The 56156-nt window shown below is 61.9% G+C and carries 56 protein-coding genes and 3 pseudogenes (1 of these 59 running past the window's edge); 28 read left to right on the forward strand and 31 right to left on the reverse strand.

All coding sequences use genetic code 11. The features are described 5' to 3' along the window. Together JOE62_RS00005 and JOE62_RS00010 are read right to left on the reverse strand one after the other, a co-directional pair. Nucleotides 1–685: hypothetical protein (locus tag JOE62_RS00005; RefSeq protein ID WP_204719364.1), on the reverse strand; the 685-nt coding region annotated here is incomplete at its 3' end. Between the two features lie 10 nt (nt 686–695). Further along, entirely contained in the window at nt 696–3236 is a 2541-nt protein-coding gene (locus JOE62_RS00010; protein ID WP_204719366.1) for a hypothetical protein, read from the reverse strand. Nucleotides 3237–3457: 221 nt separating this feature from the next. Between JOE62_RS00010 and JOE62_RS00015 the strand changes: the two are divergent. The 3 genes and pseudogenes from JOE62_RS00015 (at nt 3458) to JOE62_RS00025 (ending at nt 6664) form a co-directional block, all read left to right on the forward strand. Continuing rightward, nucleotides 3458–4764 (forward strand): annotated as a pseudogene (locus tag JOE62_RS00015) (ISL3 family transposase). 361 nt (nt 4765–5125) lie between these two features. Beyond that, complete coding sequence (locus JOE62_RS00020; RefSeq protein ID WP_204719368.1) at nt 5126–5707, forward strand: recombinase family protein; 582 nt, start codon at nt 5126–5128, stop codon at nt 5705–5707. 141 nt (nt 5708–5848) lie between these two features. Beyond that, nucleotides 5849–6664 carry a DUF8548 family protein gene (locus tag JOE62_RS00025; protein ID WP_204719370.1) on the forward strand — a complete coding sequence of 272 codons (816 nt, stop codon included), beginning with the start codon at nt 5849–5851 and terminating at the stop codon, nt 6662–6664. Between the two features lie 21 nt (nt 6665–6685). Here the strand turns inward: JOE62_RS00025 and JOE62_RS16695 are convergent, their stop codons facing one another. The 8 genes from JOE62_RS16695 to JOE62_RS16410 form a co-directional block, all read right to left on the reverse strand. Further along, complete coding sequence (locus JOE62_RS16695; protein ID WP_420842187.1) at nt 6686–6835, reverse strand: integrase core domain-containing protein; 150 nt, start codon at nt 6833–6835, stop codon at nt 6686–6688. Nucleotides 6836–6863: 28 nt separating this feature from the next. After that, a complete protein-coding gene (locus JOE62_RS00035; protein WP_204719373.1) occupies nt 6864–7013 on the reverse strand; it encodes a hypothetical protein in 150 nt (49 codons plus the stop codon). 190 nt (nt 7014–7203) lie between these two features. After that, nucleotides 7204–8676, reverse strand: coding sequence for an alanine racemase (locus JOE62_RS00040; protein ID WP_338085721.1), 1473 nt, complete (start codon nt 8674–8676; stop codon nt 7204–7206). Between the two features lie 8 nt (nt 8677–8684). Next, on the reverse strand, nt 8685–10313 hold the full coding sequence (locus JOE62_RS00045) for an FAD/NAD(P)-binding protein (protein WP_204719375.1): 1629 nt from the start codon (nt 10311–10313) through the stop codon (nt 8685–8687). Next, nucleotides 10310–11308 (reverse strand): 2,3-diaminopropionate biosynthesis protein SbnA, encoded by a 999-nt coding sequence (gene sbnA / locus JOE62_RS00050; RefSeq protein ID WP_239543070.1) that lies wholly within the window; start codon nt 11306–11308, stop codon nt 10310–10312. Before sbnA ends, JOE62_RS00045 begins: the two co-directional genes overlap by 4 nt. Before the next feature lie 415 nt (nt 11309–11723). Then, a complete protein-coding gene (locus JOE62_RS00055; RefSeq protein ID WP_338085813.1) occupies nt 11724–12269 on the reverse strand; it encodes an MFS transporter in 546 nt (181 codons plus the stop codon). Between the two features lie 276 nt (nt 12270–12545). Continuing rightward, nucleotides 12546–13496, reverse strand: a complete 951-nt coding sequence (locus JOE62_RS00060; protein WP_204719377.1) for a carboxylate-amine ligase — start codon at nt 13494–13496, stop codon at nt 12546–12548. A 1-nt stretch (nt 13497) separates the two neighbouring features. Further along, nucleotides 13498–13626: a hypothetical protein gene (locus tag JOE62_RS16410; RefSeq protein WP_275587931.1), complete on the reverse strand. Its 129-nt coding sequence runs from the start codon at nt 13624–13626 to the stop codon at nt 13498–13500. A gap of 419 nt (nt 13627–14045) precedes the next feature. Here JOE62_RS16410 and JOE62_RS00065 point away from each other — a divergent pair, with 419 nt between their 5' ends. Continuing rightward, a complete protein-coding gene (locus JOE62_RS00065; protein ID WP_204719378.1) occupies nt 14046–14840 on the forward strand; it encodes a YsnF/AvaK domain-containing protein in 795 nt (264 codons plus the stop codon). 222 nt (nt 14841–15062) lie between these two features. Then, nucleotides 15063–15530 (forward strand): DUF4383 domain-containing protein, encoded by a 468-nt coding sequence (locus JOE62_RS00070; RefSeq protein WP_204719379.1) that lies wholly within the window; start codon nt 15063–15065, stop codon nt 15528–15530. A 357-nt stretch (nt 15531–15887) separates the two neighbouring features. Here the strand turns inward: JOE62_RS00070 and JOE62_RS00075 are convergent, their stop codons facing one another. Further along, nucleotides 15888–16442, reverse strand: a complete 555-nt coding sequence (locus tag JOE62_RS00075; protein ID WP_204719381.1) for a type 1 glutamine amidotransferase domain-containing protein — start codon at nt 16440–16442, stop codon at nt 15888–15890. Between the two features lie 149 nt (nt 16443–16591). Continuing rightward, nucleotides 16592–16753 (reverse strand): hypothetical protein, encoded by a 162-nt coding sequence (locus JOE62_RS00080; RefSeq protein ID WP_204719383.1) that lies wholly within the window; start codon nt 16751–16753, stop codon nt 16592–16594. 5 nt (nt 16754–16758) lie between these two features. On the opposite strand from JOE62_RS00080, the gene JOE62_RS00085 reads away from it, so the two are divergent. The 3 genes from JOE62_RS00085 to nhaA all read left to right on the forward strand — a co-directional run bounded on the left by JOE62_RS00085 (nt 16759) and on the right by nhaA (nt 18984). After that, nucleotides 16759–17388, forward strand: coding sequence for an FCD domain-containing protein (locus JOE62_RS00085; protein WP_204719385.1), 630 nt, complete (start codon nt 16759–16761; stop codon nt 17386–17388). 68 nt (nt 17389–17456) lie between these two features. After that, nucleotides 17457–17618 carry a hypothetical protein gene (locus JOE62_RS00090; protein WP_204719387.1) on the forward strand — a complete coding sequence of 54 codons (162 nt, stop codon included), beginning with the start codon at nt 17457–17459 and terminating at the stop codon, nt 17616–17618. Nucleotides 17619–17706: 88 nt separating this feature from the next. Then, on the forward strand, nt 17707–18984 hold the full coding sequence (gene nhaA, locus JOE62_RS00095; RefSeq protein WP_204719389.1) for a Na+/H+ antiporter NhaA: 1278 nt from the start codon (nt 17707–17709) through the stop codon (nt 18982–18984). Nucleotides 18985–19041: 57 nt separating this feature from the next. On the opposite strand, the gene pstS is transcribed toward nhaA, so the two are convergent. Continuing rightward, the gene (gene pstS / locus JOE62_RS00100) at nt 19042–20181 is read right to left on the reverse strand and encodes a phosphate ABC transporter substrate-binding protein PstS (protein ID WP_338085722.1); all 1140 of its coding nucleotides are present in this window, start codon (nt 20179–20181) and stop codon (nt 19042–19044) included. Between the two features lie 179 nt (nt 20182–20360). On the opposite strand from pstS, the gene JOE62_RS00105 reads away from it, so the two are divergent. Both JOE62_RS00105 and JOE62_RS00110 read left to right on the forward strand, forming a co-directional pair. Further along, the gene (locus tag JOE62_RS00105; protein ID WP_239543072.1) at nt 20361–20720 is read left to right on the forward strand and encodes an ATP-binding cassette domain-containing protein; all 360 of its coding nucleotides are present in this window, start codon (nt 20361–20363) and stop codon (nt 20718–20720) included. Nucleotides 20721–20740: 20 nt separating this feature from the next. After that, nucleotides 20741–21253, forward strand: coding sequence for an ABC transporter permease subunit (locus JOE62_RS00110; protein ID WP_338085814.1), 513 nt, complete (start codon nt 20741–20743; stop codon nt 21251–21253). Nucleotides 21254–21262: 9 nt separating this feature from the next. Here JOE62_RS00110 and JOE62_RS00115 read toward each other — a convergent pair whose 3' ends face one another. Both JOE62_RS00115 and arsB read right to left on the reverse strand, forming a co-directional pair. Continuing rightward, nucleotides 21263–23155 (reverse strand): FAD-dependent oxidoreductase, encoded by a 1893-nt coding sequence (locus JOE62_RS00115; RefSeq protein WP_204719393.1) that lies wholly within the window; start codon nt 23153–23155, stop codon nt 21263–21265. Between the two features lie 11 nt (nt 23156–23166). Beyond that, complete coding sequence (gene arsB, locus JOE62_RS00120) at nt 23167–24222, reverse strand: ACR3 family arsenite efflux transporter (protein WP_338085723.1); 1056 nt, start codon at nt 24220–24222, stop codon at nt 23167–23169. Between the two features lie 156 nt (nt 24223–24378). Between arsB and JOE62_RS00125 the strand changes: the two genes are divergently transcribed. Continuing rightward, nucleotides 24379–24753: an ArsR/SmtB family transcription factor gene (locus JOE62_RS00125; RefSeq protein WP_038992981.1), complete on the forward strand. Its 375-nt coding sequence runs from the start codon at nt 24379–24381 to the stop codon at nt 24751–24753. A gap of 45 nt (nt 24754–24798) precedes the next feature. Here JOE62_RS00125 and JOE62_RS00130 read toward each other — a convergent pair whose 3' ends face one another. Both JOE62_RS00130 and JOE62_RS00135 read right to left on the reverse strand, forming a co-directional pair. Continuing rightward, nucleotides 24799–25014 (reverse strand): CDGSH iron-sulfur domain-containing protein, encoded by a 216-nt coding sequence (locus JOE62_RS00130; protein ID WP_204719398.1) that lies wholly within the window; start codon nt 25012–25014, stop codon nt 24799–24801. Next, the gene (locus tag JOE62_RS00135) at nt 25011–26057 is read right to left on the reverse strand and encodes an iron-containing redox enzyme family protein (RefSeq protein WP_204719400.1); all 1047 of its coding nucleotides are present in this window, start codon (nt 26055–26057) and stop codon (nt 25011–25013) included. The genes JOE62_RS00130 and JOE62_RS00135 overlap by 4 nt, the downstream gene beginning before the upstream one ends. Before the next feature lie 331 nt (nt 26058–26388). Between JOE62_RS00135 and JOE62_RS00140 the strand changes: the two genes are divergently transcribed. Together JOE62_RS00140 and JOE62_RS00145 are read left to right on the forward strand one after the other, a co-directional pair. Continuing rightward, nucleotides 26389–26823 (forward strand): hypothetical protein, encoded by a 435-nt coding sequence (locus JOE62_RS00140; RefSeq protein WP_239543074.1) that lies wholly within the window; start codon nt 26389–26391, stop codon nt 26821–26823. 236 nt (nt 26824–27059) lie between these two features. Then, complete coding sequence (locus JOE62_RS00145) at nt 27060–28280, forward strand: MFS transporter (protein WP_338085724.1); 1221 nt, start codon at nt 27060–27062, stop codon at nt 28278–28280. A gap of 88 nt (nt 28281–28368) precedes the next feature. On the opposite strand, the gene JOE62_RS00150 is transcribed toward JOE62_RS00145, so the two are convergent. The 4 genes from JOE62_RS00150 to JOE62_RS16420 all read right to left on the reverse strand — a co-directional run bounded on the left by JOE62_RS00150 (nt 28369) and on the right by JOE62_RS16420 (nt 32206). Continuing rightward, nucleotides 28369–29412, reverse strand: a complete 1044-nt coding sequence (locus tag JOE62_RS00150; protein WP_204719404.1) for a hemolysin family protein — start codon at nt 29410–29412, stop codon at nt 28369–28371. Then, the gene (locus JOE62_RS00155) at nt 29409–30755 is read right to left on the reverse strand and encodes a hemolysin family protein (RefSeq protein ID WP_204719406.1); all 1347 of its coding nucleotides are present in this window, start codon (nt 30753–30755) and stop codon (nt 29409–29411) included. Before JOE62_RS00155 ends, JOE62_RS00150 begins: the two co-directional genes overlap by 4 nt. Nucleotides 30756–31418: 663 nt before the next feature. Next, the gene (locus JOE62_RS16415; protein ID WP_204719408.1) at nt 31419–31715 is read right to left on the reverse strand and encodes an SDR family oxidoreductase; all 297 of its coding nucleotides are present in this window, start codon (nt 31713–31715) and stop codon (nt 31419–31421) included. Further along, nucleotides 31703–32206, reverse strand: coding sequence for an SDR family NAD(P)-dependent oxidoreductase (locus JOE62_RS16420; protein ID WP_204719410.1), 504 nt, complete (start codon nt 32204–32206; stop codon nt 31703–31705). The genes JOE62_RS16415 and JOE62_RS16420 overlap by 13 nt, the downstream gene beginning before the upstream one ends. A gap of 416 nt (nt 32207–32622) precedes the next feature. Here JOE62_RS16420 and JOE62_RS00170 point away from each other — a divergent pair, with 416 nt between their 5' ends. Both JOE62_RS00170 and JOE62_RS00175 read left to right on the forward strand, forming a co-directional pair. Then, a complete protein-coding gene (locus tag JOE62_RS00170) occupies nt 32623–33072 on the forward strand; it encodes a gluconate 2-dehydrogenase subunit 3 family protein (RefSeq protein ID WP_239543076.1) in 450 nt (149 codons plus the stop codon). Then, entirely contained in the window at nt 33069–34655 is a 1587-nt protein-coding gene (locus tag JOE62_RS00175) for a GMC family oxidoreductase (protein ID WP_204719414.1), read from the forward strand. The genes JOE62_RS00170 and JOE62_RS00175 overlap by 4 nt, the downstream gene beginning before the upstream one ends. A gap of 17 nt (nt 34656–34672) precedes the next feature. Here the strand turns inward: JOE62_RS00175 and JOE62_RS00180 are convergent, their stop codons facing one another. From JOE62_RS00180 to JOE62_RS00190, 3 genes are all read right to left on the reverse strand, one after another. Beyond that, nucleotides 34673–35473 carry an IclR family transcriptional regulator gene (locus JOE62_RS00180; protein ID WP_204719416.1) on the reverse strand — a complete coding sequence of 267 codons (801 nt, stop codon included), beginning with the start codon at nt 35471–35473 and terminating at the stop codon, nt 34673–34675. A 95-nt stretch (nt 35474–35568) separates the two neighbouring features. Beyond that, nucleotides 35569–35889, reverse strand: a complete 321-nt coding sequence (locus JOE62_RS00185) for an antibiotic biosynthesis monooxygenase (protein ID WP_204719418.1) — start codon at nt 35887–35889, stop codon at nt 35569–35571. A 342-nt stretch (nt 35890–36231) separates the two neighbouring features. Continuing rightward, nucleotides 36232–36429, reverse strand: a complete 198-nt coding sequence (locus JOE62_RS00190; RefSeq protein ID WP_204719420.1) for a cold shock domain-containing protein — start codon at nt 36427–36429, stop codon at nt 36232–36234. 227 nt (nt 36430–36656) lie between these two features. On the opposite strand from JOE62_RS00190, the gene JOE62_RS00195 reads away from it, so the two are divergent. Continuing rightward, on the forward strand, nt 36657–37889 hold the full coding sequence (locus JOE62_RS00195; RefSeq protein WP_204719422.1) for a glutaminase: 1233 nt from the start codon (nt 36657–36659) through the stop codon (nt 37887–37889). A gap of 10 nt (nt 37890–37899) precedes the next feature. Here JOE62_RS00195 and JOE62_RS00200 read toward each other — a convergent pair whose 3' ends face one another. After that, nucleotides 37900–39939: a glycerophosphoryl diester phosphodiesterase membrane domain-containing protein gene (locus JOE62_RS00200; RefSeq protein WP_204719424.1), complete on the reverse strand. Its 2040-nt coding sequence runs from the start codon at nt 39937–39939 to the stop codon at nt 37900–37902. A 391-nt stretch (nt 39940–40330) separates the two neighbouring features. Between JOE62_RS00200 and JOE62_RS00205 the strand changes: the two genes are divergently transcribed. Next, nucleotides 40331–40591 carry a GlsB/YeaQ/YmgE family stress response membrane protein gene (locus JOE62_RS00205; RefSeq protein WP_204719426.1) on the forward strand — a complete coding sequence of 87 codons (261 nt, stop codon included), beginning with the start codon at nt 40331–40333 and terminating at the stop codon, nt 40589–40591. Between the two features lie 88 nt (nt 40592–40679). Here the strand turns inward: JOE62_RS00205 and JOE62_RS00210 are convergent, their stop codons facing one another. Together JOE62_RS00210 and JOE62_RS00215 are read right to left on the reverse strand one after the other, a co-directional pair. Further along, complete coding sequence (locus tag JOE62_RS00210) at nt 40680–40979, reverse strand: hypothetical protein (protein ID WP_204719428.1); 300 nt, start codon at nt 40977–40979, stop codon at nt 40680–40682. Between the two features lie 273 nt (nt 40980–41252). Beyond that, nucleotides 41253–41774, reverse strand: coding sequence for a MarR family winged helix-turn-helix transcriptional regulator (locus JOE62_RS00215; protein WP_204719430.1), 522 nt, complete (start codon nt 41772–41774; stop codon nt 41253–41255). 173 nt (nt 41775–41947) lie between these two features. Here JOE62_RS00215 and JOE62_RS00220 point away from each other — a divergent pair, with 173 nt between their 5' ends. Together JOE62_RS00220 and JOE62_RS00225 are read left to right on the forward strand one after the other, a co-directional pair. After that, nucleotides 41948–42427 (forward strand): hypothetical protein, encoded by a 480-nt coding sequence (locus tag JOE62_RS00220; protein ID WP_204719432.1) that lies wholly within the window; start codon nt 41948–41950, stop codon nt 42425–42427. Nucleotides 42428–42561: 134 nt separating this feature from the next. Further along, entirely contained in the window at nt 42562–43044 is a 483-nt protein-coding gene (locus tag JOE62_RS00225) for a hypothetical protein (RefSeq protein ID WP_204719434.1), read from the forward strand. Nucleotides 43045–43379: 335 nt separating this feature from the next. Here JOE62_RS00225 and JOE62_RS16145 read toward each other — a convergent pair. After that, a pseudogene (locus JOE62_RS16145) lies at nt 43380–44329 on the reverse strand (ISL3 family transposase); the annotation flags it as partial. A 94-nt stretch (nt 44330–44423) separates the two neighbouring features. Here JOE62_RS16145 and JOE62_RS00240 point away from each other — a divergent pair. Genes JOE62_RS00240 through JOE62_RS00250 form a run of 3 tightly spaced genes read left to right on the forward strand, consistent with a single transcriptional unit; the run spans nt 44424 to nt 46374 of the window. Continuing rightward, on the forward strand, nt 44424–45359 hold the full coding sequence (locus JOE62_RS00240; RefSeq protein ID WP_204719440.1) for a GspE/PulE/PilB domain-containing protein: 936 nt from the start codon (nt 44424–44426) through the stop codon (nt 45357–45359). Further along, entirely contained in the window at nt 45317–45985 is a 669-nt protein-coding gene (locus JOE62_RS00245) for a glycosyltransferase family 2 protein (RefSeq protein ID WP_204719442.1), read from the forward strand. Before JOE62_RS00240 ends, JOE62_RS00245 begins: the two co-directional genes overlap by 43 nt. Continuing rightward, nucleotides 45982–46374, forward strand: coding sequence for a hypothetical protein (locus JOE62_RS00250; RefSeq protein ID WP_204719444.1), 393 nt, complete (start codon nt 45982–45984; stop codon nt 46372–46374). Before JOE62_RS00245 ends, JOE62_RS00250 begins: the two co-directional genes overlap by 4 nt. Nucleotides 46375–46415: 41 nt before the next feature. Here the strand turns inward: JOE62_RS00250 and JOE62_RS00255 are convergent, their stop codons facing one another. Beyond that, on the reverse strand, nt 46416–46610 hold the full coding sequence (locus JOE62_RS00255; RefSeq protein WP_204719446.1) for a hypothetical protein: 195 nt from the start codon (nt 46608–46610) through the stop codon (nt 46416–46418). Between the two features lie 614 nt (nt 46611–47224). On the opposite strand from JOE62_RS00255, the pseudogene JOE62_RS00260 reads away from it, so the two are divergent. Together JOE62_RS00260 and JOE62_RS16700 are read left to right on the forward strand one after the other, a co-directional pair. Further along, nucleotides 47225–47485, forward strand: a pseudogene (locus JOE62_RS00260) (transposase); the annotation flags it as partial. 196 nt (nt 47486–47681) lie between these two features. Next, nucleotides 47682–48041, forward strand: a complete 360-nt coding sequence (locus JOE62_RS16700; protein ID WP_204723165.1) for a CDP-glycerol glycerophosphotransferase family protein — start codon at nt 47682–47684, stop codon at nt 48039–48041. A gap of 121 nt (nt 48042–48162) precedes the next feature. On the opposite strand, the gene JOE62_RS00270 is transcribed toward JOE62_RS16700, so the two are convergent. After that, on the reverse strand, nt 48163–49824 hold the full coding sequence (locus JOE62_RS00270; RefSeq protein ID WP_190265153.1) for a glycoside hydrolase family 13 protein: 1662 nt from the start codon (nt 49822–49824) through the stop codon (nt 48163–48165). A 38-nt stretch (nt 49825–49862) separates the two neighbouring features. Further along, nucleotides 49863–51575: a glycoside hydrolase family 13 protein gene (locus tag JOE62_RS00275; protein ID WP_204719448.1), complete on the reverse strand. Its 1713-nt coding sequence runs from the start codon at nt 51573–51575 to the stop codon at nt 49863–49865. 127 nt (nt 51576–51702) lie between these two features. Here JOE62_RS00275 and JOE62_RS00280 point away from each other — a divergent pair, with 127 nt between their 5' ends. The 4 genes from JOE62_RS00280 to JOE62_RS00295 all read left to right on the forward strand — a co-directional run. Then, complete coding sequence (locus tag JOE62_RS00280; protein WP_204719450.1) at nt 51703–52911, forward strand: ROK family protein; 1209 nt, start codon at nt 51703–51705, stop codon at nt 52909–52911. A 400-nt stretch (nt 52912–53311) separates the two neighbouring features. Then, complete coding sequence (locus JOE62_RS00285; RefSeq protein ID WP_204719452.1) at nt 53312–55030, forward strand: type 2 periplasmic-binding domain-containing protein; 1719 nt, start codon at nt 53312–53314, stop codon at nt 55028–55030. A 73-nt stretch (nt 55031–55103) separates the two neighbouring features. After that, nucleotides 55104–56063 (forward strand): ABC transporter permease, encoded by a 960-nt coding sequence (locus tag JOE62_RS00290; RefSeq protein WP_204719454.1) that lies wholly within the window; start codon nt 55104–55106, stop codon nt 56061–56063. A 10-nt stretch (nt 56064–56073) separates the two neighbouring features. Continuing rightward, nucleotides 56074–56156 carry the beginning of a carbohydrate ABC transporter permease gene (locus tag JOE62_RS00295; RefSeq protein ID WP_121866130.1) on the forward strand. 901 nt of this gene lie beyond the right edge of the window, so 83 of the gene's 984 nt are visible here — the first part of the coding sequence; its start codon is at nt 56074–56076; the stop codon falls past the right edge of the window.

Below are 56156 nucleotides of genomic sequence, written 5' to 3' on the forward strand. Positions count from 1 at the left end.
CTGGCAACGCGGAAACCCATTCTTTAGATGTCAGGCGCGACCAACTCTCGTGGAACCACGTAAACGGAGTGCCAGAGAAATCAGCAAGTGGCAGAATTGTGGTCGATGATTTCAGGGATAGCGTTTCGCCGAAAGTCAATTCTCGAATGGCGCCGTCCATTGCCGATAAAAGCGGATCTTGTTCGCATCTTTGCTGAGCTGACCTCAACCAGAGTGCTGAAGCGTTCTGTTGAGGCTCAGACGCTCGCGGCAAGCCATACTGATACATAGCATCCAAAATTCCGCCCAAGTCAGGGGGATTGCGCGTCCCCTGAATTCCCCTCATATCCTGCATGAGGGCAAAAGTAGGAGTCAATGGACTTGATGCCTGAATTGTTCCCTTTTCTGACTGAATTCCCGCAACTGAATTGGCCACAGCTTGAGCGAGGACCTCGGCATCTACGTCTTCAACGGTTACACCATGCCTCGCGAGCTCTCTACCAAACTCGGAAAGCCTCTCCCGTTCCGGTGCAGTTTCTATAATGCGCACCCGCTTGGACGTACTCTTTTTAATTGATCGGTAAATGCGACCAACAGAATTTGTGCCACTCGGACTGTTTTCAACGTCAAAGCATTGCCACGCCAGTGCACTAACGAACCCCTCAGGGATAGATACATACTGCGGCCTATTAATCTTCAGAACCATGCAACTAGCATCAAACATTATTACCTTCTGAAAGTATATTAACTGCGACAGGATTTACATTTACTATGTAGTCCTTATTTCCATCGACGATTCGGTACTTATCCGGAGTCAAGTTCTCAGGAACTAACCGTGCTGAACGAACTCGTTCAAGTCGAGGCAAAGTGGTCTCGCTAAGTTCAGTGACGCCTGAATAATTGAGAGAACACGCATTCGCCTCTCTGACGAGCGCGAGATCCAAAGAGATACTCCCGACTACCCTTCCGCCTTCTTTAAGCTCAAGTTGGAGGTCTTCTCCGTTGGCTTTCGTCTCTAGCTCATAGTTTTCGGTCGACAACGCCAGCTTTGGACGCACTACGGATCCGACAATTGGTGCAGTTCGACTATCTAGAACCGGCAATAAAGATCGTGAGAACGAATCCTCCGGGTTTCTGCTCGGTCTCATGAGAGTCCTCAACCCGGATTCCAGTGCCTTCGGAATTTGCGGACTATTCTTCCAAGTTTGCCGCCACAACTCGATATCTCGACGGAACGCTGGAATTCCCTGATAAAGAGCATAAAAGCGTGTCAAATACGCTCCGTACCAATTCACGTACTTGGCACGGTCTTTTTCTTTCGTGCGGGGATCTTCAAATACTTTGCGGAATGATTCGTCAAGTTCGAGTTCAAAGGAAGTAATTCCATGCGCTACGAGATCGTTAGCAGTTGACTCCTGATCTGAAACTAGGGCTTTCAACGGTGACTCACCAGGCCCATATCCGCTCAATGCATCTGCAACAGGGCTTGCCCATCCATGGCTTTTTGGATCTGAAATCCTGCCGGCCAAAGAATCGCGCAACGGGTCAATTTGGCAGGTAAGCCTTGTCACCGGATTTTTCCTTGGATCAGGAAGATCGGAGTTTGACATACAAGACATTCCATAAAGCGAGTTTGAAATCCTAATGTCGCCAGCAGCCATCATTAACTCGAATTGCTTAATCGGAGAACCATGCAACACAACCTCGCCAGCTCTGCCAGATTTAATTACGTCGTCCGGCAGAATCGTATCCGGGAGATACCCGACGATGGATCGAACGAAGGCGCCCCAAATTTCGCGATAGGTAAACCTGCTACCTGTATAAATCTCCGCCGATCTCAATATCTCTAGTAGACCGCTACGCATCTGTGTATTGCTGAGGGTGAGAATGTTAGCTAATACAGGGTTCGTCTTTGCCTCTGAATGTAGCGAATGCGGCATATCAAGATAGTCAATTACTGATGACAGCAATTTTCCGGCTGCCGAATTTGTCAATTCATCATTTGTTTTGCTCGCTGTAGAGAATGGGTATTTCTGATAGACAATTTCCCCATCATTCAGAATTTCTACCCACGGTCTAGGTTCAAGAAGAGAGCACACATCTACATAAACGATAACCACCCGAGAATACACTGATCCGTCAAATTTAACGGTTCCGGATTGGATGTAGGAAGATTCGTTTTTAAGCTCGAAACTCCATTGCCCCGAGGCATGTATCGAATTTTCAGGATCATTAATCCGACGGATCATCTCCGCCGACAAGTTGATAGTGTCATCAACACGTTGACTCTTTCCATATTCTTGAATTTCCTCAACAAGCATGCCCCTGTTAACACATGCTACTAAGTGGCTTCTTGAATTTAGGGCATCTGATATCTCGTTAGCCAACGCCAGCACAGGATAATCATCACTCGGAATCGTCGCGTCGTTTACGAGCTTTACAGGGAGCTTATTTCCGGCATACTCGTACGTTCGATGCGCCAGATAATCATCAGACGGCGAAACTCTTTGCAGCCCGGCCGTTAAGTTACGAGCCATGTGGCTCTTTCCTGCGCCAGGCCCTCCTACCAAAAAAAGCATTCGCGGAACATCCGTCTCTTGCAAACCGGAGGCAAACCACTCGCCAGCCTCTTTAAGGCCCGCTGGTCTTGGCCCTTCTAGATGCGCGAGCGGATCATTCACAGATTGTGCTGCGCCCACAGTCTCTGGTCGATCAGCGACCGATTCACCCCCAGTCGCACGCGTCCAGAGATTAGAAACACGTTGCCAAAAGTCAGCCTCTCCGCTCTGCTCCTCATTACCTAGTTGCGAAACAGAAATCGAGTTAGTGCGTGTTTCCAGTGGTGCGCTTTGGAATGCAGCTACATTCGTATTCCGCGATTCTGTCTCTAGCGATCCTTGGTACATTAATTCCGGACCGTCTTCTCCCACTGGTTTTTGAGATAAACCGTTCAACGAAATTTCATCGATCCGCTGTTCGGCAAGGCTGAACAGACGCTTCTGATAATTTGACCTCGGCTTATAACCCCGTATGTACGGAAGACCAAGATCAATTAAAACAGCACTTAAATTACAGAATTTAAATTCAACGGAGGACGCCGTACGACCTGTTAAATTTACGACAACTTCATTGTGACGTCTTTTTACATAGGAATTGCCGTTCAATTCTGCACGTAGCATCTCGAAATATTCAGAAATTAGTACTTCGAGCTCCTGATCGCCCCACCCACCGGTGCCTACTACCAATGTCTTCTCCATTTCGCCTTAGTTTGGATCAACATAACACACCCTCTGGACCGTTTGGACTAGTTAGGTTTTGGAATGAATCGAATACACACTTACAAGGCTCTTCAGGATTGAGAGTGTAATCGCGTCAAATCAGAGCCCCGGATCCCGGGCGTGTCGCCGGGACACGAAAAAGTCGAGGCCTTCCAAGAGAATGGAAGTTCCTACACAAACATTCTCGAAAGACCTCGACGTTGCCCCATCCTACCTTCACGACCCCGGACCTGACGACCTTCACCAGCCTGGATCGGCTCGGGTTGACCGCCACCGGCCAGCGACTGAGCACCAGCCGGGCAGAGTTCCTGTGCGAAGTGACCGACCCCGACTCGTGGTGCGGACGCTGTGGGCAGCAAGGCGTCCCGCGCGATACCATCACCCGGCGCCTGGCCCACGAGCCGCTGGGATGGCGTCCCACCGTGCTGGTCATCAAGCACCGCCGGTACCGGTGCGTGCACTGCCGCCATGTGTGGCGCGGGGATCTGGGCAAAGCAGCCGAAGCACGGCAGAAAATCAGCCGTTCCGGGCTGCGCTGGGCGCTGGCCGGGCTGGTGTGCCAGCACCTGTCCGTTGCGCGGATCGCCGAAGGGCTCGGCGTCTCCTGGAACCCCGTGAACGAGGCGGTGCTCGCCGAGGGGCGGCGCCTGCTGATCATAGATCCCGCCCGATATGACGGGGTCCGGGTCCTGGGCGTGGACGAGCACGTGTGGCGGCACACCACCAGCGGGGACAAGTACGTGACCGTGATCGTGGACCTCACCGCGGTGCGCGAGGGCACCGGCCCGGCACGGTGCTGGACATGGTGGCCGGGCGGTCCAAGGCGGTGTTCAAGAGCTGGCTGGCCGAACGTGATGAGCAGTGGAAGCGGGGCATTGAGGTGGTGGCGATGGACGGGTTCGCCGGCTTCAAGACTGCGGCTGCCGAGGAGCTGCCCTAGGCGGTGGAGGTGCTGGATCCGTTCCATGTGGTCAAGCTGGGTTCAGACGCGCTGGATCGTACTCGGCAGCGGGTCCAGCGCGAGCAGCACGGACGGCGCGGGTTCAAAGATGACCCGCTCTACAAGGCCCGCAGGACGCTGACCATGGGGCTGGACCTGGCGATCGAGAAGCAAAAAGCCAGGCTCGAAGACCTGTTCACCGAGCCGGCGTATGAGCCGGTGCAGCTGGTGTGGAGCGTGTATCAGCGGATGGTCGATGCGTACCGGCAGCCGAAGCCCGAGGTCGGCAAATGGGCTTTATCGACGCTGATCGACGAAATCGGTTCCAAGGTGCCCGCGGGGCTGCCGGAGCTGAAGCGGTTGGGCACCACGCTGAAGCGTCGCAAGAATGACATCCTGGCGTACTTCGATCACAAGGGCAGTTCGAATGGCCCAACTGAAGCATTAAACGGGAGGCTGGAGCATTTGCGGGGTATCGCGTTGGGGTTCAAGAACTTGGCGCATTATATTGCGCGGTCGTTGCTGGAGACCGGCGGTTTCAGGCCGCGATTACACTCTCAATCCTGAAGAGCCGATTAACGAGCCGTTGAAACGTTATGAAGGAGAAGAAATCAAGGCTGTCTAGCACTCATTGGTCTCACTTGACTTGAAAATTTCCGCTGATGACGCTTGCCGAAATTGTCCAGACGCTGTCTGGACAATTATTCAGTTACAACAAGTAATACAAAATAGAGAAGCTCGGACTACAAAATAAAATTAGACAGAGTGTCAATAACGATAGGTTGCAAGACGTCTCAGCACATTCCGCTCCCCCCAACGAAAAATCCGTGGAAAATCAACGGTCTAATTTTCTCGCAACCATGTGTCGCAACCAATGACGTAGAATCATGTCACCACCATTAGTTGCGAGACACTTCATGAAGGACCAATGACCAAACTGATCGGCTACGCCCGCGTATCCACCAAAGCCCAAGACGCCGACCGGCAAATCCAAGACCTCCTCGCCGCCGGCGTCCGCCGCGACGACCTCTACATCGACCATGGTCAGTCCGGAGCACTCGCCAAACGACCCGGACTGGACAAAGCCCTTCACGCGTTGCATCCGGGTGACACCCTCGTCATTACTACCCTGGACCGGCTCGGCCGATCCACCCAGAGAATGCTCGAACTCGCCGAAGAACTACGCGAACGCAATATCGGGTTGCGGGTGCTGAACCTCGGCGGCGGTGACGTGGACACCAAAACACCCATGGGCGCCATGGTCTTCACCGTTATGGCCGCCCTCGCTCAAATGGAACTAGAAATCAAACGCGAACGCATCACCGACTCCGTGACCAAACGCCGCAGCACCGGAGGTGACCTCGGCGGCCGACGGCCCACCTTCACCGAATCCCAGATCCGCACCGCAGCCAAGCTCATCCAGGCCGGCGAGTCTGCAACCCAAATCGCCAAAGACATGGGCATGTCCCGCGCCACGCTCTACCGACGAATCAAAGAACTTAACCCCTAGCCGGGCCGCCTGCGAATACGGAAGCGGACGGTTCCGCGAGCAGTAGGCAGGGCTGATTGCTTCATACGGCCCTAACACCAGCCGTGACGTCGGGTATTCAACTTATGATGAGGTCAGCACTGGAGTATTACGCAGCGATTCTTGAACGGTGGCGAAACCCTTATGCCGTTCACCCCACTGCTAGTCGTCGCCGACCGCATCCTGACCACGGAGAAAATCATGACATCCCAGATCCTGCACGCGGAACTGATCAAGCACTTCAGCGCCGATGTTCAACAACTCACTGAAGAACAGCTCACCGTCTATGCCGGCGGCTGGCCCAATCATTTACCCATGGCCATCCTGGATGCGATCTACTCGATCCGAACCCGCTACACCACCAAACATGGCAAGGGTCTGCTACCCCGCCTGAAAACTTTCAAGGAAACCCATCCTCAGGCAGCCCAGGATCTGCGCGAACTGCTCCAACTCAGCACGGCAGATATCGAGGCCATCCTTGGTCTCGGTAAAACATCTGGGACTTCAAAAGCCCAGGCAGCCCTGCACGTCGCGAAGAACCTGACCGAGCTGGCCCCGCCGGTCTACACTGCCCAAGACTTCAACTACTTGAACACAGAGCACGAACGCGCCTATCGCAGCGTTCACGGACTCGGGAAAGTCACCTATCGCTACCTCGGTATGCTCCTGGGATACGGCGACGTCAAACCAGACATCTGGATCGTTCGGGCCGTGCAACGCGTCGCTGACACCCACCAGCTAGGACTGAACATCACTCCGGCCCTCGCCCGACTTATTGTCACCGAAACGCACAACGTCACCGGTTCCGGGGAAACGGTGGCGCATTTGGATCACGCGATTTGGCTGAATGAACGGGAAAACCATCCGGTTGCTGCGTCCTCAAGGTCAACAGCCTGCCGAATGAAGACAGGTGGCGTTGTCAAGCCCCGGGTTTTGTAGAGGCTCCTTTTCTTGTTTTTCCTACGCGGCTTCCGCAGCCGTGCCAGGCCGTCCGATCCACTGTTGATGAACATCCGCCGGCGACCTATAGTCGAGCGCCGAGTGCAGCCGCTGGGAGTTGTACCAGCCAACCCACCGGGAGGTCTCGGCCATGACCTCGACGACCCTGATTTTACTCGGGGCGACTGTCCGAAAAAACCTATGCCGACCAAAATCCCTTGGTGTTCACGTCAAGCATGCGAACCAGCGATTCGGGTTTCACATCCAAGATTTCGTCGGCCTGCGCGATGCCAGCGCTGACAACGAACACCGTCAAGTCTCTCAGGGCGCCGGTGCCCTGAGTGCTCATGCGTTACGTCTGCAGTGGATTCGCCCGTGGTGATTTCCTTCATCACCGCGAGCGAGTTTCTGGTGGACGGTGGTATAGCTGGGCCTACGTGGCCCTGCTTTAGGTGAGAGAGAGACCCCGCAAGCGCTCCCCTGAATCTCGCATTCGCCCAAATGCAGGGGAGTACTTTGCTTTCGGGGTTTTGCTGTATCTATGTCCGGCGATTCGCCGTCAAGTCGGGATCAGCCAGTTCTAGCCGGTAGTCAGCGCGGTGCCTTTGTCCCACGATCAAGTCAGCAGTATCGATGCCATCGACCAACCAATCAGCACCATTAGCGACCAGGTTCTTTGCCAACGGCAACTGGTGCGAAGCGCTCTCGATAATATGCATCAGGTAGCCTCCCGTGTTCGGGAAAGCCACGATGTCCCCCTTTGCGATGCCTTTGGGGAACTCGAATCTCCTGCGCAGGATCAGCTCTTCTTCGATGCAATAGGCGCCCACCAGGAAACCGTCGCAAGACTCCCGTCCCTGCCTGTCGGAACCCGTGGGAATCAGCAGCGGATCCAGCAGGAAGTCGGCGGAAGTCGAGCGGCATTGAGTTCTATTCATGTGCAGCCCAACCAAAGGCGCGCCATCACTGCGTGTCTTGGTAAAGGCCACTTCCGCCAGTGTCAGGCCGCAGCCATCCAGGAGAGATCTTCCGGGTTCGCACCGAAGTTGAATCCCGCGCTCGCGAAGCATCTGGGCAATGGTTTTCTGGGTCGCGGAGTCCTTTGTCTCAAGGACTTGCTGCAGCCACCCGCCACGGATCACTTTCTGATGATACGGATACACAGCACTGCTGGCTTCAGGTCCACTTGCCCCCAGCCGGTCTGATTTCCAGGTCAAGGATTCGTCGCCCTCTGGCAGTTCGGCGAGCGCCTCCCAGAAACCAGCCCACTGGTTTTCATCGTCGAGATAGGACATGGGGATGCCGCCCCCCATGTCCACGAAGGTTGGCTCTTGGCCAAGTTCTCGCAGATCGCCAATGAGTTCCAAGGACTCGGCAACCAGCAAAGCCCGCTGCGTGCCGTCGTATCCGTTGAGGTGGAAATGGATGCCATCAACCTTGAGCTTTCCTGGCATATCGACCTGCTCCAAGAAGCTGAGCCACTGATCGGCCCTGAGTCCGAAGCGCGTGGGCGGGATTGCCGGATTATCCGATGCCAGCCGAAGCGCGACAGCGACACGTTGTTCGGACTCCCCTGCGATTTCCAGCAGTTCGGTCGCTTCATCCACGTTGTCCAGGCTGATCACGACCCCATGTTCTACAGCCAGGCGCAGCAATTCCGCTGATTTCACGGCTGCGGTGACAATGAGCCGCCCTGCTGGCACCCCGCGGTTGAGGCATTGGTCTAGTTCGTTGTAGCTGGCTACGTCGATCCCGCACCCTTCTGCGACTGCCTTGTCGATGGCTCCCAAGGTCTTGTTGGCCTTCCGAGCCAGGTAGATCTGGAAGTCGATCTCATGTCCCTTGGCAGCTGAGCGCAGTTCAGCGATGTTCCTGCCCATTGAGGAGTAATCGTGCAGGTTCAAGGGCGAACCGTATTGCTTGATCAGTTTCTGGCATAGTTCCGGATCTGCGATCACCTTTTCCATCCACGGTTCAAGGCGTGCGGTCAAGGGGGCAGTTCCATGCATCATCGGTTGCGTCACTGGACTACTTTCTCTTGTGAAGCGGCCAGCTGCCGCACTATTCGTTGTGCCCAACGTTGGTATTCAGGATGCAGCTCCCGGTTCAAGGTGTCATGTCCCAGCGTGGGATCCTCGGTAGGGCGGCCAATTGCTGCCAGAGACTGGTTGCGTTCACCAGCGGCGTCCATGCATGTTCCATCTGTATCGGTGAGCAGACCTCGTTCCCCGGCCCTGATGCTCACTTCCCCAGCCAAGAAGAGCTTGCGGTACAGGCTGCTGCTCCCCACTCCCGGGGCCTCCGTTAGGTGGAGCACTCCAGCCGGAGCGGTCACAGCGTCGACAACTAGGTGCGTCGGGGAATCTCCGGCCTCGGAAAGCCGTTCATGCTTGAGAATTCCTGCATTGAAGAGAGCGAGCAGCTTCATTGCGGTGGTCTCTGGCGGCCCGAAAGCCATGCGTTCGAGGTTCGCAGCGAACATCTTGAATTGCTTTCGCTCCTCGCCGGTCCAGCTGATTCGAGACAGGGCTTGCACCAACTGGGAGTACAGCCCGGACCAGACGGTTCCCCACAGCCATTCCGGGCTCGGGCTTTGCCATCCGTGGTTGATCTGCAGGCTTACACGAAGTTGTTCTGCAGGCGACGGCTTCGCTGACATGCGAGTGGAAATCCCGGTTTGCAGTGCTGTCTGCAGATCGTTTTCATTCACTGGTGCACCCATTGCTTCAGCGCACTCCAACGCGCAGGAGAGCAGGAGCTGCCACAGTTCATCCAGCTGAGTATTCGAAGCCGGTTTGCCAGCATCATTGTGGTGTCGTTCTTGTCCCCACCGGCGGACTTTGTCCCGATAAGGGTCGAGGATGCGCTCCAACTTCCGCGGACGTTCATTCGGTTTTGGAGTCATCGGGATGCCGCTGCGAGAAGTCATGGTTATCGATGCAGGTTCGCTTCCGCCGGGCCGATAGAGCAAGGCTTCCATGCCCTCGTCGGTTATCCTTTCCCAGGTTCCGCCTCGCCCTTCGGTCAGGTGCAGGACAATGTCGTATGCAGTCAGCGCCGCACCCCTGAGCATGACGTTGCTTCCCGCGGGCACGGCAGCATCCATCGCATGCTCGTGTTCCACGGTGAAGGCAGCGGCAGGCAATGATCCCTCCGGCGAATCCGGGGGAAGATATCCGTTCAACCCGTGCCCGGTGGCAAGCACCACCTCGTCATAGAGCTCGGTTCCTTGAACACTCTCCACTTCCCACAGCGGCCCGCGGCGGTTGATTCCCGTGGCGTCAACTGCGCGATGCTGCACGGGCAGGATTCCCCGGCTGGCTAGCAGATCATACTGCTCGGCAAGGTACTTCCCCACAAGCGCCCGCGGCGGATAGCCATCTTCGGCCACCCCGTCGCCTTTTTCTGCACACCATTGGTTGAAGGTCTTCGAGCACAAGCTGGATGAAGCGTCGATAATGCGAGGATTCACGTTCAACCGCAATTCCTTCGGTTGCTTGGTGTTCCATACTCGTCCGGCCCCTGGCGGATACGGGTCATAGACGTCCACCTGCACCGCCGGGGCCGGGAGTCCTTCGAGGCCATCGTTGAGCGCAAGCAAGGCGAACAGGCATTTAGGTCCGCCACCAATCATTGCAATGCGAATCATTTCACCGGCTGATCTTCGAAAGCCGAGATGCCTTCTGCTTCCGGCTGCTCCCCCAGGGTCTCGCGCACCCACTGGTCGTTATAGACGCTATGCAGATACGGAACCCCGGAATCATGGACAAGGAAGGCCACGCGTGAACCGTCGGAAAGCTTCGGGAGCATCTGCCCCATGGCCGCGACGATTGCACCGGTCGATGCCCCGGCTAGAATGCCTTCACGGCGGGCCAGTGCCCGGCATCCCCGGACCATTTCGATTTCGGAGATGCGGAAGATATGATCCGGTTCAGCTTGTAGCGCGAGCTCGGGAACAATGCCAGCACCGAGCCCCGGCAAACGCCGGTTTCCGGACTCTCCGCCAAAGAGCACAGAGCCAAGCGCATCCACGGCAACGAGCTTGGTGTCCAAGCCATGCTCGCGAATGTAATTCTGGCATCCCAAGATGGTTCCGGTAGTGCTTGTCGCAACGAAAAGCATGTCCAAGTTTCCATTCAAGGCATCCAGGATTTCTGGCATGGTGGAGGAATAGTGCGCACGAGGATTATTTGGGGACCCGTATTGGTTGGTAGTCACCGCTCCCGGGTTCTCTGCCATCAGCTGTTGCACCCTCTGCCGGCGGGCGGCCAGCTTGTTTCCGTCAGGTTGATTGACTACCAAGTCTACGGTGGCACCGTAGGCCCTCATGATGTCTATCGCTGATTTGTTGGCGTTCTCGTCAACAACAGCGACAAACTGGATTCCGCGCACCACGCATTGCCGGGACAGCGCGATGCCCAGGTTGCCTGAGGTTGACTCGATGACCATTCCTCCGGGCCGCAACCGGCCAGATTCGATGCAAGATTCAATCAGGCTTGCCGCGGTGCGCTCCTTGGTGCTGCCCGAAAGCTGGAGCATGTCCAGTTTGGCGAATATTTCAATATCCGGCTTGTCGAAAAGGCGCTCCAATTTCACCAAAGGTGATTTGAAGGGGTTCAGCGTTCCCGCACTATCCATGTTCATCGCTCGCATTCATGTGTGGCAATTCAAGCAAGACTGCTCTTTCCTGCGAAAATATGGGATTTATTCCACTTCATCGCATTTTCGGCCAGTCTATGCGCGCACGCTCGAACGGCCTAGGTCAATCACGGATTCCAAGGTTGGCCACAGGAGAATCCGCTGGGCTTCGCTATGGCTGATGGCGCACACCGGATATTCCCGAATGCCCCGGACACAGTCGCTACCCTGATGGCGCAGTGCCACTGACCTCTGGAATGCCACGCGTGAAAGCCAAGCCCCGTCGCCACGGCAAGGTCCTGCCGCGATCCGCGGAATTACAGGTCCCCCGGACCTGCGTCCTCCCCTGATCCGCCGGCCCTCGCGCCATCATGCGGATACAGATCCGCTACGGTGCGGTCCTCCAAAGTCCGCGTCGCGATCAGCGAGGCGCCCACCCAAATGAACAGGTAGGTGGAAACCGCCATCTGGTATCGAACTTGCCCACCAACGCCGCGGCAATCGTCGGGGCGAACGCGCCACCAACTGCCGAGCCCAGCGCGTAGCTGATCGAAGAACCGCTCAAGCGGATGCGAGACGGAACCAGCTCTGCATACAGCTCCGTCAACGCGCCGTAGGAGAAACCCATGAAAGCGCCGAAGACCACCAAGGACACGGTAGCCCAGGCCAGATTCCGTGTCTCGATGAGCAGGAACAGCCAGAAGAGCCAGACCAGAAGGAGCACCCAGCCGATGATGAACATCTTCTTGGGGTCCACCCTGTCGGAGACGACTCCGCCAATCCAGGTGGAGATCAGCCAGGCCAGCGATCCGATGGTGATGATGTTCAGAAGATCGCCCGCTTGCAGGCCCAGCTTGCTTGTCGCATAACCCAGAATGAAGCCACCGGTGAGCATGTAGCCGGCGGAGTTGTTACCCATGAAAACCAGCGTTGCCTGAATGACCTTCCTCGGATGCTTGCTGAACAGCGTGGATAACGGGGCAGACTAGGTCTGATTGGTCTTTCCGATGTGCTTCTGCTCCTTGGTCATGCGTCCGGGCACTGCAGCCGGAGTGCTCATGATTCCCTCGTTGTATCGAGTGCTCGGAAATCACTTTCCTCCGCCCCCAGCACCACCGCGCTGGACGTTCATGCAGGATCGACTTCTTGCCTTGATGGTAGGCCTCCGCCGAACCCGCTACAAGCGATACTTCTCCTAGCGCAACGCGTGACTGGTTGTTCGCATTGCTCCTGCGGAAATCTGTCAGGCTTGTGCGAACAGCCCGGCAGCATCAGCGACTACCTGCTTCGCGCCGCCCTGGTTCCAGCTCTCGCGTTGGCGCGTGGCTCCATTTCCGAAATTCGCGAGCGAGTCCAAGTAATTGGCTACGAACTGTTCATCGCCATTACGTTGCAATGCCCGGCCCGCGTAGTCGAGCACCCGCTGGATCATGACCTTGACAAGCACGGATGTCCTGGATCCGCTATCGAAATAAGTGCCTTCCACTCCCGATTTCGCTGCTTGCCACAGGCCCAGGTCGAGAACCTCGGACGCTGCCGTGCTGGCAGGGCTGCGTGTTGCCGAAGCGGTATCCACAATGGCGCGGATGAGCAAAGCCAGGGCCACAGATTCACCGGCTGTCATCTGCGTGTCCGCAGCGCGGACTTCAATGGTCGGATGATTCACCGACAAGCGGGCGACCCAGCTAATGTGGCCCGGATCGAGCAGCGCCCCGGAAGCAATCATGTCCTCCACCCGCTGCTGGTATTCATGCTCTGACGCAAAAGCCGGCGGAATGCCTGTCGCAGACCATCTGCGGTAGTGCACCGTCCGCCATGACGCGAAACCCGTCAGTTCCCCGTTCCAGATGGGAGAGTTCGCGCCAATTCCCGCAATCAGCGGCAACCAGCCGCGCAAGGCATTCAGCGCCCGGACTCCGGCTGCGGCATCCGGGATATGCACATGGATGTGCAGCCCGTTGATGAAATGCTCGCGGGCGATCCCCGGGACGAACTCGTGGATGGTTGCGTAGCGCTGGCCCTTGGTGAACTCCGTACTGCTCGGGATCTGCAGCGCCGTTCCCGAAGCAAAGGGAAGCACGTGGTGTTCGCGGCATATCCGCTCAATGGCGGCGCGCCGCCGCACCAGCGCTTCCAGGGCTTCGTCCGCCGAGGCGCAGATTCCGGTGACGATTTCCAGCTGGCTGGCCAGCATTTCACGGTGGACCGTGGTGCCCGGCAGTTCCAGGCCAAGCAGCTGGGAGCGGATCGGACATCGGCACCGGGGCGGCAGTTGCCGGATCCACGACGAAGAATTCCTCCTCGATCCCAAAGGTCCTGTTCATGGACGCTGGTTCGCCTTCCCTGGGCAGCAGTACGAACTGAACATTAGACCGCAGCTAGCCGGGACGGCCGTTCCAGGCACGAAGCCCAGCGATTTTCCAGCTTCGCCGCAGCGACGCACGCGGCAGTTCACAGGCACCCGTTCACCTTCTGGCCCTACGCCCGATGGCTGCCCCGGGCACCTGTTGCCTGCTTTTCACAGCTGCTACCGAGCTTGCGGCCATGCAAGTACAAGCCCTGGCGCGGGCGCTTGCGTAGTGTGCGACGATCGATTCACCGCGGCTCGGCAAAGCACCGCAAGACGCAGAGTTGCGGGCTGTCACGCCCAATTGGAGGCGCAGCTTCACCCGGCCGGCTACTGGCCAGCCGGATCGAGATTACTGGATTGATCCGAAGTCGAACGCAGCAGGAGGACAGAGCCATGATCAGCACAGAACAGCTTCAGGAACTCAGTGCAATTGGCGGCACCGTCATTGGCCCCGACGGCCAGAAGATCGGCAAATTCGGCCAGATTTTCCTTGATGACCGCAGCGGGCAGCCGGAATGGGCGACGGTCCGCACCGGACTCTTCGGCCTCTCCGAGAGCTTCGTTCCGCTCAGCCAGGCGACCGTCGCAGGCGATACGCTCTCGGTGCCCTATGACAAGCAGACCGTCAAGGACGCCCCGAACATCGACCCCGAGGGCCAGCTCACGCCAGAGCAGGAGCAGGAGCTCTACCACTACTACAGCCTGTCCTATCATGAAGCAGACCAGGCCGCCGTGCAGCCGGGCGTCCCGGACACCGATGCCCGCGCCGAGTATTCGCGGGAAGACGTGCGCGGTCCGGGAACCGGCGCTCCAAGGTCCTCTGCCGTCCGTTCCGAGGAGCAGCCGCAGGTGGGTACCGAAGGCGTGGAAACCGGCAAAGTGCGCCTGCGCAAGCACGTGGTCACCCGGGATGCGGCAACCACCGTGCCGTTAAGCCATGGGGAAGCGCGGCATGAGCGCGAGCCCATCACGGATTCCGCAGCCGCTGGCACAAGCGGCGAACTGGCTGGGGACGAGCAGAAGGTGGCCTTGGACGAGGAACGCCCCGCTGCAAAGAAGGCTGTTGATCCGGTCGAGCGAGTCAGCCTGGAAGAGGAAGCAATCACCGAGGAAGAGCGCCGCGAAGCGCAATTGCGCATGGAACAGGCGCAAGCTGAGGGCTGGGAAGGCGGCCGGCAGACCCGCTAGCGCCGGAGCCGAACCTGCACGCAGCGGTGATCGGGGCGGAATCAGGCTTGCGCCGGATTCCGCCCCGATCCGCGCACCGCCATTGCTGGACGTTCCCTAGGTACTTGAAGACTCCCCTGCCATCCAACTGGCAATTCTCTAGCGTGGAGAGCATGACGGCGGCCAGCATGCCGGTCCAGCGTTTCCTTCCGATCGCAACAGCCAGAGTGAAGGAGCAAGATCATGGAACATCCAAAAGATCCTGTCGTAGAAGAACGTCCGCTGGTGCAAAAGGCCGCGCTGGCGGTCGGCATCGTGTTCTTCCTGGTCGACGTCCTCGGATTCATTCCTGGAATCACCACCAACTACGCATCGCTCTCAGGTGACGGCCACGACTTCGAGGCCAAGTTGCTGGGAATCTTCCAGGTCTCGTACCTGCACAATGCCGTGCATCTGCTCTTCGGTGTCGCCGGCTACCTGATGGCTCGGACCGTGCCTGCTTCCTGCAGCTACCTCATCGGCGGCGGAATCATCTATCTGGTCTTGTGGGTCTACGGGCTGGTCATTGATTTCGACAGTGCAGCCAACCTCATTCCCCTGAATGATGCGGATAACTGGCTGCATCTCGGGCTCGGTGCGCTCATGATTGCCTTGGGATTGTTCCTCTCCCGGAAGGCGGCCGGACAGCCTCGGGACCCGTACGCGGCATGACAAGACGATGAATTGCCGAAGCGGGCACCCCGGCATGCAGGGGTGCCCGCTTCGGCAATGCAGTTCATGGCAAAGCCCTCAGCGCCTTCGCTACACGCAACGGTTCGAAAAGCCGAGACCGCCAGACACCGGGAATCCCAGGAATCCAAGCGAGTTCGCTGTCGCAGGATCCCCAGCAGGCGCAGCGGAACTCACCCGCTGTTTGCGGGAGGATTTCAATACTCAGCTCTTCCTCGACGGCGGTTCCGTGCCCTTGGATCACCAAGGACTTGGATGCCGGGCTCTGGTCCCAGCACAGCCAAGCCGACGTCCGGAAAGCTGGCTCGGACGGCGGCTGGACCGGCTGGCCGCCAATTGCTAGGAGCTGAGCTCCTCGGCAATGGCACTGCTGAACGCGTCGAGGTCGTCCGGATTACGCGAGGTAATCAGCACGTAGCCGTTCGCCGGGCAGCGGAAAACCTGTTCGTCCTTCCAGGTGCCGCCGGCATTGACCACATCGGTCTTGATCGAGGTGTACGAGGTCAAGGTCTTGTCCTTGGCCAATCCGGTTTCCACCAGCAGCCATGGCCCATGGCAGATGGAAGCGATCGGCCGGCCCGAACCGGCAAAGGACTTGGCAATGCGCTGGGCGTCGGCGTCCAAGCGGAGGTTGTCGGCATTCAGCGTTCCGCCGGGGATCAGCAGCAGGTCGAAATCATGCTCGTCCACTGCCGCCAGTGCTTCACTGGCTTCGAAGACCTCCCCCAGATCCCAATCGCCAACCAGCGACTTGACCTGGCCGGCCTCCGGGGCCGCGATCACCACCTCAGCACCGGCTTGGCGCAAGTGCTCCACTGGCTTCTTCAGCTCATCCTGCTCGACTCCGCGGTTGGAAACTACCGCAAGGACTTTCTTGCCTGCTAGATCTGGCATATTCATGCTCCTTTCATCGACCACTGCCCACTGTGCTTTGCGCAACCAACGAAGGCAAGCTGCACTCAGGAAGCATCCAGCTGCCGGCTGCCGGCTGCGAATGGGGGACGTTGCCTGCTGCAAGGCCTGCTGCGCAGGGCATAGGATGCTCAGGCGTTGGCCGGCTGGCCCTGCTCCTCGGCCAGTGCTTTGGCCTCCTTCTTCTCGCAGATGTGCTTGATGCCGGTGAATGCCAGGGCCAGCACGAGGATGGTGTAGAGGATGACCGTGATGGAGCTGTCCACCAGAATTCCGGCATCGCCTTCCGACACGCTCAGTGCACGGCGCAGTTCATGCCCAGCTCAAGGACGACTTGCTGCAAGGCGCATTCCAGCCCGGAGACGCCCTGCGCGAGGTTGCTTTGGCCGAACGCTTTGGCGTGTCCCGCACCCCGGTGCGCGAAGCCCTGACCCGCCTGCTGCACGAAGGGTTGCTAGAGCGCCGCGCCCGTGGACTTTTCGTCAAGGAAATCGACCCCGAGCAGATCATGCAGGTCTATGACCTGCGCATCCTGCTCGAAGGCCCGGCCGCCCAGGAAGCCGCCTCGGTGCGCACCGAAGTGGACCTGATGCGCCTGCAGGCCCTGGTTGACCGCGACCGCGCACTTGCCGAGCCGGATGATGCCACCCGATTGGCCACCAACATCGAGTTCCACCGCGCGCTTTGGCGCGCAGCGCACAATCCGGTGCTCGAGGATCTGCTGGAGCGCCTGGCCACCCACCAGATCCACGCCCCATCATCCACGCTGTCCGTCGGCTCGCGCTGGACCGAATCGCTGGACGAGCACCAGCGCATCGTGGATCACGTCCGCGAACGCGACAGCGCAAAGGCCAGCGAACTCATCCAGAAGCATGTGTCCACCGCCAAGGCGCTGCGCTTGAAGATGTTCGCCAGCCTGATGCACTAGCGCCAGACCCGAAGCAGCTGGGCCGTTCCGGGTTACGCCAGAGCATCGTCGATCTGTAGAATGGAAGCATGGCTTTGGTCCTTTCAACGCATGCGCAGCGGCTTCGCGCTGCCGTTTTCCCCAACGGGAAACTGCTGACCAAACTTGCCAGCGGCACCAACGGGTGGTTGAGTTCCTGGGGAACCAACGCCCACGGCGAGATCGCCGGCTGCCCGCCACCGCGCCACTAATTGCGCGGTCCCACCACCTGTTCTTTCTTTCGTGGATTCCGCGCGCCGTCGTGCCCCTTTTTCCCGGATCCCAGAAAGACCCGTTACCTTGCCATACCCTTCAACTGGCGTATCCCGCCAAGCACCCCACGCCATCTGGCGCGGTATCCACCAGACCCTCAAGCAGGATTCGATGGGCGGACTGCTGCTGCTCTGCGCCACCCTCGCCGCACTGATCCTGGCCAATTCCCCGGCAGCCCCCTGGTACGAGGGGCTGCGCGATTTCCGTTTCGGCCCCGAGGCCCTGCATCTGAACCTCTCGGTAGGATCTTGGGCCGCAGATGGCTTGCTCGCCATCTTCTTCTTTGTCGTCGGCCTGGAGCTCAAGGAGGAATTCGTTGTCGGCAAATTGCGCAATCCGCGCACGGCGATCGTTCCCGTCGCGGCCGCCGTGGGAGGCGTGGCGCTGCCTGCACTGTTCTACGTCCTTGCCATCTCCGCTTCGGGCAGCTCCGCCATCAACGGATGGGCGATTCCCGCGGCCACTGACATCGCCTTCGCAATTGCCGTTATCGCGGTCGTGGGCAAGTTCCTCCCACCGGCCCTGCGCACTTTCCTGCTCACCCTGGCGGTGGTCGATGACCTCCTGGCCATTTCCATCATCGCCATCTTCTACACCGAGAACCTGTCGTGGCTGCCGCTGCTCATCGCCCTGCTCCCGCTAGCCGCGTTTGCTTTCGCCGTGCAGCGCGGGGTCCGGGCCTGGTGGATCCTCATCCCGCTCGGAGTAGCCGTCTGGGCATTGGTGCACGCCTCGAGAATCCATGCCACGGTAGCCGGCGTACTGCTGGGCTTCATGGTTCCGGTAGTGGCTACCCAGCGAGCCCATGTCCGAATCGGAACCAACGAACAGGGCGACGAAATCCATGAGGGACTGGCCGCCCATTTCGCCGACCGATGGTCCATTCCCTCATCGATCTTCGCAATTCCCCTGTTCGCCTTCTTCGCGGCCGGGGTTCCACTCGGGGGCCTTTCCGGCTTGGGAGAATCGCTGCTGAGTCCGGTTGCGCTGGGCATCATCTTCGGACTTGTCCTGGGCAAGTCGATTGGAATCACCTGCTCCACTTTCCTGGTCACCAGGATTCCCGGAATCAAGCTGGATAGCAGCATCAAGTGGCCGGACGTGCTGGGCCTTTCCTTCGTGGCCGGCATCGGCTTCACCGTCTCCCTGCTGGTAGGCGAACTGGCCTTCGGCCAAGGCGGGGATGAAGCGCAGTATGTCAAGGTCGGGGTGCTGTGCGGCTCACTGCTGGCCGCATTCATTGGCGCGATGCTCCTCGGGGCGCGAAATCGCCTGTACCGAGCGGCAGCCGCCTCGCGCGCGTAGCAAGTCTTGCTGCATCCGCCCCTCGGACGGATGCAGCAAGACGCGTCAACGGACCTACTAGCGCGCAGTAATCGAATCGATGGCCTCGCGGGCTTCCTTTGCCAGCTGCTGTGGCATGGGCGCGCTCTTGGCCGAGTCGGCCGCCGTCTTCTGCCCCTGATCACTGACCACGTACTGCCCGAAAGCCTTGACCAGTTCCACGGTCTGCGGATCCTCATAACCACTGCAGAACAGCAGGTAGGAGACCAGCACCATCGGGTATGCGCCTTCGGCGGTGGTCTTCCGGTCAAGTTCCAGGGCGATATCGTGCTCCCCGCGTCCTTCCACACGCTCGGATTCGGCCACGGCCTTGGCCGCGGCTTCCCCGCTAACGGCGACGAATTCATCTCCGACCTTCAGCTTCACCTTGCCCAGCGACTGATCCACCAGCGAATCGTCGGCGTAGGTTATCGCTCCGACAGCGCGGGTCACGGTGGTGACCACACCGGCATTGCCCTGGGCTTTCTCCAGTCCGGTGGCATCCGGCCAGCCGCCATCGGGCTCATGAGTCCACACCTCGGGAACCACGCTATGCAGGTATTCGGTGAAATTCTCCGTGGTGCCCGAGTCATCGGCACGGGCCACCCCGGTTACCGGGATATCCGGCAGCTGAACCTCGGGATTCAGCTTGGCGATGGCCGGGTCCTGCCATGAACGGATCTCGCCGGAGAAGATCCGGGCGATCGTTTCGGCATCCATATTCAGTTCCTTGATGCCCGGCAGGTTGAAGGCGATGCTGATCGGGGAAATATACGCCGGAATATTGATCGCGCCCTGCGGCCCGCAGGTTTCGATAGAACGCTGAACTTCCTCGTCCTTCAGATACGCATCGGATCCGGCGAACTCGGTACCGCCGGCCAGCAGCCCTGCGCGTCCGGCGCCGGATCCCACCGAAGCGTATTGCACCTGGACCTTGGGGTGCAGGGTGGAGAATTCGGTGCTCCAGGCGTTCATGGCCGAGTTCTGCGCGGTGGATCCGCCTCCGGTCAGGGTGCCTTCCAGGTTGGAGGTATTGGCTTCGGCGGCCTTGCGCTGCTCCTCCCCCAACGGATAATCCGAACCGCAGCCCGAGAGCAGCAGGGCCAGGCCAAGGCTGGAAGCGGTGATTGCTCCTGCCCGGCGGGCAAGTGAATGAGGGGCAAAGCGGGTGGGGCGCACAACAGCTCCTGGATTATAGGGGTACGTTTCAACTAGTTCGTAAACTCCAGTCAAACATCTTTCCAACATTTTTGCGCTTCTCAAACCCGTCGGTGCTTATCCCAACGCATTCCCAGCCGCTTAGGCCGGGCCCATTGATTTGCTTCGCCGCAAAAGCTTAAGTGATAATGATTCTCATTATGACTTATGTGGATTCCCCATCGATCAGCCAGCCTGGCGCCCACCAGCCGCCTGCTCCGGTGTTCCTCCTGCGCAACGCACGCCTGGGACTGCGCACGGAGAACCGCGCTCTGCTGGAAATCGAGGTGTTCACGCTTCTTCCCGGCGAGCGCGTGGTCATCACCGGCACCTCGGGTGCTGGCAAGTCGCTGCTGCTGTCCATGATCACCGGGCACTGGGCACCCGGATTGGAATTCCCCGGCACCCGCATTGCCGACTCGCGCCGCATTGGCTGCATTCCGCAACGCGGCCAAGATGCCCTGCACCCGCTGCTGCCGCTGGGGCGGCAGCCGGCGAGATCTCGCGCGGACCGGCGGTAATTGCCAACGCGACGCCGCCGATTCTTGCCGGGGTCGTCATCGCGGCCCTGGTGGGCCCATCGGTGGGCGGTGCCGCGCTGGCCGTGCTCTGGGTGAGCTGGCCTCCGTTGGCCACCCATGCGGCCTCGCTGCTTGATGAGGCGCGGGCCATGCCGCATATCCGCTGCCTTCCGCTCTCGGGGGTGCCGCGGAGCAGGATCTGGATCCAGCATTTGCTGCCAGCGGTGATTCCCGCATTGCTGCGGCATGGGATGCTGCGGCTGCCCGGGGTGGCTTTGGCCTTGGCTGCCCTGGGATTCCTCGGGCTCGGGGCGCAGCCGCCCACCCCGGAGTGGGGTTTGCTGCTGGCCGAAGGCATCGGCTATGTCGAGCGGGCTCCGTTCACCGCCATCGCCCCGGGCGCCGCACTGGTGCTGACTTCCGTGTGCGCTGTGGCGCTCGCCGGGATTCCGGTGCCACGGCGTGCCGGTTCCCGCGGCCCTTCGAAGAAGCTGGAGGCGCAGTCCGGGAGCTCCCAGGTGCCGGTGAGCTGAACGGCGGGACTACCGTTCCGCTGCCAGTTCGCTGTTGCCGTGCAGCGTTCCGGTGGACAGCCCGAGGCTTACCGGCTGCGGCGAACTGCAGCAGCCGCTGGATTCGGCAGGCTCGGCCGGTTCCGTTCCGCAGGAGTTTTCGCTGGCCGGAGCGTCGCAGGAGCCGCCCAGGTCCGTTGAGCAAACACCTGTTTCCGGCAGCTCCAGCTCCACCCGGCCGGCCGCCTCCGCATCTCCGGAGAGGGCGGCGGCAATGGAGCGCACCTGCTCGTAGCCGGTAGCCATCAAGAACGTCGGGGCCCGCCCATAGCTCTTCATGCCAACGATGTAGAAGTTATTTTCCGGGTGCGCCAGTTCCTTGGCGCCGTGCGCGCTGACCGTTCCGCAGCTGTGGAACTCCGGATCGATCAAGGGACCGAGCTGGCGCGGGGCCTCGACGCATTCGTCCAGCTCCAAGCGCAGCTCCGAGAGCATCTGCAGATCCGGGCGGAAACCGGTGGCAGCGATAATGCGGTCAACGGCCAGCTCGCGGCCATCAGCCAGCACGACTGCCAGCTGCTCCCCTGCGTTCATCGACGCGACGGAGACATTCTCCAGCAGTTCCACGTGGCCGTTTTCCACCAGCCGGCGCAGCGAGGTGCCCAGCTGGCCCCGGGCCGGAAGCTGGTCGGCGGCTCCGCCGCCGTAGAGCCGGATCGGGTTGGCTTCCCCGCGCAGGCCCCAGCGGATCCGGGTATCAGGGTGCTGCTTCTGCAACCGGCCCAGGGCGATGATGGTGTTCGCCGCCGAATGCCCAGCGCCGAGCACCAGCAGGTCCTTGCCTGCCAGCTCGTTCTCATCGGCGCCCAGCGGATCGGGAAGCCCGCTGGTGATGAAGCCCTGCTCACGTGCTTCGGCTTCGCCGATTGCCTCGATGCCGCCACGGCCTACCGGGCTTGGCTGGTTCCAGGTTCCGCTGGCGTCAACTACGGCGCGGCCGAGCAGATCCACCAGGCCGCCAGGGGTTTCGGTGCGCACCAAAAACGGTGCGTCGTCGCGGTTCGCGGTGCGGGCCTTGTCGGAGCCGCGGCCGTCGGCCAGCACGCGGCTGATCTTCACCACGCGGTGGCTGTAGCGGATGCGTGGCGCCAGTGCCGGGTGGGCTGCTAGCGGCTGCAGGTACTCGCTGACAAGTTCCGCACCGGTGGGCAGCTTGGTGATCCGCGGCGCTTCCCAATCCCCGGCATATCCTTCGCTGGGGGTTTCCAGCAGCCGTCGGGACGCGGCATCGATATTGAAGCGCCATGGGGAGAAGAGCTTGATGTGGGACCACTGGGCAATGGCGGCACCGGCGCTGTCCCCGGCTTCCAGGACGAGCACGTCCTGCCCGCGCTCGCGCAGGTGGGCTGCGGTGGCCAGCCCGATGGGACCGGCGCCGATGACGATCACTGGAAGGTTCTGGTTCATGGATTTCTCCTTGGCTGCTGGATTCCGGGTGGCGGGTGCCGCTTGGCTGGCTGGCAGCAGTTCGGCGATGAGCTGCTCTATCCGGGTGCGGATTTCATCGCGGATCGGGCGCACGCCGTCGATGCCCTGACCTGCAGGGTCCTCCAGCTTCCAGTCCTCATAGCGCTTGCCAGGGAAGAATGGACAGGCGTCCCCGCAGCCCATGGTGATCACGACGTCCGAGTCCTTGACCGCTTCGGTGCTCAGCACCTTGGGCACTTCGGCGGACATGTCGATGCCTTCCTCCAGCATTGCCTGGACGGCGGCCGGGTTCACCGAATCAGCGGGAGCCGAGCCGGCCGAGCGGACCTCAATTCGCCCTTCGGAAAGGTGAGAGAGGTAGGCGGCGGCCATCTGGGAGCGTCCGGCGTTGTGCACGCAGACAAAGAGAACTGAAGGCTTCTCGGTTGCAGTCATGGTTATTTTCCTCAGGCAGAAGTTGTGACGGTGCTGGATGCGGGGAAGAATTTCCGGGCCCACAGGGCCACGTAGACCAAGGCGACCAGGATAGGCACCTCGATCAGCGGACCGACCACCCCGGCCAGGGCCTGTCCGCTGGTGGCGCCGAAGGTCGCGATGGCCACCGCAATGGCCAACTCGAAGTTGTTCCCGGCCGCAGTGAAGGCCAAGGTGGTGGTGCGCGGGTACCCCAGCTTCAGCCAGTGGCCAATGACCATGCCGGCACCGAAAACCACCACGAAGTAAACCAGCAGCGGGACGGCCATGCGCAGCACATCCAGCGGCTTGGAAATGATGTTATCTCCCTGCAGTGCGAAGAGCAGGACAATGGTGAACAGCAATCCATACAGCGCCCACGGGCCGATCTTCGGCAGGAACTTTCCCTCGTACCAGTCGCGGCCCTTGGCCTTTTCGCCCAGCGTGCGAGTCAGGTAGCCGGCCACCAGCGGGATGCCCAGGAAGACCAGCACCGAGGCAGTGATCGCGGCAATGGAGAATTGCGCGCTGGTGGTTTCCAGTCCCAGCCAGGAAGGCAGCACCTGCAGGTAGAACCAGCCCAGGGCACCGAAGGCGATGACCTGGAATACCGAGTTGATGGCCACCAGCACGGCGGCCGCTTCGCGGTCCCCGCAGGCCAGGTCATTCCAGATGAACACCATGGCGATGCAGCGGGCCAGCCCCACGATGATCAGCCCTGTGCGGTATTCCGGCAGGTCGGCCAGGAAGATCCAGGCCAGCACGAACATGAATGCCGGGGCGAGGATCCAGTTGATCACCAGCGAGGTGACCATCAGTTTCTTGTCGGCCAGCACGCGGCCTGTTTCGTTGTAGCGCACTTTGGCCAGCACCGGGTACATCATGACCAGCAGGCCGATGGCGATGGGCACCGACACCCCGGCCACGGTGAAGCGGTCCAGCAAGGCGCCGAGCTGCGGGAAGATGCGGCCCAGGCCCAGGCCGACGGCCATGGCGAGCAGGATCCACAAGGCCAGGTAGCGGTCCAGGAAGGAAAGTTTGGCCGCCACGGGGGCCGTGTCTAGCGCAGGGGCAGGTGCCACTGAATCATCACTCCAAGAATAGACATCGACGATTATCGATGTTTTGAGTATGATGAAACATATCGACGTTTGTCAATCTCTGGCGCCGACCAAGACGCCAAGACAAGAAAAGAGCCGAGGTCCATGAGCACAGCCACCGCGAATCCTGCCGACGGCACGTGCACCGCGCCGGCTGCCGATGCCTGCTGCGTGCCATCCCCCGGGGAGGCAATCCTGAGCGCCGAGGAAGCCGAACTGCTGGCACTGCGATTCAAGGCGCTGAGCGACCCCAACCGACTGCGCATCCTGTCCATCGTCTCCAGCAGCGCGGCAGCCGAGACCTGCGTTTGCGACCTGCCCGAGCCGCTGGGCCTCAAGCAGCCCACCGTCTCGCACCATTTGAAGATCCTGGTGGATGCCGGGATCCTGCACCGCGAGAAGCGCGGGGTCTGGGCCTACTTCTCCGTGGTCCCCGGCGCCTTGGAATCCCTTGGCGCCAGCTTGGCGCCTAAGCCCTAGGCGGGTTTGCCACGCGGCCCTTGCTTGCAGGCACGGGCGAGTGCCCTATTTCGGGCGCTCGAACTTAGTGAGCTTATGCGTGCCATCGCAAAAGGGCTTGATGGCGGAGCCCCCGCAGCGGCATAGCGCTACGGGCCCTTGCCGGGCTTCAATGGATTGCCCCTCGGCATCGACGATTTCAAAATCTCCCCTGAGCAGCAAGGGTCCCTGCGGGCACACTGTAATGGTGGCCGCTTCCGAGGCACGGTTCCCGCCGCTCATGCGACTGCCCCAGCTCCGGCCTCGGCCTCGGCCCCGGCAAGCAACGCCGATCTGCCAGCTTCCCACGCGTCCAGATACTGTTCGCCGGCCAACGCATCAACGGCCGCCGCGGCTTGGGCTCCGAACAGTATGTCGGGGACCAGCTCCGGTTCGTCTTCAGCCAGTCCCCCAGCCAGGTCGCGGCCGGCGATCTGCTCATGGACCGCATCAGCTTCCACATGCTCATCGAAGTAATCGGTGACCGCAGATTCATAGCCCAGGCGCCGGAAGCCGCGGGCATAAGCCGCCTGGGGTATCGAGGAAGTCATCTCGTACAGCGCCAAGTGCCCAGTGATGGCTCCCCGATGGCGCCGGTGCATGCCGAAGAGCGAAATCATGTTGACAGCCGCCAGCGTCACCGCCGGAATGCGATTGATGTAGGCACCGAAGTCATCACGCAGGCCGACCCCTCTCATCGTCTGCCTGAACAGCTCGCTATGCATTCGAGGCAGATGCCCATTTCCGTATTCATCGGCCTGGATCTCCACCATCGCAGCTTTTGCACGTCCCTCGAGTTTCGGGATCGCCCAGGTGTGAGGGTCAGCTTCCTTCAGCTGATAGATCGACTTCAGAATCAAGAATTCGCGTGCCTGGGCGGCATTGGCCTTGCGCTGGATGAATTTCGAGACCGACGGCCCGGCATCACTCGCAGCGAGCGCAAACAGCGCTTGGGCCACCTCCGAGGAGCTGGGTTCCACGCTTGGAACCGGGCCCGCAGCCTCGCGAAGCGCTTGCTCGAAAGCCTCCTCGATCTGGGTCCGCAGCGAAATCAGCCCAGGGTTCCATTCCCAGCGATCATCGACGCCTGCAAAACCCCGATAGTGCAGCTCATAGAGCATGAAAAGGCTCAACTGCAGGTCCCCGTCGTCAAGCACATCCGAAGCCGAAGCCAACCGCCCGGTTGCGACCGTTGGCAGGTAGGCTGCGTGTTCTCCCGAGGGGTTGCACAGCAACGCGTTGGCCAGCTCTCGGGACAGGTCTCCGCTGGGTACGGGCAGATGCATGACGCTCCTTGGGTGTCGCTGGTTGCATAGCCGGCAATAGCGGCTTGAGGATGATCGTGCCAGCATCCCCCGGATATCACCATCATTAGGAGGAAAGGCCAAGGTAAGCCGCCAAGGCAGGCAATCGATTGAACTCCGTCGCCTGGCCGGGTGCGGCTGCGCTCCGCGGAATTCGTGTCCACATGCGTGGCATGAGGTATCCTCAGAAGAACACTCCACGATGATCACCGAGCGCCAATGGCGAAACCCGGGGATCCCTCGGCTTCGCGCCACAGGGTTTCGTGGGCGGTCCCCTTTCGGAGAGCTGCCATCAGCGGAGGATTATATGAACATGCCCGAACGCCGTTTTCGCGCCATGCAACGCGTCGAAGAACTTTTGCATTGCCCTGAGGCAAGAACCCTTCTCACCTCGTACGGCTGGTTCGAGGGGACGCCGGTGGTATTCGCCCAATACGCCGATCCAGTAGATGAAGTCATGGGCTTCGTATCGGTCCATGGACGGGCAGTGCTCATGGTTGTCGATGACGGCCAAACCGATGAGCTGCAGCTATGGCACATCACGGTGCCCAGCCCGCTTTTTCCCAATGTTCCGCCACTGCCAGCGGGAACCACAATCAGCGAACTGTGCAACATGCACCGCACGGAGAAATTGATGCCGTTTCGCGTAGCTTTTTGGTCCCATAGCGCGGCACTGCATGAAATTCCCTGCTTTGTCCGCAACGACAGGCCTGTCCAGGCAACTCGGTCGACGACTGACATCGGCTAGCCCGGCGGGCCAGCCCGGACAGCTATCGGAACGCTCCCTCTCGCGCCACGCGCCACGCGCCATCCCGATCGCGGATTCCGTCTTGGACTACTGGGTCCGGACGGAATTTCCTTCCACGAGCTTTCCCGTTCAATGACACGAATGCCGGATCGCTGCCCGGCCCGTGCCACAATCCGAAGTGGAAAGTAGCGCCGAGCACCAGTTGGCGCGTCCTATGCGAGGAGGCATCGGCGGCAGTGCAAGCCAAAATGGAACAGGTCCAGCAACAGACCAACGCGGCCTGGATCATCATCGTGGCCTCCGGTGTGATGGCCGGCCTGCACATCTGGAAGCTCGCCCCCGCGCTGACCGTGATCCAGGACGAACTGGGGTTCTCGCTGGTCTTCTCCGGCGTGCTGCTGGGCGTGGTCCAGGTGGCCGGCATGGCCGGCGGGCTGGCAGTATCCCTGCTCTCGGAAGTCATCTCCCAGCGCCGCACGTTGATCCTCGGCTTGCTGCTGCTGGTGCTGGGCAGCACGCTGGGCGCCTTGTCCCCCAGCGCGCCGCTGCTGCTGGCCACCCGCATCCTGGAAGGCGCGGGTGTCATCATGGCCACCGTCATGGGGCCGGGACTCGTGCGCCTGCATGCCCCGATCAGGAACCTGAACATGGCCGTGGGGTGGTGGGCCGCCTACATGGGCATGGCCACCTTCATCGGCGTCTTCTCCACCGCACTGGTGCTCCAGCACCTGTCTTGGCACCTGTGGTGGGGCCTGCTCGCGTTCATCACCCTGTTGCCCATTCCGCTGATACTGAAGTTCGTGGCAGCGGATAGGCCCTCGGGTCCGGCGGCCCTGCGCGAAGCTGCCCGGCGCATTGCCATCACCGCCCGGGCACCGCGCGTGTGGATCAGCGGACTGATTTTCGGCTGCTATACGGTGCAATGGATGGCAGTAGTGGGGTTCCTGCCCACGATCTACGAGGAATTCGGCCTGGATCCGGTGGCCGGTGGATTGGCCTCAGCCGTGATCGGCGGGCTGAATGCGGTGGGCGCGATCATCTGCGGCGCGCTGCTCCAGCGCGGGATCAACGGGCGCACCCTGCTGCTCACCGGTTTCGCCTTGATGTCACTGACCTCCATCCTGACCTTCGCCATCGACTACCCTTCGGAGCTGCTGCTGATCCAGATGGTCTGCGTCGGCTTCTTCTCGCTGGCCGGAGCAGCCGTCCCGACCACCATGACCCGCGTGGTGGTCGACCTGGCTCCGCCCGGCGGTTCGGCCCCTGCCTCGATGGGCTTGACCCAGCAGATCTTCAATATCGGCAATTTCACCGGCCCGATGCTGCTCGCAGCCACGGCGACGCTCACCGGAGGGTGGAATGCCACCTGGTGGCTAACCACGTTCTTCGCACTGCTCGGCGCCTCGCTGACACTGGTGCTCTCGCGCAGGAATTCGCCGTTCGCCAAGGCGCACTGACGCCCTCTACCAGCAAGGGGCTGGAGGCAGGACGGTTTCCCGTCCTGCCTCCAGCCCCTTTTCCCTGCATTCTTTCTGCGCTGTGCCGCTAGTGCGCGCTGCGGCGCTCATCCCTGATCTGGCCGACCAGCTCTGCGAGCATGTCCTCCAAGGTCACCATGCCGGTGACCTTTCCGGTTCCGCCTTCGCGGACCAGCGCCAGGTGGGCACCGGAGAGCTGCATTTCCTGCAACGCGGTGCGAACGCTTTGCTGCGGGGCAAAGGACGGCAGCTTTCGGATGTCGCTGGGCTGCAGCGGCCGCTCGCGGGTATGCGCATCGGCACCCAGCACGTCCTTCACGTGGACATAGCCCACCGGGGTGCCATCGGCCTGCACCAGCGGGAAGCGGGAGAAGCCGTGCGCGGCCGCCGACTCGATATCGGCCACCGTGCAATCCACCGGCAAGGTCTGCACCTCATCGAAGCTGATCGCCACCGACTCGATGCTGCGCGCATCGAAGTGCAGGGCGCCCATCAGCAGCTGCTCGTCCTGCTCATCCAGGACACCGCCCTCACGGGATTCTGCCACCATGGAGGAGACCTCGTCGCGGGTGAACGTGCTGGCCACCTCGTTCTTCGGGGCCACCCCGAAGATCCGCAGGACCAGGTTGCCCATGGCGTTCATCAGCCACAGCACCGGGCGCAGGATCTTCACCAGCACCACCATGCTCGGGCCGAGGATTAGCGCCATGCGCTCCGGGCCGGCCAGCGCCATGTTCTTCGGCACCATCTCGGCGAGCACCACGTGCAGGTAGGTGACCACGATCAGCGCAATCGCGTAGGACAGCGCATCGATCATGCCCTCAGGAATCCCGATGGCCTCGAAGGGACCGGCCACCGCGTACTTCACCAGCGGCTTGGTGACATAGCCTAGCGCCAACGAGCAGACGGTAATGCCCAGCTGGGCGCCGGCCATCACCAGCGAGACGTTCTCGATGGCCCACAGGGTCAGCTTGGCGCTGCGGCTGCCGGCCATCGCCTTGGGCTCGATGATGCTTCGGCGTGCCGAGATCAGCGCGAATTCCGCGCCGACAAAGTAGAAGTTCGCTGCGAGCAGCAGGATCGTCACAAGGATTCCGACTAGATCGCTCATCGCCCGGCCTCTTCCTCATCAAGTTCGGACACTTCCACGTCAACGACGGCGATCCGCTGCTCATCGGTGGCCTGGATGGTGAATTCCAGCTGCTTGCGCGGCCCGCCGGGAACGCCGGGCACTACGAGGGCGACCACGTCGCCGACTTGGCCGAAGCGGCCCAGCTGCACGGTCAGCAACCCGGCCAAGGTCTCGTAGTCCGAGTCCTCGGGGATCTGGCAGCCCAGCAGCTCGCTGGCTTCATCCGGGCGCAGCGCCGCATCCAGCCGCCATCTAGTCTCCGAAAGGACTTGGACGCTGGAGTCTTGCGGGTCATGCTCATCGCGCACTTCGCCGACAATCTCCTCCACAAGGTCTTCCAGGGTCAGCATGCCGGCGACGTCGCCGGTCTCGTCGATCAGCACCGCCAGCTGCATCCCGCCGCCGCGCAGCTGGTCCATCAGCTCATCGAGCTCGATGGTATCCGGGACCAGCAGGGCCTGTTGGGCGTAGTCCCCCACCGCGGTGTGCGCGCGCTGCTCGAAAGGCACGGCGAGCAAGGCGCGGATATGCACCAGTCCCAGCACCCGGTGGCCGTCCTCGGCCACCAGCGGGAAGCGCGAATGCCCGGTTTGCGCGGCCAGCTGCAGCACGTCTTCGACGCTCTGCTGCGCGGTCACGGTGATCATCCGCGAACGGGCGGTCATCACGTCGTGGCCACGGCGGTTGCCGAAGGCCACGGTCCGGCGCAGCATCTCCGCGGTTTCCGAAGGCAGCACGCCCTCGCGGGCGGAGTGCCCCACCAGCGCGACGAGTTCCTCGGCGGAGCGGGTGGAGGCCAGTTCTTCCTGCGGCTCGATGCCGAGCCGGCGGACAATCCAGTTCGCGTTGCCGTTGAAGAATGAGAGGAACGGCTTGGTGACGGTGCTGAAGCCGCGCTGGAAGCCAACTACCGCCTTGGCGGTGGCAAAGGGCTTGGCAATGGCCAGGTTCTTGGGGACCAGCTCGCCGAAGACCATGGTCAGGATCGTGGCCAGCACCAGCGCGATGGCAACGGAGACCGTGCGGGCCAGGGCCGCGTCGAGGCCTGCGTCCTGCAGCGGGCCCACCACGAGAGCGGCAATGGCGGGTTCGGCCAGGAAGCCGATGCCGAGGTTGGTCAGGGTGATGCCCAGCTGGGCACCTGAAAGCTGGGTGGACAGGGTGCTCATGCCCTTGAGCACGCCCTGGGCGCGGCGGTCGCCATCGGCGGCGGCCTGCTTGACTTGATTTCGGTTAACCGTGATCAACGCGAATTCCGCGGCTACGAAGAGCCCGCATCCGAGAATGAGGAGCACGGCCAAAGCCAGAGAAATCCATTCCATTATCTGCACCCCCTGTCCTTCGAAGCCTGGCCGGCAATCATGCCGGGCAGAGGGCTGGAACTATGAGATCTACTGTCGCCTGAAGCGTCCATCATTCCCTTCCGGCCGGGGTATCTTCCTCCGGCCTGCTGTGTTCCATCAATTATCCGGCATACTGCGCGCCAAATTGGTTGAACCGTACAATTGTTTTCCCAATCCCCTGCTCTTGCATAGAGATTTCACAAGATTACCGGCAGCCGAGCTGATCGGCTATGCCGGAGATGCAACAAAACCTGTATCTTCGGTTCAGATCCATTGGCTTCTTTTAAGTCCGCGGAAGACGCTGGTCCGGCGCATGGCGCCCAAGAAGGAGAAGCTCCATTTCCGAGCACTACCGTCTTCACCAGTTCCTGACGGGCGTGGCTCACTGGCGAATTGCTCTTGGCTTCTTCCAACGACCTGGACCCGCAGTTCAACTACGCCGAAGAATATCGCCATCGACAGGCAGGGCTCTCAAGAATGCGGAGATCGAAGAACTGACTACCGCGAGCTTGAAGATGCGCGAATGCCCGGCGGGAGCTGGGCGGTGAGCACTGCGCCGGTCGCTTGCCGGCTCACCCAACAGAGAAGAGGTTCGCCGCGGAGCTACAGTGCTCCATGGCGAACCTCTTCAATGCCCATGGGTCAGGAGAAGTTGATGCCGCCATCGATCAAGACGGTCTGGCCAATCATGTGTTCCGAGTCCGACCCTGCCAAATAACTCACCAGCTTTGCGACGTTCTCCGGCTCGGAAACCCGGCCAGCCAGAATGTTGTCCACCTGCGCCTGCAGGGCACTGCCTCTCGGGGTTCCTTCACGCGCCGTGAGCCGCTCGTCAATCAAACTCCGCATCGCGGTTCCCACCACGCCCGGTGCATAGGAATTGACGGTGATGTTGTGCTTGGCGAGCTCCATGGCGGCCGCTTGGGTCAGTCCGCGCACCGCCGATTTGGGGCCGAATACGAGGCGAGGATGGGAAACGGACGGAAAGAAACGATGGATGCCGCGCCAATGATTCTCCCACCGCTGCCCTGCTCAATGAAGCGCTTGGCCGCCAGCTGGCAGGAATAGAAGACGCCTTTGATGTTTACGTCGAGTATGCGGTCCAACGCGTCGGGTTTCACGTCCAGGATCTCGTCAACCTGCGCAATGCCGGCGTTGGCCACGAACACCGTCAGGTCGCCCAAGGCTTCGGTACCCTCCTTGATCATCCGCTCCACGCCTTCGGGGTTCGACACGTCTCCGGCCACCCCGACTGCACGGCGTCCACGCTGCTGGACGGCGGCGATGACCTCATCCACATTCTTCTGGGCACCCGGAATATCGGCAACGATGATGTCCTGCCCGTCATCAGCCAGAGGCTCGGCGATAGCCCTTCCAATCCCTCGTCCTGCTCCGGTGATGAGTCCGACCGCTGCGGTGGATCCTGCCACGGTGATTCCTCCTGATAGATGCTGCTCGGACTTTGAAGCGGACCCTTAGCCCGTCGAGTCTGCCCAGCTCGGGCCCCGCGCTCGCTGCGGGGATAGCTTCGTTCTCGCAGTGCGATAATGCCCGGAACGCGACGCCGAGCGCGTTGTCGGGCCATTCTCACCAGCCGATAACGACGCTGGCAGTACCGTGATGTGCGTTACATAATCCAAGTAAGGCTTCACTGCCGGTTTCCCTGCAGAATCAGCGCAGGAACTGACCTAACCGTCTAATAATCGAGGTGACAACAATGGTGTTCCCAGCAAAATATTCATCTCTCAACGCCCTGGAGCTCTCGGATGAGGCTCGGCGGATCTTGACCCGGATCATTCGGGTTTCGTTTCCGCACCCGCAGTTCCCGAATGGGCCCTACGAGCGCATGACAGAGAAAATCATCGAGGCTTCAGCCGAATCCAGCTGGTTCCGCATGGCTTTGACCCAGGGCTTGATGACCTTGGATACGCTCAGCGAAGAGCACTTCCTGGATCTACCCGATGACCGTGCACTGGCGGCGCTCAAGCGTATCGCGGATCTGGAGTTCTTCGCCTTCATCCGCCGCACTGTAGTCCTCAATTTCTACGATGACCCCGAAGTGCATCAGGCCCTGGGCTACGAAGGCGAATCCTTCTCCAAGGGCGGCTACGTTAACCGCGGTTTCAATGATCTGAATTGGTTGCCCGAACCGCGCATCGAGGAAAGCGGAGAGCCCGTGCAAGACCAGGGCCCGCTTCCCTATGCCGTGAAAGCCTACGCACCAGAAACCAGCAGCAAGCCCGTGGACAACGTCCTGGGAGATTCAGGAATCCTCGAGGAAGGAACAACCCGATGAGCACCGAAGAGCAATCGGCAGTGCACGACCATGACGACGACTCGGTAGTTGTCGTCATCGGCTCCGGCGCCGGCGGCGGAACCTTGGCCCATGAGCTGGTTTCCAAGGGAGTCAAGGTGGTCATGCTCGAGGCCGGCCCGTATCTGAAGAATGAGGACTACCACCAGGACGAGTGGGCAGCCTTCAACCAGATGGCTTGGCTGGATCCGCGAACCACCTCTGGGTCATGGCGCGTGGCCCGCGACTTCCCCAATCTGCCGGCCTGGATCGTCAAGGCGGTCGGAGGCACCACCACCCACTGGTCCGGGGCCACCCCGCGGTTCAAGGCACATGAGTTCAAGGCACGCAGCACCTACGGCCGGATCGACGGGGCCAACCTGCTGGACTGGCCCATCACCCTGGACGATTTGGCACCGTACTACGACCGTGCCGAGCAGAAAATGGGCAGCACCCACCGCCACGGGCGTCCCGCGCTGCCGGCCAACAATAACTACAAGGTTTTCGCCAATGGCGCCCAGCGCCTGGGCTACCGCCAGTACGCCACCGGGCCCTACGCAACCAATGCCGAACCCTACGACGGCCGGCCAGCATCCATTCAGGATGGCTTCAACTTCCAGGGCGACAAGAACAAATCCAAATGGTCCACAATGGTCTCGGAGATCCCGAAGTCGCTGCGCACCGGCCTGCTGGATTTGCGTCCCGAATCGCATGCTGTTCAAGTCACCCATACCGCTGCCGGCAAGGTGGACGGAGTCATCTACATCGATTCCGAAGGGAACCCGCAGCGCCAGAAAGCCCGCATCGTGGCGGTGGCCGGCAACGCCATTGAAACCCCTCGCTTGCTGATGCTGTCCGCTTCGCCGCTGTTCCCCGATGGCTTGGCGAACTCCTCGGGCCAGCTGGGCCGCAACTACATGCGCCACACCACCGGCAGCGTCTACGCCAAGTTCGACCAGCCGGTGAACATGCACCGGGGCGAGACGATGGCCGGGCTGATTGCCGACGAATCCCGCCATGATCCGGACCGTGGGTTCTGCGGTGGCTACTACATGGAAACCATCGCGCTGGGGCCGGCGTTCCTCGCCAGCTTCGTGGAGCCCGGCGGCTGGGGGCCGGAATTCACTACGCTGCTGGACGATTACCTGAACACTGCGGGCATGTGGATTACCGGTGAGGATATGCCGCAGGAAAGCAATCGAATCACGTTGAACAACACCGTGGCCGACCGCTTGGGCCTGCCGGTGCCGAATGTCCATTTTGACGACCACTCCAATGACATCGCCATGCGAGCGCACGGCTACCAGCAGGGTTCGCTGCTCTTCGAGGCAGTGGGCGCGCGATCCACGCATCACACGCCCCCGTACCCCTCGACGCATAACCTCGGTACGGCGCGAATGAGCCAGCGTCCGGAAGACGGGGTGGTCAACGCCTTCGGCCAGGCCCACGATGTTGCGAATCTGTTCATCTCCGATGGCTCGCAATTCACCACCGGCGCCGCGGCCAACCCGACCTTGACCATCGTGGCGCTAGCCATCCGCCAGGCCGAGTACATCGTCGAGCAAATGGCCCAGGCCAAGTTGTAGGCTGTCCGGGCACCTCGTCAGTCGGCGCCAGCTGCGCCGAGCATCGAGGTGCCCCGCAGCGCGCGGCTCACCCGCGAAGCCACATCGCGCAGCAGGACGGAGACGTCTCGGTGGCGGGTCTGGAATTCTGCCGGGTCCATGGAAACTGCCACCGATCCGATGACTTGCCCGGCGCCCGTGGTTACCGGGGCGGCCATGCAGGAGGCGCCTCGGATGAATTCTTCGCGTTCGATGGCAATGCCGGTCTCGCGCACGGCGTCCAGTTCTGCGGCAAAGACCTGCGGATCGCAGATGGTCGCGGAGGTCATTCCGGGCATGCCGTGCTTGTCGAGGTACGCGTGGCAGCGTTCGGCATCCATGGCCGCCAACAGCACTTTGCCGAAGGCTGTGGCATGGGCACCATTGTTGAACCCGAAGCCCATGGGGGTAATGCGCGGGCGCAGTGGCGACTCAACGACGTGGGCCACCACGATATCTTCCCCGCGGTGCACTGCGTAGTAGGCGGCGGCGTCGGCCCGCACATGCAATTCGCGGATCAAGCGCGCCACCGAAGGCGGGGTGCCTACCTGCCGGCGCAACGAGTTATCCAGGGCGTGAAGCTTGTAACCCAGGGCATAGAGCCCTTCATCGCGCAGGTGGACCAGGTGGCCCGACAGGGTCAAGGTCTTGAGCAGGCGATAAACGGTGGGCAAGGGCATCTGCAGTTCTGCAGCGATCTCTTTGGCGGCCATACCCCGGTTATGCGCGGCCACCACGTCCAGCAAGGCGAATGCTTTTTGAACTGAAGCAAGGCCAGCTAGTGAATCGTTATATCCCATAACCCCATCTTGTCGAGGTGAGCTGGGAACTTCAATATGAGTCGCAGCTGCCGCTGGCCTTGCCCCAGCAATTTCAGGGTTCATCGCAAAAGTTGCTAGCTGATTTCCAATTCGCCCATGCGATCCCAGGTATCGCCTTCGATCTGCCGGCTGATAATGTGCGGAGTTTCAACCAAGGCCGGCGCCATGTCGATCATGGCCTGCTTGAAATGGTCGCTGCCCACGTGGTCTCCAGCTGCGTCGTCCTGGAAAGCTTCAACCAGAACGAATTCGTTGGGGTCCTCAAGGCTGCGCGACCAATCAAACCAAAGGTTGCCTGGTTCCGCACGGGTTGACTCGGTGAAACTTCGCACCAGATCCGGCCAGCGGTCTGAGTAATCCGGCTTGACTTTGAACTTAACGACAATAAAGTACACGATGACGTCCTTTCGGTAAGTAGCACAGCCCTGCAGAAACAGGGTCTAATGCCAGTTTCCCCGGTGCCGCGCGGCTGGGCCTATACGCATTATCGGCAGGCGAGAATGCGGCCATCCCAAGAGGACAATAGTGTCCTGCAGCGGCCATCCTGTCCGAGACTCAAGGCGCGATAGTGGCAATGAAATCCAAATCAGAGCAGCCTCAGCAGCGAGTGGTTGCCGGCCAGATCCTCATCGCCCATCACGGCAGCCTCCGGCGGCCCCGCTAATCCGGTGCAGGACTATTTTTGGCTAGCCCAGCCTACGGGGCCAGATCATGCTCGTCCTGCCCTGTTCCAAGTTTTACCTGGCGCGCTTAAAAAACTGGATATTCGTTGCATGGGGACAATCCGGTCCCGATTCAACCTTGTCTTCGGCTGATTGGCCTTCTTCGACGCTCATGGATCCGAAGCGCTGAATTGCGCTGTAATTGGCGAAGGCATCGGCGGATCCGCCAGAAGGCTCGATGAAGCCGAAATTGCACGCGTGGCCAGCTTGCATTTGATGATCACTCTCCTCATGATCGGGGCCAGCTTTTTGGCCCCATAGAAGTCCCCGCACGGGAAGAGCCCTGCGCGGCAGAACGTCGCAGAGTTCCAGCAACTTCTGCAGGCACTTCCTGACCTGCCATAAGCATGGGCACACGGCATGGGGCGCTCTTGCCGATAGGCTGGGCCGTAACCGGAACAATGGCAGAATCCGCCCGAGATCCAAGAGGAAATGGCACCATGAAGAATCCGATTCCCGATTACCTCCACGAAGTGCTCGATGCGCTGCGCGATGACACCTCCGGGCAGCGCGCCGGCTACATTCCCGAGCTGGCCGAAGCCAATCCCGACTATTTCGCCTTGGCCGTGACCACCGCCATGGGCAGCACCTACACGGCCGGGGATGCAGGCATCGAGTTCACCATCCAGTCCATTTCCAAGCCTTTCGCCTACGCGGCGGCGATCATGGACCGCGGCCTGGAGCAGGTGCTGGAGCGCATCGGGGTGGAACCCTCGGGCGAGGCGTTCAACGAGCTGTCGCTGGAAGCCGGGACCAACCGGCCGAAGAACCCGATGATCAACGCCGGGGCCATCGCCGCCCACGGGCTGCTGGTCGGCGCCGACGCCACCGGCGAGCAACGGGTCGACCGGGCCCTTCAGCTGTTCTCGGCACTGGCCGGACGCCAGCTGCGCATCGACGAGTCGGTTTTCGCTTCGGAGCTGGGCACCGCCGACCACAACCTGTCCATGGCCCATATGCTGCGCAAGCACGGGATCATTGCCGATGACCCGCATGAGGTGGTGGCCGGCTACACCCTGCAGTGCTCCATTCTGGTCACGGTGGCCGACCTGTCGGCGATGGCAGCCACCCTGGCCAACGGCGGCGTGCAGCCGTGCACGCACGAGCGGATCATGGACGAGGCCACCGCCCGGCAGGTCATGTCGGTGATGGCGGTGGCCGGCATGTATGACGGGGCCGGCGACTGGCTGACCCGGGTCGGGATCCCTGCCAAGAGCGGGGTGGCCGGCGGGCTGGTGGGCGTGCTGCCGGACCAGGTGGGCATCGGCGCGTTCTCGCCGCGGCTGGATCCGCACGGCAACAGCCAGCGATCGCGGCGGGCCTTCGAAAGGCTCTCCACGGATATGGGCATGCATCTGCTGGCTCCGAGCCATGGACGGCTCGACGTCGTCGATGTGCGGCGCGGGGGCACCCGCGAGACGTTCACCTTACAGGGCAATGTGCAGTTCACCGCCGCGGCCGAGCTGCTCGACCTGTTCGCCGCATCGGATTTCGACGGGCCGGCGCACCTGGATATCTCCCGGGTGTTCTCCTTCACCGACGTGGCCCGGCGGATGACGCTGGAGGGGCTGCGCCGGCTGCGCGATGAGGGGCGCCGGGTGATCTTGCATGATCCGCTGCAGTCCCTGGCGGATCCGGATCTGGGTGACGGCACCTATCCGGAGACGCCCTGAGCAGCCGAGGCTAGCGGAAGATGTCCAGGTAGGCCAGCGTGGAACCGACGCTGTAGTCCGCGGCCGGATGGTTGGCCACCAGGTAGCGGTCGCGGATGGCCAGCTCGACGTTGTCGGTGACGATGCCGTCCACGCCGGCGCCCAGCAGCTCGCGGATGCTCGACTCGTCGTTGACCGTCCAGACATGCACCTCGCGGTCCAGCGCATGGGCCTGGGCCAGGAACTCGGGGGTGAAGGATGCCTGCTCCAGCGTGTAGAAGTCGGCCTTCGTCTTCGGCAGCCCGCCCATGCTCATGGCCACGGTCAGCCCGACCCGCAGCTCGGGGCGCCGCTGCTTGATTTCCTTGACCACACGGGGGTTCAGCGAATGGTAGATGTTCTCCGTGGCTGTTCCGGCGGCATCGGCCTGCGCCAGGAAGCGCGTGAGATAGTCCTTGGATTCATGGCCGGTGACTTTCAGTTCCACGAGCACCTGGATGCCCAGCAGCTCGGCGCGCTTCAGGTATTCCTGCATGGTGGGGATACGGCCGGTGAAGTCGCCTTCGCGGACCGTGACCTTCCGGACTTCGGCCAGGGTCATCTCATGGATGTTCTGGTTCACCCCTGCCACCACCAGCAGGTTGGTGTCATGGCTGGCGACGAAATGCCCGTCTGCGGTTTCCTGGAAATCCGCCTCGGCGATATCGGCCTGATGCGCCGCAGCGGCGTCCAGGGCGGCCAGCGTGTTCTCCACCCCGCCGGCCGAGTAGCCGCGGTGGGCCAGGATCTTCGCTTCCCCGGCTCCGGTTGCGGTCTGCCCCAGGGCCGGGGAGGCGGCAAGGCTGCCCGAAAGCACCAGTGCGGCGGCCGCGGATCCGGCCGCTGCCTTCAGCACGAGGGATTGCGCGCGGCGATGCCGTTGCGAGCGTTCCTGCAGGGTGACCGGCAGCTCCAGATGCTCGCGGCACAGGGCCACCACGACCTGGATCGCCACCACGGTCGCCGCCCCGATCAGCAGGAAGCCCAGCGTGTGGCCCACGCCGATGCACAAGGTCGCGACCAGCGCCGAGTCCTGCTCGCTAAGCAGCCCGGTGGCCAGATCCGAGATCCATACCAGCACCTCGACCAGCAGCGAGGCGCTCAGGGCGCTGGCACCCAGCGGGATCCCGATCAGCAGCAGGTGGCGCAGGCTGTTGCCGCGGGTGGCTTTCAGGCTGGCGCCGAGGGCGGCCAGCGGCTTCTTCGGTCCGACGGCCAGCAGCGGCAAGGTGAGCACCAGACGGAGGTTGGCATAGATGATCGCGCCGATCATCAGCAGGTAGAGGCCGGTGCTCAGCGGCGCCTTGAGGTACTCGCGGGTGATGAACGGCGGGATGCCCACGCCCTGGATCAGCACGGACGACAGGCCCAGGCCACCCAGGGGCAGGGCGAGGAAGAAGTACGCCATCATCAGCGGCGAGGGATAGGACAGCATCCGGCGCAGGCAGGAGGCGGTTTCGCGGTACACGACCCGCAGATTGGGAGTCTGCCCGGATTGCTGGCGGTTGACCATCACGATCAGCGCCACGAACTGCACGCTCACCGCACCCAGAGCCAGCACCGCAATGGCCAGCAGGAGCAGCACCGAGACCGGGTGGGCCAGCAGCGCGGTGTAGGTGCGGTCGGTGACGTTGCCCAGGTTGCTGCTTTCCAGCGCCAGCCCGAAAAGGTACTTGATCGCGGGGATGACCAGCAAGCCATTGGCGGCCTGCAGGGCGGCGATGACCGCAAGGTAGCGGAGCACCCGCACATGGCTGAGCTTCAGCACGCGCAGCAGGAAGCTGAGGATCTGCTTCAGGAAGGGCAGCCCGCGACCCGAGGGCAGCGCAGCGGCAGGAAAGTTCGCACTGTGCTTGCTCGATGGAATCCTGGGGGCCACTGCTTGATTTGCCTTTCCGCCCGCCGGGAACGCCTCGGCGGCTGCTTGCAATTCTATCGCCGCGATCTTCCGTTCGCCGTGCGCCTGCTGGATGAAAGCTGAACGGCCAGGCCACCCTGCCTGCGGGACCCACCTCCCTTGCTGGCACCACATGCGCGTAATCTTCCGCAAACCTATTGACCACCAGCTCGATCTTCCCTGCTGTGTGAACCAGGTCACTGATATATCAATAAGATATTAATCAATATCCCCAGTCAATCATTCTTAGGCTCTCACAGTGCTTTCTTTTCCGAGAAAGCCAGATAGCGTCCTACTAGCCCGGCAGCCGGGTCATGTTGCTCTTTTTGCAGCGTGAGGACTTTTGCCTCCCACCCTCTGAACGTGGTAGTACGCAATGGCGTTTTCGCCCCTTTCACATTCCCTCAGCCATCAGGAATCTTCCAGCAATCAGCCAGTGGCACTTACTTGCGGGTAACTTGCGGGACAAGGGGCGAGTGTCGCCGACGACGAACAAGACCCGATACAAAATAATGGAGGAGAGCTCATGGGTATTTTAGGTTGGATCGTTCTGGGACTGATAGCCGGTGCTATTGCCAAGGCCATCAAACCCGGAGAGCAGGGCGGCGGATGGCTCGCTACTTTACTGCTGGGCATCGTCGGCGCGGTCGTAGGTGGCTGGATCGGCTCAGCCATCTTCGGTGAAGGAGTGGATCAGTTCTGGTCCCTGTCCAGTTGGCTTCTGGCCATCGGCGGTTCGTTGATCGTACTGGTCATTTGGGGAGTGCTCAGGCGAACGCGTGCCTAACTGCACCTGCAGAGCAACGGTCCACCACGGAATCGCGGTGGACCGTTACCGTGCGAGGAAGCGCGTCTGGCATGCCTGCGCCGGATGTTCATTGACGAGAATCAGACTCGAAGTCCCGATCCCGAGCCGAATCGACCTCGGGGCCAGTGTCCGCTTCTTTGGTGGAAGACTCGCCCTGTTCGAGCTCGTCAGTACTGTGCTCGTGAATCGTCTCGCGCAGACCCTCGACTTCCACAGCTCGCCCTTCCCAGTATTCCGGTTCCAAGCCGAAGCCATTAGCCGCCTCTTCGGCCATCCTCTTGAAACCATCTCGATGGTCCTCCAGAGCGTTATTCAGATCTTCGAACTCGTCATGGCTGACACTGACGTCAAGGTGCTTTCGTCTCATTTGCATCATCCTAACTTGTTAGACCGGCTAAATAATTTTGCTGCTCCCACCCTACGGCCCTGGGTTATCCATGGCAGCAGCCATAAGCTTTTCCCCAGAAACCCGGAAATGGGCTCTTTCGCACATCTGGCACTCGCCCGATAAATTCCCTAGCCGACCAGCCAGGACCGCCCCGCGGCAAAGCTGGCAGTCAAGCCGGCAGCCACGCTGCGCACCATGGGCGAATCACATGCCCTGCGCCTTGCGCCTACCGCGAAAGCAGGGCACTCTCCCTCACCGCGCCCCTGCCACAGAAGGCCGGCTTGGCTCGTCATCGATCTCGACACTGCGGATCATAGCCTCCAGGAACTTGGCTGCCGCAACCCGCTCGGCTTCGGAGAGCGTACCCACGGCATCCATCATCTGCTCATGTATCCGATGCAGCGTTCCACGAACTTCCGTATCACTGTAATCCGTGGGCACAATTCCCACAGACCGCCGATCCGCAGGATGCACGACACGCTCGGCATACCCATCGCGGCATAACCGGTCGATCAATACCGACACCGAAGCATTGGAAATCCCCAGTTCCTCAGCAAAATCGCGCTGGCGGGGAGTCACCCCTTTGCGGTGCGCGGCGAGCAGGAATCGCAGCGCGGACATATCGGTCTCGTTCATCCCCATCGAACCGCGGGTCGCAGCTCGCATCCTGCGCTCGGCCTCACGGTACCTGCGCATCAGATTCAGCAAATCCACTGCCTCGGGCACCGAACCGCCCTCGCCATACCAATACCCGCTGGCTTGATAGCTGCTCATGAGAAGAACTCCTTCCGCCGGATACGAACGCCATGCCTGCAACCCCCGGGGCTTCCAATGCCTTTCCGCGAGGTCCAGCTTGCCTAACACCGAAAAATTCATGTAACCTAGCTAATAGTTAGCCTATCTAAATATACTCTACTACGAAACAGCTATCAGTACCGGAGTGAAAGATGAAAGAATCCTTAGCAGTTCCCGTAGAAACCTCCCCGCAGCAAGGCAGCGCGTGGGGCACGCGAATCCAGAAGATAGCCACCTTCGCCTCTGAACAGTGCCAGAGCCGGGATACCGTGCATTCAGCAATATGCACCATTACCGGCTCCCCAGAGCAGCTGGTCATCAACTTGGCATGCACGGCAAAAAGCGAAGACCAGGTGTCCGAGTTGATGCAGTACGTCAACGACACCCTCCTGCCGCAGATGGAAACAGCGCTCGGTGTCCGCTTCGAGGTGAAGAATCTGCAGTTCGCCGTCGCGGGCAAGGAGAGCCTTCTCGCAGCACCAGAGCACGCACCCGAGGCCGAACTCCCCGCGCATTGGCTCGATCAGCCTTTCGCCGCACCGAAGCAGACCCCCACCCCCGGGTTAGGTCTCGAACCCGCCAGTTCGGGAAGTCAATCAGATGCATCCCCTGCAGATTTGAGCATGGCCTAGGACCTGCAGCACCCGCCGCCCGCTAAGAGCGGCAGCACCAAAACGAAAGAACCTTTCCAAAGCGCATCCCGCCGCGGAGCCTTACGTCAACATCGCTATTTTCATGAGCAGTGCAAGAAAGGGAAGTATCTAAAATGCCAGGTCGAATCGTACGAACCCGAACCGCAGTCAGAGTCGCTGATTTTCTCGCCACCCGTGAAGGCAAAGCCCACCTGTCCGACTACGGCTGGGCGCAGGGAATGCCGATCGTCATGACCCAGCCGGACGAAACGCTCAACGATGCCATGGGAATGGCATCGATCCCTGGCCGCGCAGTGCTGGTGGCCATGCTCGATCCGCAGACCGAGGAACTGCACATGATGCATGTCACCGTCCCCCAAGCAGCACTGAAAGTCACCAAGGCCTGCGCTGATCGACTCACCATGGGAGAGTTCTTCGAACGCCTGGCAACCGAGCTCATTGCTGAGTTCCGCGTGAAATTCTGGAAGAACACTGCCGTCGCCCACAAGATCCCGGCCTGCCCCGCGATGCAGTCGGGAACCACCTCATCGGCTCGATACCCGATGCCAGCACACCAATCTGGAGCCGAGCGCGTCGCGGCGGGCACTAGCAGGTAAACACCTTAACCCCGGTTCTGGCTCATTCCCCTGGCCAGCCAGCCAATACCCCCGTGGGACGGCTCGCAAGCCAGAACCGGGCTCCGTCTGGGGCTAGTTGTTGGCCTCGGTCCTCTATCCAGGTTTGCGGATACCAGGACCCTACACAACTCAGCGGCCAGAACCAGGCCGAGAAAGCGTGAAGGCATCACCCATAAAGCGTTGATGCCCATTGTTGGAATGACGACATCCGCAGGCGAAGATCTGTTCAGCGCCGGCGGCCTCAAGGCACTTTTCCCGCAGTCGCTCATTCGGTAGCCTGCTTCCCCGACGCATGGAAAAGGGGCTCTTCGCAATCAAGGGTGTAACACCGGTCTGAACCCACCAGACTCCAGCAGGGACCTCGCGATGCAATTCGAGACGTTCCCGAACCCCAACGCCGAACCTCGAAGATGCTCCAACCGCCCATAGATCGCCTCGGTTGGCCCGTTCGATGACCCCATATGATCGAAATACGCCAAGATATCCGACGCGCCGTTCTTCAACGTTGTCGCCAAGGACCTCACCTCGATCATTTCCTTAGGCCAGGTCATGGATCAAATCCCTCAACCGCTCCTTCCCCTCCCGTAGGGAAGGAGCCCGGTACGCGGCTACCATCCGTTGATAAACCTTCCACGTCGCTTGCACGACCCGATGGCCCGGATCAGCAAACAATGATTCCAGCTGCCCTTTGCCACGTTCGCTGAGCAGTTCCTAGCCGGTCAGCAGCGTCTTGCGGGCCCGATACAACGGATCCTTGCTCCGGCCCCGCCATCCCAGCGTCTCATGCTGGATCCGCTGCCGCGCTTTCTCCAACGCAGTGCCGGCCAGCTTCACCACATGGAACGGATCCATCACCTCCACCGCATGCGGCAGCTCTTCCACCGCCGCGGTCTTGAACCCGGTGAACCCGTCCATCGCAACGATCTGCACCCCGGCACGCCAAGCCGGGTCCCGCTCTTGCAACCAGGACTTGAACACCTGCTTCGACCTTCCCTGGACCATGTCCAGCAGCCGTGCCGGTCCGCTCCGCTGCTGCACCGGGGTCAGGTCGATGATGACCGTGACGTAATTGTCTCCGTATCGGGCATGGCGCCACACGTGCTCGTCCACCCCGATTACCTGGACTCCGTCAAAACGGGTCGGACCGCTGATGAGCACCCGCTGCCCCCTCAGCCAGCACCGCAGCATTCGCGGTATTCCACGAAACACCCAGCCCGTCCGCGACCCGGGACATGCTCAAGTGCTGGCACACGATCCCTTTCAAAGGACCAGGCGTTGACCAGGATGCCGTCAGTCCGGGCGCAGTACCACACCGTCTACAGCTCACCCACGCATGCCGTGTTGCAAAGGAACGACTGATGAATACTCCCTCCATGCCCCTGGGGCAGCTGCTATTCGAGCATGGTCTGGTGGATCAAGCGGCGATCGACCTCGCCTTGGCGGACCAGCGCCGCGAAGGCGGCCAGCTGGACCGCCACCTGACGCTTAACGGCTCGGTCGACCGCCGCGCGATCTACCGTGTGCTGTCCGCGCAATGGCAGACCGAATTGGTGGACCCGGTGGCAGATCCGCCGCAACTGGATCTGCTTGTGCAACTCGACCACACCTCGGCACTGTCCTCCGCATGGATACCCTACCGTCGCGAGGGCGAGAGCACGATCATCGTCACCTGCGACCGTCCGACCGAGCTGATGGTGGCCGAAGCCGAAGAGCGCCTGGGCACACCTGTGCGGGTTGTGGCGGCCACCGACTGCGACATGCAGCAGGCGCTGCAGTCCGTGTTCCGCCGTGAAATGCTCTATGACGCCTCCGATAAGCTCTCTGCCGAGGAGCCCTCAGCCTCGGCGCGCGTGGCACTGACGACCTGGCAGAAAGTGCTGCCGGTGCTGCTGGCCGCGGCGCTGGCCGCCGGATTGCTACTTGATGTGCGGCTTACGCTGATCGTAGTGCTGTTCATCGCGAATATCAGTTTTGTCTCCAGCATCCTGTTCAAGACGCTGGCCAGCGTCAACGCCCCGATCCAACGGGCCCGCGAACGCCTGGGCGCGCGGCTGCTGCAGCGGTGGCGGAAGGATTTAGGGGTCGCCGTCGATAGCGGCGGACGCATCCCGGATGATGAATTGCCGGTCTACACCATCTTGATCCCAGCCTTCCACGAGGCCAATATCATCGCGAAGCTGCTGGACAATATCGGGGCGCTGGACTACCCCGTTCCAAGCTCGAAGTCCTGCTGCTGCTGGAGGAAGATGACGTGGAAACGATCGCGGCCGCCAAGGCCGCAGCCCCGCCAATGAACGTGCGGATCCTGGTGGTGCCCCGAGGCGTGCCGCAGACCAAGCCCCGCGCCTGCAATTACGGGTTGGCGCTGTCCAGAGGCGAGTTCTGCGTGATCTACGATGCCGAGGACCGCCCCGAACCGGACCAGTTACGACTGGCCATTGCTGCTTTCCGCGAGGATGAAAGAATTCGACGCGACGTGGATCCCACTGCCCGACCACTGGTGTGCGTCCAGGCGGCCCTGAATTACTTCAATGCCGAGCACAACGTGCTCACCAGGATGTTTGCTGTGGAATACTCGCAATGGTTCGATTCCATGCTGCCTGGCATGGAGGGCACCGGGATCCCGCTGCCGCTGGGCGGAACGTCGAATCATTTCCGCTCTGCGCAGTTGCGTGAGCTCGGCGGCTGGGATCCGTGGAATGTCACCGAGGACGCGGATCTGGGATTGCGCGCCAGCGTGCGGGGTTTCCGGGTGGGGATCATCGACTCGACGACTTGGGAGGAAGCCTGCTCCAAGGTCCCGGCATGGATCAAGCAGCGCACCCGGTGGATCAAGGGTTTCATGATCACGGCTGCCGTCAATATGCGTCGTCCCCTGCGATTCGTTCGGCGTACCGGGTTCGGGAAGCAGTGGGCATGATCGGCCTGATTGCCAGGACTCCGCTGGCGTTCTTGTCCTATCCGCTGGTTCTCGGATTCACGATCTTCACCTATGTCGGAGTCCGGTTTATTGGGCTGCAACTTCCCACAGGTTTGCTGGGGCTGGGCTGGGCGACCATGCTCTTTGGAAATGCCATGATGATTCTGGTTTCGGGGCTGGTGTCCTGGCGCCACTATGGGGCCAGGGTGGCCGTTTTCGCGGTGCTGAACCCGGCCTATTGGGTCTTGCACTCCATCGCTGACTGGCGCGCTGCGTACCAGATGGCACGCACTCCGCATGTCTGGGAAAAAACTCCGCATGGGCTCGACGAGGAGGAAAGTTTTGCCCCGCCAAAGGCGAAGGCCCAGCGTTCCTCGACACCCGGATAACCTTGAGCCCTGCACTGCCATGGAATGCGTTGATGGCGCTGTTACTTCGCCTGATCGCTATTGATTGACCGTTGCCTGCGGTTTGCAATGGTGCTGACCACATAGGTCACGACCAAGCCAGCGGCGATAGCCAGGACCCATCGAAGAAGCATCGGGATATCGGTAAGAATATCCAGCGCCACATTCGCGGCAAACGCGACAATGACGCTGGGGACGACAATCATGTAGGTGCGCATGAGGTCGACTCTTCACGAGGCCTGTTGAAAAATCAATAGACTAGCCATCATTTGCCCTGGTTAGTCTGAAATCATCTGCCTCGGTCCCGCAATTACGTGGTGGCGGCATCAAAGATCCCCCGGCAAAGCGAACGTCACCCAGGATGCCAATGGTGCAAGGAACGTTCGGCCCGGTCGCCGGTGCTGCGCGGAAGCCTTGTGTGCGCAGCATGGAATGCTGCTAATTCGTTAGCCTGACGCCTCCATATGCTGGAAGGCCTGCTTTTGTAGCGTGAGGCTGCTGCAGCGTCGTGCTTGGCGCGGAAGCCGGGCTCATAATGATCGCGTCGTCGCAGGTGGTCGTGGATGGTGGTGGTACCGCGGTGGCATAGATCGGTGATTTCCCGCACGGTGATCCCGGCGATCAGCAGCTGATCCCACTCGGGGTGCCTTGAAATATTCCAGCTGGCTAGCCCGGGTATTTCATGAAGGCGGCAGTCATTAACTGGCTTAAAAGGAGAAAAGGCGGCCTGAACTGGGAAAATAGTGGTGTCGAATCATCATCCACCCAGTTCAAAGGATCACATTTTCTTTAATGGTCTTGGCAGGTCTGGTTACCCGCTGGCAAGATCGATGCCAACCTGGCGATGTTCGCACTGAATTTGGTCTCATGGCTGCAGCTGGTCGTGTTGCCCGGCGGGCATGAGGCAGGCTGCTGGGATGTGAAGCGGTGGCGGTACCGGCTGTTCTCAATGGCCGGGAAAATTGTCTCTGGCGGCCGGCAGCGCCGGCTGTTGATCCCCGAAAGTGCACCAGAAGCGCAACTTCTATGCCAACTGATTGACGGCATCGACTCGTTGTTCCAGCGATGGCGCCACGGATTGCTGGCTGCCTGAACTGGTGGTTGCTCTGTTGCTTCTGAAATTTTGAAAGGACTCCGTTTGGTCCGGGTGCGTGGAGCCTGGCACCCAGCGCCGGTGCGTCAAGTCGCTATCTGGCATGAACAGAGTCAGGAACTGCCGCCGAGAACCCCTTGGTATCGGAATTCGGCGGCCGGCGGAGTCCTCATGAAAAACTTGGGCTAGCAAGGCGCTGGTTACTGATTACTCGTCGATTGCGACAGAGGCTGCAATTGCGGGTGTTCCGGTCGCCTACTTTCAATTTGACCGCCGTATGATCATCGGTCCTGGTCATACCTTTGCTGAGGGATGGTTCGACTACGTCCAGCACGGATTTGGGCCGGTCTTTGAGCAATCGGCGCACCTGTCTAGGTGGTTTCGTGCGCAAGCCAGGAATCAGTGGGGATTGGATGAGAAGTACGCTGATCGATTGAAGCGAATTCTGCCACTCCTGGACGGGAAGGCTTCTGAGCGAGTTTTCCGGGAGATAGTAAGGCTTGATAGCCCCTTGTTTGATTTCGAAGTTGGGAATCCAACCTTCAAGTCCAAGTAGTCGTGATCTGGTGGGTCATCATATTGGTGTGAGATGACTTTCGGTTTTGGACAGTTCGTAAAATGACGGGCCGTCCCGGGCAGGAATGCCTGCCCGGAACGGCATAAGTCCCGGGCTGCAGTCAGGCGCGCAGCCAGGCCGTGGTGTGTGCCGGCAAGGTACGGCCGTGGACCGGCTGGCTCGCCAGCAGCAGCTCGCCGTCAGGCAATTGGACTGGTGCGTTGCCGAAGTTGGTGACGCTCAGCCAGCCGCCCGGGCGGGTGAAAGCCAGAACCTGGTCGTTGCCCGTGTCCTGCCACTCCAGCTCTTCCGCTCCCTGCAGTTCGTGGCGCAACGCCAGCGCCTGCCGGTAGAGGTTCAGGGTGGAGCCTGCGGCTTCTTCCTGGGTGCTCGCGGCGTACTCGGCGAACCAATCGGGCTGGGGGAGATGGGCGCCGCCGGCCCCGAAGCCGAAGGAGCTTCCCTGAGGTGTCCACGGAAGGGGCACCCGGCAGCCATCGCGCCCCAGGCCGTCCCATTCCGCGCCGCGGAAGAACGATGGATCCTGGCGCGATTCCGCCGGAATCTGCGCCACCTCGTGCAAGCCGAGTTCCTCGCCCTGGTACAGGTAGGCCGAACCGGGCAGGGCAAGCATCAGCAGCGTCGCCGCACGGGCGCGCCGCAGCCCGCCCTGGCGGTCCAGCGCTGCGCCGGGGCCTCCGGCCTTGACCCATTCCACGCCCTGCTTCACCGTGCGCCCGGCCAGCGGCGGCAGGCCGTAGCGCGTGGCGTGGCGGGTGACATCGTGGTTGGAGAACACCCAGGTGGAGGTGGATCCGGTGGCGCGCACCTGTTCGAGATTCTGCTCGATGATGCTCCGGAATTGCCCCGCCTCGAAGTCGGCGACCAGCAGGTCGAAGCTGAAGGCCTGGCCGAGCCCCTCGGGGGAGGCGTATTTCGCGCGGCGTTCGGCGGTTTCCACCCAGGCCTCGGCCACCGCAAAGCGCGGAGGGTCGTACTCGTTGAAGACCTTGCGCCACTCGCGGTAGATCTCGTGGACCTCGTCGCGGTCCATGAGCGGGTGGGTGCCGCTGGTCCGATCCAGCTGGGCCAGCTCGTCCTTGCTAGGCAGTTGCTCTGGCAGGTCCTTGACCAGCAGGTTGGCCACGTCCACGCGGAATCCATCCACCCCTCGATCCGACCAGAAGCGCAGGGTCCGCAGGAAGTCCTCGCGCACCTCGGGGTGGTCCCAGTTCCAGTCCGGCTGCTCCGGGGTGAAGGTGTTCAGGTACCACTGGCCGTCCGCCACGCGCGTCCAGCGCGGGCCGCCGAAGGAAGCGGTCCAGTCGGTGGGCGGCAGCTCGCCCTGCGCGCCGCGCCCCTCGCGGAAGTGGAAGCGCTCGCGCGCGGCCGAGCCGCGTCCGGCCGCAACGGCCTCCAGGAACCACGTGTGGCGGTCGGAGGAGTGGTTGGGCACGATGTCCACGATGACCTTGATCCCGGCCTGGTGCAGGGCGGCGGTCATCTCGTCGAAGTCCTCAAGGGTGCCGATCTTCGGGTCCACGTCGCGGTAGTCATCGACGTCGTAGCCGCCATCGGCCAGGGCCGAGGGATAGAAGGGGCTGAGCCAGACGGCGTCGATGCCCAGGGCCTTCAGGTACGGCACCCGGGAGGTCACGCCCTTCAGATCCCCGATGCCGTCTCCGTTGGCGTCGGCGAAGGAGCGCGGGTAGATCTGGTAGACGGCTGCCTGCCGCCACCAGTCAGCGTCGAGGGCGGTGGCTGTCTGCAGTGCGGTTGGCACGGTGGTGTCCTCCTTGGACTGGGTTGGTCGATGGCGGCTCACGCGCGCAGCCAGGCGGTGGCGTTGGCAGGCAGCAGTCCGTCTTCCAGCGGGGCGCTGGCGAGCAGCAGCTCGCCCTCGGGCAGCGCAACGGGCGTGGTGCCGAAGTTGGTGATGCTGTGCCAGCCGCCGGGGCGGCTGAAATGCAGCACATGCTCGTTGGGGCTGGCCTCCCAGGCGAGTTCCTCCGCCGACTGGAGTTCATGGCGCAGGGCCATGGCGCGCCGGTAGAAGGACAGGGTGGAGGCCGGATCCTGCTCCTGGGCGTCGACCGCGTAGCGGGAGAACCACTGCGGCTGCGGCAGGTGGGAGCCGCCGGCGCCGAACCCGTAGGAGCTTCCCTGGCTTTCCCAGGGCAGCGGGACGCGGCATCCGTCGCGCCCGATCTCCACGCCCTTGTTGCGGAAGAAGGCCGGATCCTGGCGGTGTTCGTCGGCGATCTCCTCGCCAACCTCCTGCAAGCCCAATTCCTCGCCTTGGTAGAGGTAGGCCGAGCCGGGCAGGGCAAGCATGAGCTGGGTCGCCGCCTTGGCGCGGCGCAGGCCGAGCTCGGTGTCCACCTCGTCTTGGCGTCCGCCGTCGAGCAGCCACTGCTTGCCACCCACGTTCATGATCTGGGCCTCGTCCTGGGCGCCGGTGCGCTGCAGGCCGTAGCGGGTTGCGTGGCGTACCACATCGTGGTTGGAGAAGACCCACGTGGTCGAGGCGCCCGAGTCCGCGGCGAAGGCCAGGTTGTCGCCGATGATCTTGCGGAAGTCAGCGGCCCGGAAATCGGCCTGGAGCAGATCGAAGTTGAAGGACTGCCCCAACCCCTCGCTGCTGGCATAGCGTGCGCGGCGATGCGGCTCCACCCAGGCCTCGGCCACGGCGATGCGCGGAGGCGTGTACTCGTTGAAGATCTTGCGCCATTCGGCGTAGATGTCATGGACCTCGTCGCGGTCCCAGATCGGGTGCTGGCCGTCCTCGAAGAGATCCTGCCCGGACAGCACGGACTTGAGGTGGTCGAAGGCCGGGTCCAGGTTCTTGGTCAGGCCGTGGGCCACGTCGATGCGGAAGCCGTCGACCCCGCGATCCGACCAGAAACGCAAGGTGGTCTCGAAGTCGGCATGGACCTCCGGGTTCTTCCAGTTGAAGTCGGGCTGCTCGGGGGCGAAGAGGTGGAAGTACCACTGGCCCGGCGTGCCGTCGGGCTCGGTGATGCGCTGCCATGCGCTGCCACCGAAGATGGCGGTCCAATTGTTCGGCGGCAGCTCGCCGTGCTCTCCCTTCCCGTCGCGGAAGATGTAGCGCTCGCGCTCCGGGGAGCCCGGGCCGGCGGCCAGGGCCGCCTGGAACCATTCGTGGCGGTCGGAGGAGTGGTTGGGCACGATGTCCACGATGACCTTGATCCCGGCCTGGTGCAGGGCGGCGGTCATCTCGTCGAAGTCCTCAAGGGTGCCGATCTTCGGGTCCACGTCGCGGTAGTCATCGACGTCGTAGCCGCCATCGGCCAGGGCCGAGGGATAGAAGGGGCTGAGCCAGACGGCGTCGATGCCCAGGGCCTTCAGGTACGGCACCCGGGAGGTCACGCCCTTCAGATCCCCGATGCCGTCTCCGTTGGCGTCGGCGAAGGAGCGCGGGTAGATCTGGTAGACGGAGGCCTGGCGCCACCACAGGGCGTCATCCAGGTCGTTGCGGGCCACGGAGGAGTCGGCGGCAAGCATGGAAGTCATGGAAGGTTCCTTCTCTGGGTCTTGGAGTGGCGCACCCGGGCCGCCGGCGCCCTGGCCGGAGACGCGCTGGGTGGGAGGGAATCTAGATTTAGATACTAAATCTAGATCTTGGGGCACAATGAAGAGCATGTCAAGTGCAACGACGGGTGAGCGTTCGGGAGGCCGGACGCCGGTCACCTCAACCCAAGCGGTCAGGGACCTGAATTCCTCGCTGGTGCTGGACCACTTCTGGCAGGCGCCGGCCGATGCCGGGTTGATCGCCACGGATCTGGTCGCCGGCACGGGGCTGACCCGGTCAACCGTCCTGGCCATTGCCGATGAGCTGCGCGAAGCCGGCTGGCTCCACGAGGACCGGGCTCCGAGCCTGGTTCCGGGCCGTGGCCGCCAGGCACGCCGGTTCACCTTCAACAAGCAGCGGTGCCTGGTGGTTGCGTGCGACATCGGCTATCGTTCGGCCACCTGCGTTGTGGCCGACCTGAAGGGCGAGCTGCTCGGTCGGGCGAGCCGCCGCTTCGATGGCCGGGAGGCGGCCGTGGACCGCACCGGCGAGGTGCTCGAGGCCGTCGTCGAGGCGCTGCAGTCGGCGCAGGTCGCGCCGGAGCGTGTGCAGGCCGCCTGCTTCGGCCTGGCCGCCCCCATCGACCGGCATGGCGAGCCCTATCCGGGCAACCCCTTCTGGGATGCGGTGCGCCTGGACTTCCAGCGGCTTCGGGACTTCGCGCCCGGCTGGATCTGGGCGGTGGAGAACGATGCGGATCTGGCGGCCATGGCGGAGAACAGCCAGCCCGGGCGCCAAGGACTGGATTCCTCGGTGACCCTGCTGGCCGGGGAATGGCTGGGTGCCGGCATCGTCATCAACGGCGAGGTCTTCCGCGGCGCCAACGGCGGCGCGGGGGAGATGGCCTTCCTGGAGCGCGTCTCCGGTGTCGGCAGCAGCCTGGGGCCCTCCGCGGTGGCCCGCACCGCCCTCGGCGAGGCGCTGGTCGCGGGCCAGAACTCGGTGCTCGAGGGGCAGCGGCGCCCCTCGCTGGCGGCCATCGCCGACGCCGCGGCCTCTGGGGACCGGGCGGCCCGCGAGGCCATTGCGCGGACCGAGGAGCAGCTGGCCCTGGCCATCTCCACGCTGAGCGGATTTTTGGATCCAGGCACCGTCATCATCGCCGGCGGCAATGCCGGGGTGCTCGCCCCCTTGCTCGAGCGCATCCAGGATCGGCTGGCGCAGCTCGTGGCGTTCCCTCCAGCGCTCCAGGCTTCCTTGCTGGGGCGCGACGTTGTGCTGCTCGGGGCCGTGCAGCGTGCGCTTGCCGCGGTGCGCGCCGTGGCCCTGGAAGCCTAGCCGCCGCTCTTCGTCCCGGCGTGCAGAGCCTGCGCCGGGGCGTCTTCCTGCCCATCGGGCAATCCGTTCTGCCCTCCTGCGCGTGGCCCATCGCGCATGGCCTGCGCCACACGGGGATGTCGCCCCGGTCACAAGAATCCCTTGACGAGCCCGCGGCTCCTGCTCTATTCTCTAAAACCAGCACCTAAATTTAGGTTCTAAATCTGGAAATTGACGCGACGCCTGGGCTCCATGCAGCGGGGAGAGGCGCGCGAAAACATCATTGCGCAGGCCCGGCGCCGCACCGGCGGACGAGGCGCCTGCAACTACTCGCATCCACGGTCGGCGGCCTCGGCGCGCTGGCCCCCAAACCAGGCGATCCATGCGGGGCACGCGACGCGCATCGCCATAAGGAGAGGTCATGTCAACAAGCAACCCAACCCGTTTCAAGGCCACCGTGAAGGGCGCCTTGGCCATGGCCGGCATCGGCGCCCTGGCCTTGACCGGGTGCACGCCCAGCGGGGCCAAGGAGTCCTCGGGCACTCCAGTGGTCACCGTCCAGGTCGTCAAGGACGCCCGGACCAAGGCCATGGCTGAGCTGCCATGGACCAAGGACCTGGAGGCGGCCTGCGGCTGCACCATCGAATGGCAGGAGACCGCGAGCTCCTCGTGGACCCAGCAGAAGCAGGCGTCCCTGGCCGCCGGCGAGGTGGCGGACGTGACCATCGGCGGCTACGGATCGGGCGACTGGGGCGACTACAACAGCCTCTTCCTGGACCTGGCCCCCGAACTGGGCAGCATGCCGAACCTGGCCGCCACCTTCGAGAAGGCCCCCTACGCCCGTGTGTCCTCCGAATGGGATGGCAAGGTCTTCGGTGCCCCCGGCGTGAACACCGGGCTCATGGCGAATTCGAGCGCCCACATGTTCATCAACAAGCAGTGGCTCGACGAGCTCAAGCTGCCCGTGCCCGAAACCTGGGACGAGCTGAAGAGCACCCTGGAAGCCTTCAAGAGCAAGGATCCGAACGGCAACGGCAAGGCCGACGAGGTGCCGCTGGACTTCATGGCGCCCGAAACCGGCGGATGGGGCTGGTTCAACCCGAACGTGCTGCTGGGCAGCTTCGGCCTGCCGCTGAGCGCCGGCGGAGGCGCAGGCAGCGGCATGTACGCGCAGGACGGGAAGATCCAGAACTACCTGACCGATCCGTCCTACAAGGAGTTCATCTCCTACCTCGGCGAGCTGTGGGAGGCCGGAGTGATCTCCAAGGACGCCTTCACCCACGATTTCTCCAAGTACATCTCCGGGCTCAAGGGCCAGGGCAAGACGGCCACGGTGGGCATGACCTTCTGGTGGACCCCCTCCGACGCCTTCGGCTCGAAGCTGGCCGACCAGTACATCGCGCTGCCGGCCCTGAAGGTCGACTCCGGCTCGGACGCCCCGCGCACCTGGTGGTTCAACGGCGACAGCCTGAACTACATCCCCAATAAGATCTCCGTGGCCGCCAACGTCAAGGAGAAAGAAGCGGCCCTGAAGATCGTGGACGCCTTCTACACCTCGAACATCGGCATCCAGGCACGCTACGGCTCCTTCGACGTCGGCGTGAAGAAGAACGGCGAAAAGGACTACACCGTGCTGCCGCCGGCCGATGAGACCAAGAACGCCTCGGACTGGCAGTTCCAGAACTCGCTCTCCGACGGCGCCCCCGGATGGTTCGTGCAGCCCGGCGTGAAGCTGACCCTGCCCGCCGAGCAGTTCGAGGTGCGCGTCGTGGAAGAGGTCTACGAACAGGACATCGCCAACATCGACCTGAACTCCGATGTCATCTACGGCGGCGTGTCCTTCACGGCCGACGAGGCCCGTGAGTACTCGCTGAACGACACCGGCATCACGCAGACCGCCATGAGCAAGTTCGCCCAGTGGGTCACCAAGGGCGGGATCGACGCGGAGTGGGACGGCTACGTCAAGGACCTCGAACGCAACAACCTCAAGCGGCAGATCGAGCTGCAGCAGGCCGCTTACGATCGCTACCTGCAGGTCATGCAGGAGAAGAACGTCGACCTGAACGCCGAGCTGAACCCGGAGCTGACCTTCGCGGAGAATGCCGACGGCACCGCGACGATCAGCAACGAATCGAAGTAGCCCTTCAGGCCGCCGTGCCGGGTGCGCCCAGCGTGCCCGGCACGGCCCGCCACCGAGCCCAGGAGGACTCGCAATGACAAGCCGCATCACCGAAGAGGCCGTGGTCGCCGCCTCGGTCCACGCCCTGCGCACGGAACCGAAGCGCCGGCGCCTGGCCGAGCACTTCAGGCGCCACTGGCAGCTGTGGGCCATGACGCTGCCGGCCATCGGATTCATCATCGTCTTCGCCTACATCCCGATGTACGGCATCCAGCTCGCCTTCCGCGAGTTCGATGTGACCAAGGGGCTGACCGGAGGGGACTGGGTCGGGTTCAAGTACTTCGAGCAGTTCTTCAACAACCCGCAGTTCGGGCAGATCATGCTCAATACGGTCAACATCAGCCTGTGGACCCTCGTGATGGGCTTCATCGCGCCGATCATCCTGGCGATCCTGATCAACCAGATCGCCAGCCCGCGGATCAAGGGCTTCACGCAGACCATCACCTACATGCCGCACTTCATCTCAACCGTGGTCATGGTGGCGATCCTGCAGATCTTCCTGGCTCCGGGCAGCGGCATCATGGGCCGCTTCTTCGGGGACACCAGCCTGCTGGGCGATCCCGGGGCCTTCGCCCACCTGTACTGGATCTCCGAGGTGTGGCAGCACACCGGTTGGAACTGCATCATCTACCTCGCGGCGCTCTCCTCGGTGGACACGGCACTCTACGAGGCGGCCAAGATCGACGGCGCCGGGCGCCTGCAGCTGATCCGGCACGTGGACATCCCGGCCCTGCTGCCCACCGCCGGCATCCTGCTGATCCTGAACATGGGCAGCGTGCTGGGGGTCGGGTTCGAGAAGGTCTTCCTCATGCAGAACACCTTGAACATCATGTCCTCCGAGGTCATCTCCACCTACGTCTACCGGGTCGGCATCCTGGGCAACCAGTTCTCCTACTCGACCGCCATCGGGCTGTTCAACGCCCTCGTCAACTTCGCGTTCCTGATCCTGGCGAACTACATCGCCAAGCGCGCGAGCAACACCAGCATCTTCTAGGAGCGGGACAATGAGCAACATCACCGGAACTCTGGACGGCGCTCCGGCGCCCAAGGTCCGGCCGCGGCGGCCGGGCGCACCGAAAACGCCGCG

The sequence above is a fragment of the Glutamicibacter nicotianae genome (assembly GCF_016907615.1).
Lineage (GTDB): Bacteria > Actinomycetota > Actinomycetes > Actinomycetales > Micrococcaceae > Glutamicibacter > Glutamicibacter nicotianae.

Excerpts from the sequence above, each read along its gene's own strand:
- JOE62_RS00010 (WP_204719366.1), bottom strand. The coding sequence starts at position 3,236 with ATGGAGAAGACATTGGTAGTAGGCACCGGTGGGTGGGGCGATCAGGAG.
- JOE62_RS00020 (WP_204719368.1), top strand. The coding sequence starts at position 5,126 with ATGACCAAACTGATCGGCTACGCCCGCGTATCCACCAAAGCCCAAGAC.
- JOE62_RS00035 (WP_204719373.1), bottom strand. The coding sequence starts at position 7,013 with ATGAGCACTCAGGGCACCGGCGCCCTGAGAGACTTGACGGTGTTCGTT.
- JOE62_RS00040 (WP_338085721.1), bottom strand. The coding sequence starts at position 8,676 with ATGATGCATGGAACTGCCCCCTTGACCGCACGCCTTGAACCGTGGATG.
- JOE62_RS00045 (WP_204719375.1), bottom strand. The coding sequence starts at position 10,313 with ATGATTCGCATTGCAATGATTGGTGGCGGACCTAAATGCCTGTTCGCC.
- sbnA (WP_239543070.1), bottom strand. The coding sequence starts at position 11,308 with ATGAACATGGATAGTGCGGGAACGCTGAACCCCTTCAAATCACCTTTG.
- JOE62_RS00060 (WP_204719377.1), bottom strand. The coding sequence starts at position 13,496 with ATGCTGGCCAGCCAGCTGGAAATCGTCACCGGAATCTGCGCCTCGGCG.
- JOE62_RS16410 (WP_275587931.1), bottom strand. The coding sequence starts at position 13,626 with ATGAACAGGACCTTTGGGATCGAGGAGGAATTCTTCGTCGTGGATCCG.
- JOE62_RS00065 (WP_204719378.1), top strand. The coding sequence starts at position 14,046 with ATGATCAGCACAGAACAGCTTCAGGAACTCAGTGCAATTGGCGGCACC.
- JOE62_RS00070 (WP_204719379.1), top strand. The coding sequence starts at position 15,063 with ATGGAACATCCAAAAGATCCTGTCGTAGAAGAACGTCCGCTGGTGCAA.
- JOE62_RS00075 (WP_204719381.1), bottom strand. The coding sequence starts at position 16,442 with ATGCCAGATCTAGCAGGCAAGAAAGTCCTTGCGGTAGTTTCCAACCGC.
- JOE62_RS00090 (WP_204719387.1), top strand. The coding sequence starts at position 17,457 with ATGGCTTTGGTCCTTTCAACGCATGCGCAGCGGCTTCGCGCTGCCGTT.
- JOE62_RS00105 (WP_239543072.1), top strand. The coding sequence starts at position 20,361 with ATGACTTATGTGGATTCCCCATCGATCAGCCAGCCTGGCGCCCACCAG.
- JOE62_RS00115 (WP_204719393.1), bottom strand. The coding sequence starts at position 23,155 with ATGACTGCAACCGAGAAGCCTTCAGTTCTCTTTGTCTGCGTGCACAAC.
- JOE62_RS00125 (WP_038992981.1), top strand. The coding sequence starts at position 24,379 with ATGAGCACAGCCACCGCGAATCCTGCCGACGGCACGTGCACCGCGCCG.
- JOE62_RS00130 (WP_204719398.1), bottom strand. The coding sequence starts at position 25,014 with ATGAGCGGCGGGAACCGTGCCTCGGAAGCGGCCACCATTACAGTGTGC.
- JOE62_RS00135 (WP_204719400.1), bottom strand. The coding sequence starts at position 26,057 with ATGCATCTGCCCGTACCCAGCGGAGACCTGTCCCGAGAGCTGGCCAAC.
- JOE62_RS00140 (WP_239543074.1), top strand. The coding sequence starts at position 26,389 with ATGCCCGAACGCCGTTTTCGCGCCATGCAACGCGTCGAAGAACTTTTG.
- JOE62_RS00150 (WP_204719404.1), bottom strand. The coding sequence starts at position 29,412 with ATGAGCGATCTAGTCGGAATCCTTGTGACGATCCTGCTGCTCGCAGCG.
- JOE62_RS00155 (WP_204719406.1), bottom strand. The coding sequence starts at position 30,755 with ATGGAATGGATTTCTCTGGCTTTGGCCGTGCTCCTCATTCTCGGATGC.
- JOE62_RS00170 (WP_239543076.1), top strand. The coding sequence starts at position 32,623 with ATGACAGAGAAAATCATCGAGGCTTCAGCCGAATCCAGCTGGTTCCGC.
- JOE62_RS00175 (WP_204719414.1), top strand. The coding sequence starts at position 33,069 with ATGAGCACCGAAGAGCAATCGGCAGTGCACGACCATGACGACGACTCG.
- JOE62_RS00180 (WP_204719416.1), bottom strand. The coding sequence starts at position 35,473 with ATGGGATATAACGATTCACTAGCTGGCCTTGCTTCAGTTCAAAAAGCA.
- JOE62_RS00190 (WP_204719420.1), bottom strand. The coding sequence starts at position 36,429 with ATGCAAGCTGGCCACGCGTGCAATTTCGGCTTCATCGAGCCTTCTGGC.
- JOE62_RS00195 (WP_204719422.1), top strand. The coding sequence starts at position 36,657 with ATGAAGAATCCGATTCCCGATTACCTCCACGAAGTGCTCGATGCGCTG.
- JOE62_RS00200 (WP_204719424.1), bottom strand. The coding sequence starts at position 39,939 with ATGTGGTGCCAGCAAGGGAGGTGGGTCCCGCAGGCAGGGTGGCCTGGC.
- JOE62_RS00205 (WP_204719426.1), top strand. The coding sequence starts at position 40,331 with ATGGGTATTTTAGGTTGGATCGTTCTGGGACTGATAGCCGGTGCTATT.
- JOE62_RS00210 (WP_204719428.1), bottom strand. The coding sequence starts at position 40,979 with ATGAGACGAAAGCACCTTGACGTCAGTGTCAGCCATGACGAGTTCGAA.
- JOE62_RS00215 (WP_204719430.1), bottom strand. The coding sequence starts at position 41,774 with ATGAGCAGCTATCAAGCCAGCGGGTATTGGTATGGCGAGGGCGGTTCG.
- JOE62_RS00220 (WP_204719432.1), top strand. The coding sequence starts at position 41,948 with ATGAAAGAATCCTTAGCAGTTCCCGTAGAAACCTCCCCGCAGCAAGGC.
- JOE62_RS00225 (WP_204719434.1), top strand. The coding sequence starts at position 42,562 with ATGCCAGGTCGAATCGTACGAACCCGAACCGCAGTCAGAGTCGCTGAT.
- JOE62_RS00240 (WP_204719440.1), top strand. The coding sequence starts at position 44,424 with ATGAATACTCCCTCCATGCCCCTGGGGCAGCTGCTATTCGAGCATGGT.
- JOE62_RS00250 (WP_204719444.1), top strand. The coding sequence starts at position 45,982 with ATGATCGGCCTGATTGCCAGGACTCCGCTGGCGTTCTTGTCCTATCCG.
- JOE62_RS00255 (WP_204719446.1), bottom strand. The coding sequence starts at position 46,610 with ATGCGCACCTACATGATTGTCGTCCCCAGCGTCATTGTCGCGTTTGCC.
- JOE62_RS00275 (WP_204719448.1), bottom strand. The coding sequence starts at position 51,575 with ATGACTTCCATGCTTGCCGCCGACTCCTCCGTGGCCCGCAACGACCTG.
- JOE62_RS00280 (WP_204719450.1), top strand. The coding sequence starts at position 51,703 with ATGTCAAGTGCAACGACGGGTGAGCGTTCGGGAGGCCGGACGCCGGTC.
- JOE62_RS00285 (WP_204719452.1), top strand. The coding sequence starts at position 53,312 with ATGTCAACAAGCAACCCAACCCGTTTCAAGGCCACCGTGAAGGGCGCC.
- JOE62_RS00290 (WP_204719454.1), top strand. The coding sequence starts at position 55,104 with ATGACAAGCCGCATCACCGAAGAGGCCGTGGTCGCCGCCTCGGTCCAC.